At 45.3% G+C, this 57,671-nt stretch carries 49 protein-coding genes and 2 rRNA genes (2 of these 51 running past the window's edge); 47 read left to right on the top strand and 4 right to left on the bottom strand.

Features of this window, described 5'->3' with window-relative positions; genetic code table 11:
• From neuC to BR63_RS12125, 38 genes are all read left to right on the top strand, one after another.
• Positions 1–441 carry the end of a UDP-N-acetylglucosamine 2-epimerase gene (neuC, locus tag BR63_RS12310; RefSeq protein ID WP_207724722.1) on the top strand. 720 nt of this gene lie to the left of the window's left edge, so 441 of the gene's 1,161 nt are visible here — the last part of the coding sequence; the start codon falls outside the window, past its left edge; it ends in the stop codon at positions 439–441.
• A complete protein-coding gene (neuB, locus tag BR63_RS12305; RefSeq protein ID WP_034420616.1) occupies positions 438–1,517 on the top strand; it encodes an N-acetylneuraminate synthase in 1,080 nt (359 codons plus the stop codon). The genes neuC and neuB overlap by 4 nt, the downstream gene beginning before the upstream one ends.
• 27 nt (positions 1,518–1,544) lie before the next feature.
• The gene (locus tag BR63_RS12300) at positions 1,545–2,609 is read left to right on the top strand and encodes a nucleotidyltransferase family protein (RefSeq protein WP_207724721.1); all 1,065 of its coding nucleotides are present in this window, start codon (positions 1,545–1,547) and stop codon (positions 2,607–2,609) included.
• Between the two features lie 22 nt (positions 2,610–2,631).
• A complete protein-coding gene (locus BR63_RS12295) occupies positions 2,632–3,645 on the top strand; it encodes a Gfo/Idh/MocA family protein (protein ID WP_034420680.1) in 1,014 nt (337 codons plus the stop codon).
• Positions 3,645–4,412 carry a cytidylyltransferase domain-containing protein gene (locus BR63_RS12290; RefSeq protein WP_034420617.1) on the top strand — a complete coding sequence of 256 codons (768 nt, stop codon included), beginning with the start codon at positions 3,645–3,647 and terminating at the stop codon, positions 4,410–4,412. The genes BR63_RS12295 and BR63_RS12290 overlap by 1 nt, the downstream gene beginning before the upstream one ends.
• Positions 4,402–5,703, top strand: a complete 1,302-nt coding sequence (locus BR63_RS12285; RefSeq protein ID WP_034420618.1) for a glutamate-1-semialdehyde 2,1-aminomutase — start codon at positions 4,402–4,404, stop codon at positions 5,701–5,703. Before BR63_RS12290 ends, BR63_RS12285 begins: the two co-directional genes overlap by 11 nt.
• A gap of 1 nt (position 5,704) precedes the next feature.
• Positions 5,705–6,499, top strand: coding sequence for a carbon-nitrogen family hydrolase (locus BR63_RS12280; RefSeq protein WP_034420619.1), 795 nt, complete (start codon positions 5,705–5,707; stop codon positions 6,497–6,499).
• Positions 6,499–7,305 carry an SDR family oxidoreductase gene (locus BR63_RS12275; RefSeq protein WP_034420620.1) on the top strand — a complete coding sequence of 269 codons (807 nt, stop codon included), beginning with the start codon at positions 6,499–6,501 and terminating at the stop codon, positions 7,303–7,305. Before BR63_RS12280 ends, BR63_RS12275 begins: the two co-directional genes overlap by 1 nt.
• A 33-nt stretch (positions 7,306–7,338) precedes the next feature.
• Positions 7,339–8,316 (top strand): Gfo/Idh/MocA family oxidoreductase, encoded by a 978-nt coding sequence (locus tag BR63_RS12270; RefSeq protein WP_034420621.1) that lies wholly within the window; start codon positions 7,339–7,341, stop codon positions 8,314–8,316.
• A 30-nt stretch (positions 8,317–8,346) separates the two neighbouring features.
• Positions 8,347–9,327, top strand: a complete 981-nt coding sequence (locus tag BR63_RS12265; RefSeq protein ID WP_207724720.1) for a Gfo/Idh/MocA family oxidoreductase — start codon at positions 8,347–8,349, stop codon at positions 9,325–9,327.
• A 4-nt stretch (positions 9,328–9,331) separates the two neighbouring features.
• On the top strand, positions 9,332–10,195 hold the full coding sequence (locus BR63_RS12260; protein ID WP_034420623.1) for an ABC transporter permease: 864 nt from the start codon (positions 9,332–9,334) through the stop codon (positions 10,193–10,195).
• 22 nt (positions 10,196–10,217) lie between these two features.
• Complete coding sequence (locus BR63_RS12255) at positions 10,218–11,489, top strand: ABC transporter ATP-binding protein (protein ID WP_034420624.1); 1,272 nt, start codon at positions 10,218–10,220, stop codon at positions 11,487–11,489.
• Positions 11,490–11,520: 31 nt separating this feature from the next.
• The gene (locus BR63_RS12250) at positions 11,521–13,005 is read left to right on the top strand and encodes a glycosyltransferase family protein (RefSeq protein ID WP_034420625.1); all 1,485 of its coding nucleotides are present in this window, start codon (positions 11,521–11,523) and stop codon (positions 13,003–13,005) included.
• A gap of 62 nt (positions 13,006–13,067) precedes the next feature.
• Positions 13,068–14,237, top strand: coding sequence for a hypothetical protein (locus tag BR63_RS12245; RefSeq protein ID WP_153802025.1), 1,170 nt, complete (start codon positions 13,068–13,070; stop codon positions 14,235–14,237).
• Between the two features lie 16 nt (positions 14,238–14,253).
• Positions 14,254–15,696, top strand: a complete 1,443-nt coding sequence (locus BR63_RS12240; protein ID WP_034420627.1) for a glycosyltransferase family protein — start codon at positions 14,254–14,256, stop codon at positions 15,694–15,696.
• A gap of 29 nt (positions 15,697–15,725) precedes the next feature.
• Positions 15,726–16,961, top strand: a complete 1,236-nt coding sequence (locus tag BR63_RS12235) for a glycosyltransferase family 4 protein (protein WP_034420628.1) — start codon at positions 15,726–15,728, stop codon at positions 16,959–16,961.
• 62 nt (positions 16,962–17,023) lie between these two features.
• Positions 17,024–17,617 carry a sugar transferase gene (locus tag BR63_RS12230; protein ID WP_034420629.1) on the top strand — a complete coding sequence of 198 codons (594 nt, stop codon included), beginning with the start codon at positions 17,024–17,026 and terminating at the stop codon, positions 17,615–17,617.
• Positions 17,614–18,243 carry an acetyltransferase gene (locus BR63_RS12225; protein WP_034420630.1) on the top strand — a complete coding sequence of 210 codons (630 nt, stop codon included), beginning with the start codon at positions 17,614–17,616 and terminating at the stop codon, positions 18,241–18,243. The genes BR63_RS12230 and BR63_RS12225 overlap by 4 nt, the downstream gene beginning before the upstream one ends.
• Entirely contained in the window at positions 18,236–19,384 is a 1,149-nt protein-coding gene (locus BR63_RS12220) for a DegT/DnrJ/EryC1/StrS family aminotransferase (protein ID WP_034420631.1), read from the top strand. Before BR63_RS12225 ends, BR63_RS12220 begins: the two co-directional genes overlap by 8 nt.
• Positions 19,385–19,426: 42 nt before the next feature.
• Positions 19,427–21,253, top strand: a complete 1,827-nt coding sequence (locus BR63_RS12215) for a polysaccharide biosynthesis protein (protein ID WP_051965476.1) — start codon at positions 19,427–19,429, stop codon at positions 21,251–21,253.
• Positions 21,254–21,443: 190 nt separating this feature from the next.
• A complete protein-coding gene (locus BR63_RS12210) occupies positions 21,444–22,199 on the top strand; it encodes a DUF6904 family protein (protein ID WP_034420632.1) in 756 nt (251 codons plus the stop codon).
• A 375-nt stretch (positions 22,200–22,574) separates the two neighbouring features.
• Positions 22,575–22,772, top strand: coding sequence for a hypothetical protein (locus BR63_RS12205; protein ID WP_034420633.1), 198 nt, complete (start codon positions 22,575–22,577; stop codon positions 22,770–22,772).
• Positions 22,765–23,097: a type II toxin-antitoxin system PemK/MazF family toxin gene (locus BR63_RS12200; protein ID WP_034420634.1), complete on the top strand. Its 333-nt coding sequence runs from the start codon at positions 22,765–22,767 to the stop codon at positions 23,095–23,097. Before BR63_RS12205 ends, BR63_RS12200 begins: the two co-directional genes overlap by 8 nt.
• Positions 23,098–23,246: 149 nt before the next feature.
• A complete protein-coding gene (locus tag BR63_RS12195) occupies positions 23,247–23,498 on the top strand; it encodes a hypothetical protein (protein ID WP_153802026.1) in 252 nt (83 codons plus the stop codon).
• Between the two features lie 653 nt (positions 23,499–24,151).
• Positions 24,152–24,391: a hypothetical protein gene (locus BR63_RS12190; RefSeq protein WP_034420636.1), complete on the top strand. Its 240-nt coding sequence runs from the start codon at positions 24,152–24,154 to the stop codon at positions 24,389–24,391.
• A complete protein-coding gene (locus tag BR63_RS12185) occupies positions 24,392–24,826 on the top strand; it encodes a protein-export chaperone SecB (protein WP_051965478.1) in 435 nt (144 codons plus the stop codon). It begins immediately after the preceding gene.
• A gap of 247 nt (positions 24,827–25,073) precedes the next feature.
• A complete protein-coding gene (locus tag BR63_RS12180) occupies positions 25,074–26,903 on the top strand; it encodes an FAD-dependent oxidoreductase (RefSeq protein ID WP_051965479.1) in 1,830 nt (609 codons plus the stop codon).
• A gap of 236 nt (positions 26,904–27,139) precedes the next feature.
• Complete coding sequence (locus tag BR63_RS12175; RefSeq protein ID WP_051965480.1) at positions 27,140–28,963, top strand: FAD-dependent oxidoreductase; 1,824 nt, start codon at positions 27,140–27,142, stop codon at positions 28,961–28,963.
• Between the two features lie 25 nt (positions 28,964–28,988).
• Complete coding sequence (locus BR63_RS12170) at positions 28,989–29,897, top strand: polysaccharide deacetylase family protein (RefSeq protein WP_051965481.1); 909 nt, start codon at positions 28,989–28,991, stop codon at positions 29,895–29,897.
• Positions 29,898–30,161: 264 nt separating this feature from the next.
• Positions 30,162–32,084 carry a DUF5693 family protein gene (locus BR63_RS12165; RefSeq protein ID WP_034420637.1) on the top strand — a complete coding sequence of 641 codons (1,923 nt, stop codon included), beginning with the start codon at positions 30,162–30,164 and terminating at the stop codon, positions 32,082–32,084.
• Entirely contained in the window at positions 32,077–33,171 is a 1,095-nt protein-coding gene (csaB, locus tag BR63_RS12160; protein ID WP_034420638.1) for a polysaccharide pyruvyl transferase CsaB, read from the top strand. The genes BR63_RS12165 and csaB overlap by 8 nt, the downstream gene beginning before the upstream one ends.
• Positions 33,172–33,231: 60 nt before the next feature.
• Positions 33,232–33,651 (top strand): four helix bundle protein, encoded by a 420-nt coding sequence (locus BR63_RS12155; protein ID WP_081908049.1) that lies wholly within the window; start codon positions 33,232–33,234, stop codon positions 33,649–33,651.
• The gene (gene murJ / locus BR63_RS12150) at positions 33,644–35,224 is read left to right on the top strand and encodes a murein biosynthesis integral membrane protein MurJ (RefSeq protein WP_034420639.1); all 1,581 of its coding nucleotides are present in this window, start codon (positions 33,644–33,646) and stop codon (positions 35,222–35,224) included. Before BR63_RS12155 ends, murJ begins: the two co-directional genes overlap by 8 nt.
• Before the next feature lie 144 nt (positions 35,225–35,368).
• A complete protein-coding gene (fabZ, locus tag BR63_RS12145; RefSeq protein ID WP_034420640.1) occupies positions 35,369–35,794 on the top strand; it encodes a 3-hydroxyacyl-ACP dehydratase FabZ in 426 nt (141 codons plus the stop codon).
• Positions 35,795–35,987: 193 nt separating this feature from the next.
• Positions 35,988–37,046, top strand: coding sequence for a glycosyltransferase family 4 protein (locus BR63_RS12140; RefSeq protein WP_034420641.1), 1,059 nt, complete (start codon positions 35,988–35,990; stop codon positions 37,044–37,046).
• 187 nt (positions 37,047–37,233) lie between these two features.
• The gene (locus BR63_RS12135) at positions 37,234–37,773 is read left to right on the top strand and encodes an SH3 domain-containing protein (protein WP_034420642.1); all 540 of its coding nucleotides are present in this window, start codon (positions 37,234–37,236) and stop codon (positions 37,771–37,773) included.
• Between the two features lie 146 nt (positions 37,774–37,919).
• Complete coding sequence (locus tag BR63_RS12130) at positions 37,920–39,080, top strand: DUF5667 domain-containing protein (RefSeq protein WP_034420643.1); 1,161 nt, start codon at positions 37,920–37,922, stop codon at positions 39,078–39,080.
• 112 nt (positions 39,081–39,192) lie between these two features.
• Entirely contained in the window at positions 39,193–39,381 is a 189-nt protein-coding gene (locus tag BR63_RS12125; RefSeq protein ID WP_034420644.1) for a hypothetical protein, read from the top strand.
• Positions 39,382–39,472: 91 nt separating this feature from the next.
• Here the strand turns inward: BR63_RS12125 and BR63_RS12120 are convergent, their stop codons facing one another.
• From BR63_RS12120 to cls, 3 genes are all read right to left on the bottom strand, one after another.
• The gene (locus BR63_RS12120; protein ID WP_034420645.1) at positions 39,473–40,345 is read right to left on the bottom strand and encodes a stalk domain-containing protein; all 873 of its coding nucleotides are present in this window, start codon (positions 40,343–40,345) and stop codon (positions 39,473–39,475) included.
• 281 nt (positions 40,346–40,626) lie between these two features.
• On the bottom strand, positions 40,627–40,887 hold the full coding sequence (locus tag BR63_RS12115; RefSeq protein ID WP_034420646.1) for a hypothetical protein: 261 nt from the start codon (positions 40,885–40,887) through the stop codon (positions 40,627–40,629).
• Between the two features lie 108 nt (positions 40,888–40,995).
• Positions 40,996–42,570, bottom strand: coding sequence for a cardiolipin synthase (cls, locus tag BR63_RS12110; RefSeq protein ID WP_161781856.1), 1,575 nt, complete (start codon positions 42,568–42,570; stop codon positions 40,996–40,998).
• Between the two features lie 216 nt (positions 42,571–42,786).
• On the opposite strand from cls, the gene BR63_RS12105 reads away from it, so the two are divergent.
• The 7 genes from BR63_RS12105 (at position 42,787) to BR63_RS12075 (ending at position 51,291) form a co-directional block, all read left to right on the top strand.
• A complete protein-coding gene (locus BR63_RS12105; protein ID WP_051965482.1) occupies positions 42,787–43,845 on the top strand; it encodes an efflux RND transporter periplasmic adaptor subunit in 1,059 nt (352 codons plus the stop codon).
• The gene (locus tag BR63_RS12100) at positions 43,842–46,997 is read left to right on the top strand and encodes an efflux RND transporter permease subunit (protein ID WP_034420647.1); all 3,156 of its coding nucleotides are present in this window, start codon (positions 43,842–43,844) and stop codon (positions 46,995–46,997) included. Before BR63_RS12105 ends, BR63_RS12100 begins: the two co-directional genes overlap by 4 nt.
• 2 nt (positions 46,998–46,999) lie before the next feature.
• Complete coding sequence (locus BR63_RS12095) at positions 47,000–47,587, top strand: TetR/AcrR family transcriptional regulator (protein WP_034420648.1); 588 nt, start codon at positions 47,000–47,002, stop codon at positions 47,585–47,587.
• A 96-nt stretch (positions 47,588–47,683) separates the two neighbouring features.
• A complete protein-coding gene (locus BR63_RS12090) occupies positions 47,684–48,241 on the top strand; it encodes a GDSL-type esterase/lipase family protein (protein ID WP_034420649.1) in 558 nt (185 codons plus the stop codon).
• 94 nt (positions 48,242–48,335) lie between these two features.
• Entirely contained in the window at positions 48,336–48,710 is a 375-nt protein-coding gene (locus BR63_RS12085) for a Na-translocating system protein MpsC family protein (protein ID WP_051965483.1), read from the top strand.
• Positions 48,711–49,102: 392 nt separating this feature from the next.
• Complete coding sequence (locus BR63_RS12080) at positions 49,103–50,113, top strand: Nif3-like dinuclear metal center hexameric protein (RefSeq protein ID WP_034420650.1); 1,011 nt, start codon at positions 49,103–49,105, stop codon at positions 50,111–50,113.
• A 92-nt stretch (positions 50,114–50,205) separates the two neighbouring features.
• Complete coding sequence (locus tag BR63_RS12075; RefSeq protein ID WP_034420651.1) at positions 50,206–51,291, top strand: hypothetical protein; 1,086 nt, start codon at positions 50,206–50,208, stop codon at positions 51,289–51,291.
• 202 nt (positions 51,292–51,493) lie between these two features.
• On the opposite strand, the gene BR63_RS12070 is transcribed toward BR63_RS12075, so the two are convergent.
• Entirely contained in the window at positions 51,494–51,937 is a 444-nt protein-coding gene (locus BR63_RS12070) for a hypothetical protein (RefSeq protein WP_051965484.1), read from the bottom strand.
• Positions 51,938–52,639: 702 nt separating this feature from the next.
• Between BR63_RS12070 and BR63_RS12065 the strand changes: the two genes are divergently transcribed.
• Together BR63_RS12065 and BR63_RS12060 are read left to right on the top strand one after the other, a co-directional pair.
• A 16S ribosomal RNA gene (locus tag BR63_RS12065) occupies positions 52,640–54,257 on the top strand.
• 429 nt (positions 54,258–54,686) lie between these two features.
• Positions 54,687–57,671 (top strand): 23S ribosomal RNA (locus BR63_RS12060); it runs 482 nt beyond the window's last position.
• Together the 16S and 23S rRNA genes form the textbook arrangement of a ribosomal RNA operon.

Below are 57,671 nucleotides of genomic sequence, written 5' to 3'. Positions count from 1 at the left end.
GGGGTGGTGTTTACCAAGACCAATTCAGATACCTATGGAAGGGTTATTAATTACATGATAGATGCTTATACAGAACGCCATCCTAATACTAAGGCCTATACTTCTTTAGGTCAGCTCAAGTATCTAAGCCTCATGGCTCAGGTGGATGCTGTGGTAGGAAACTCATCCAGCGGTTTGTATGAGGCGCCTTCTTTTAGGAAACCTACGGTCAATATTGGAGACCGACAAAAGGGGAGGCTCCAGGCATCCTCCGTGATAAACTGTGAGCCAATTCAATCCGCCATTATTGCATCAATAAAAGAGGCCTTCAGCAGAGATTGCGAAGGTACAATCAATCCGTATGGTGACGGTCATAGTTCTGAGAGAATTCTTAAGATACTAAAAAACATACCGAGTTTTCGTGGGCTCCTTAAGAAACATTTCTTTGAGGTGAAGGAATGACTAATTCAAATCGTGTATTTATAATTGCAGAGGCGGGAGTTAATCATAACGGATCCTTAGAGATGGCACTACAGTTGGTTGATCAGGCAGTATCAGCAGGGGCCGATGCCATAAAATTTCAAACCTTTAAAGCACATAAAATTGTTTGCAGGCAGGCACCTCTGGCTGAATATCAAAAGAAAAATACCAACACCCAACAGTCTCAGTACACTATGCTAAAGAAACTGGAGCTTAACGAAGATGATCATTTCCAGCTTCTTGATTATTGCGTAAAGAAGGGTATTCAATTTATATCATCGCCTTTTGATCTCGAAAGCGTTGATTTATTAGCTTCTTTTAACATACCCCAGTTTAAAATTGGCTCAGGTGAAATATCAAATGGCCCTCTTTTGCTCAAGGTTGCTCGTACGGGAAAAGAGGTAATCTTGTCTACAGGGATGAGTACACTGGGTGATGTGGAATTGGCCCTGTCTGTATTAGCCTTTGGGTACACAGCTGAGGGGAAAATACCTTGTCTTGGGAGCTTTCAAGAAGCTTACTTTTCTGAGGCAGGGCAAAAAGCCATTGCGGAAAAAGTAACGCTGCTCCATTGTACGACTGAATACCCGGCTCCCTATGAGGAGGTCAATCTCAGAGCTATACATACTCTTCAGCAAGCCTTTGGCTTACCGGTGGGGATTTCGGATCATACTGAAGGGATAGCAATCCCCATAGCAGCTGTGGCCCTTGGAGCAACGGTAGTCGAAAAACATTTCACCTTAGACCGCAGCCTACCTGGTCCTGATCACAAGGCTTCCTTAGAACCACCGGAGCTGGCAGCAATGGTACAGGCAATTCGCCAGGTAGAATCTGCCCTGGGTTCATTCCGCAAGATCCCTACACCTTCAGAATTAAAAAACAGAAATATAGCACGGAAGAGCCTGGTAGCAGCTAAAGAAATTAAGCTTGGCGAGATATTCACAGTGGAGAATCTTGATTGTAAACGGCCAGGTAACGGTCTTTCCCCCATGCATATTTGGGATAAGCTCGGTAAAACTTCTCCTAGAAATTATGCCGAAGAAGAACAAATTGATTAAAATATCCCCTATAGGTGGTGATTGATCGTGGACTTAAAAAGCATCTGCATATCCCCCACTACATCTATTTTGAGAGCCATTGAGAATATTGATGTCAATGGGGTACAAATTGTGCTTGTTGTAGACGATAAGAACAGATTACTGGGTACTGTCACAGATGGGGATGTCAGGCGTGCCATCTTAAAGGGGATTCCCCTTGACGAACCAGTCACCCGCATTATGAACACCGAGCCCACCGTGGGGAGTGTCCATGACAATAAAGCTATGCTTTTGCGAAAAATGGAAAGAAAGAGGCTGCACCAAATCCCGGTTGTAGCTGAGGATGGTTATTTGGTAGGGTTGGAGGTTCTCGATGAGATAATAAAGTTTCAGCATCGTGAAAACTGGGTTGTGCTTATGGCGGGTGGATTGGGAAGCAGGTTAAGGCCATTGACTAACAATTGTCCTAAACCCCTCCTTAAAGTGGGCAGTAAACCAATATTGGAGACTATTATTGAAAATTTTATAGAATTTGATTTTAGGAAGTTTTTTATTTCCGTTAATTATAAAGCTGAAATGATAGAAGAGTATTTTGGAAACGGATCACAGTGGGGCGTAGAAATAGAGTACATTCGCGAAGAGAACAAAATGGGGACAGCCGGAGCATTGACCCTACTCCGGGAAAAACCGAATAAGCCGTTAATTGTCATGAACGGTGATTTGTTAACTAAAATCAACTTTAGTCAACTTTTGAATTATCATATTGAAAACCAGGCTCAGGGTACTATGTGCGTCCGTGAATTGAGCTTCCAGGTACCCTATGGCGTCGTAAAAATAGATAAACATCGCTTGTTAGGTATAGATGAAAAGCCTATCCAGCGCTTCTTAATAAATGCAGGCATTTATGTCCTGGAGCCCCATCTTCTAGACCTCATTCCACCAAATACCCACTATAATATGACCAGCCTGTTTGAAGAGGCCATTAACAGAGGTTTAGAAACAGCTACATTCCCTATCAGAGAATACTGGCTGGATATCGGACAGATGTCAGACTATGAGAAGGCTAATGGTGAGTACAATAACTTCTTTAATGATGGTATCGGTGCAAAATAATTTTGTGAAAGGAAAGACCTATATGAATTTTTTAGTTGTCGGTCTGGGTTCCATGGGCAAAAGAAGAATCAGATGTCTGCATGCCCTTGGATTTAAGAATGTTTTTGGTTATGACCCGAGGGAAGACCGCCGTAACGAAGCGCAGGAAAAATATGGCACTAAGACTTTTGCCAGCTATGATGACGCCCTCTCTTCAGTGCAACCGACGGCACTTATTATTTCAGTACCACCGGATGTACACCATGAGTATATGCTGAGCGCTATTAAGAATAAGCTGCACTTTTTTGTCGAAGCAAGTGTAGTAGACACTAACCTCAGTTCGGTAATAGAAGAGGTCTCTAAAATCGATATTGTTGCTGCCCCATCTGCCACCCTTCTTTTCCATCCGGCTATTCGCCTTATTTCGGATATTATAGCCGCTGGTCAGATAGGGAAAGTGTCCAACATTATACTGCATTCTGGCCAGTATCTACCTGATTGGCATATTTACGAAGATGTCAGTGAATTTTACGTGTCTAATCCTACCACTGGTGGGGCTAGAGAAATTGTTCCGTTTGAATTAACCTGGTTAACACGGATCTTCGGTTTTCCCCATAGGGTAATGGGCACCTTCAGGAAAACCATTGAGATTAAGGGTGCGGAAAGAATCGATGACACATATAATTTTCTCTTAGACTACGGTAACTATCTGGCCGCTGTTACGGTAGACGTAGTTAGCAGATATGCCACGCGTCGGCTCCTCATTAATGGTGATTTAAAACAGCTCATCTGGGATTGGAATGAAAATTGTGTTAAGCTCTATGATCCACAAAGCAATACATGGGATTCTGTTCCTTACAGCGCGGGTTTAGCAGAAGCGGGTTACAATCAAAACATTGGTGAAAACATGTACATCGATGAAATCAGAAATTTCCTTGAGGCTATTAATAAAAACGAACCCTTTATAAACACATTGGAGAATGACCATAAGATACTAAAGCTGCTTTATGCTATAGAGGAATCGGACACTACATCAAGGGCTGTGAGGGTGGGCTAATGAGTACCGGAATACTAATTAACGCACGCCTGGGTTCTACCAGATTAAAAAAGAAGCATCTACTACCAATAAATGACAAACCAATTCTCTCCTATTTACTTGACAGAATTGCTGTGGAATTCAAGAATGAATTGGTGACCAAGCAGGTTAAGATAGTCATTGCCACCTCTGATGAACCAATGAATGCATTATTTGAAGAAATTCAAAAGGATGGAATATCCGTCTTTTATGGCTCCCTTTATAATATACCGTTAAGGCACTTACAAGCCGCAGAAAAGTTTTGTTTTGACAGAATCATCTCGGTAGATGGTGACGATATTCTGTGTTCTACCCATGGGATGAGGTTGATATATCATCAACTGAGCTCCGGAAGTGCTTATGCCAAAACGTCCAGCCTGCCCTTTGGTATGAATTCTTTTGGTTATACTACAAACTTTCTTAGAAAATCTCTTGCAAATCATAGCCATAAATTACTGGAAACGGGCTGGGGTAGGATCTTCAACAGTGCTACCCCAACTGAAATCGCTGTTCCTTTTGCCGTCCAAAATGATCTTTTAAGGTTTACCCTTGACTATCAGGAGGATTACAAGTTCTTTAAAGAGCTAATAACTGCACTGGGTGACAAGGTGTATACCGCGACAGATGAAGAGATTGTGGATTTGGTGCTGGAAGGAAAACTCTATGAAATCAATGAGTCCATTACAAGGGAATACTGGGATAACTTTTATCGAAATATGGAAAGTGAGGTGGGATCCAATGAGTCTTAATAAGGTATACCAGGAAAAAGCTCACAAGTATATTCCCGCCGGGGCCCATACATACAGCAGGGCAGATGACGGCTATCCCCTTAATGCACCGCCCATCCTGGAGTGCGGCAAGGGGGCCTATGTATGGGACGTGGAGGGCAACCGTTTTTTGGATTACGGCATGGCTTTGCGTGCCGTTACGGTAGGCTATGATTTTGAGCGGATTTCCCAGGCAGCTATCGAGCAGATTCATTTAGGCAATAATTTAACCCGAGCCTCCAAGATTGAGGTAGAAGCTGCTGAAGCCCTATGCAATCTGATTCCTTGGGTGGAAATGGTTAAGTTTGCCAAGAATGGTTCTACTGTAACCACAGCCGCTTTAAAGTTAGCTCGTGCCTACACCGGTAAAAAGTATGTGGCCAAATGCGCCCAGCACCCGTTCTTCTCGTACGACGACTGGTTTATTGGCGATACGTTTATGGATGCCGGTGTGCCAGAAGAGTATAAGTCCCTTACTTTAAATTTTAATTTTAACGACATTGCTTCTGTAGAGGCTCTCTTTGCAAAGTATCCTCACGATATTGCCGCCCTGATTATGGAACCTGCCACCACCGAGGAACCGCAGGATGGTTTTCTCCATAAGGTCCAGGCCTTATGTGAGAAGCATCATACTGTTTTTATTCTGGATGAAATGATCACTGGTTTCAGATGGCACTTGCAGGGTGCCTGTGCCTATTATGGGGTAAAGCCTGACCTGGTTACCTACGGTAAAGGGATGGCGAATGGGTTCTCTGTTGCAGCCTTAGGTGGAAAACGGGAAATTATGGAGTTGGGCGGCATCCAGCATAACGGTGATCGTGTCTTTCTCATCTCCACAACCCATGGGGCAGAAATGTGCGGCCTCGGAGCCTTCGTCGAGACTTTGAAAGTCTACCAAGAGTTAAATGTCATCGATCAGATATGGTCTTCAGGTAAGGAACTCTGTGATGGCATGAATTCCATTTCCGCCGAACTGGGGATCCAGCAATATTTTGCGTTCATTGGTGTGCCCTGTTCGCCTAACTTTATAACTAAAGACCGTAATGGACGAGTTTCTCTGGAGTTCAGAACTCTTTTTATCCAGGAAATGATTAAAAATGGTGTTCTGATGCCTTGGGTAGCCTTAAGCTACGCCCATCAGGATAGTGAAATCGCTAAAACATTGGAAGCTGCAAGAAAGAGCCTATTAGTCTATCGTGAGGCTCTGGATAAAGGTATAGAGCAGTTCCTCCAGGGGAGACCTATCAAACCAGTATTTAGAAAGAAGAATTAGTATGAGGATAGCGCTGTGTCAGTTGGATATTATTTGGGAAGACAAAACAGAGAATTTGTATCGGGCCGAAAAGTTTATTACCCAGGCCGCAGAACAGCAGGCTGATCTAATCTTGTTTCCGGAGATGTCCCTTACGGGTTTTTCGATGAATACTGCTCTTACCGCGGAAGATCATCGGAATACTGTCGAACAATTTCGAGCCCTTGCTCAGGCTCAAAACATTAATGTCGGCTTTGGCTGGGTTTCGGCTGCCGAAGACAAAGCCCAGAACCACTACTCTGTCGTATCCAGGGAGGGTCAACTGGTTTCTGACTATGTAAAGATACATCCCTTCTCCTTTGGTGAGGAAAGCAAACATTTTATAGGGGGAGACAGGCTGGCCGTGTTTATCCTTGAAGGAGTTTCTTGTTCCACGTTTATTTGTTATGATTTAAGGTTTCCTGAGATATTTCAGGCCGTATCTAACGAAGTCAGTCTAATTATAGTCGCGGCTAACTGGCCGGCCACCCGGAAAGAGCACTGGCGGCTTCTCCTGCAGGCCAGGGCTATAGAAAATCAGGTATTCATTGTCGGTGTCAACTGTGTGGGGCCCAAAGGAGGTTTATACTACTCCGGAAACTCAATGGTGGTTGACCCGGAAGGTAATATCTTAGCTGAATTGACTGAGGAGGAAGGCCTTCTTCTTATCGAGATTGACCCGAGTAAGGTCGCAATCTATCGGAGGAGCTTTCCCCTAAAAGCAGATAGAAGAACAGAACTATATCAAATCTTCTACAAAAGAAAGAGAGAAGTATAATGAACGGACTTTTTAATCTAGATGGTAAAGTTTGCGTTGTTACTGGTGGTACAGGTATTTTGGGAACTTTATACTGTAGACGTCTTGCCGAAGCGGGGGCTCATGTGGTAGTATCGGACCTCATGCCTGAACGTTGTGAAGCACTGGCCCAGGAGATTTCCAGTGCTGTAGGCTGTCGGGCCCTTGGACTCAGCGTGGACCTCTCTGTTGAGGCCTCCGTTAAAGCTTGGGCTAAGAGAATAGTTGAGGAATTTGGTTCTGTGGATGTCTTAATTAACAATGCCGCGGCCAAGTCCAAGGACTTTTTCGCACCTTTAGAAAAGTTTTCCTTACAGGACTGGAATGATGTGATGGCGGTCAATGTAACCGGAATGTTTCTAACCGTAAGAGAGCTGGGCCCCGTTATGGTGGAAAAAGGGAAAGGTAGCATCATCAATATCAGCTCTATATATGGTGTGGTTGGACCAGACCAGCGCATCTATGAGGGTTCCTGGTATGAAGAGATGGGAGGGGCTATTAATACACCCCTGATATATTCCACTACCAAAGGCGCAGTAATTGCTATGACCAAGTATTTGGCAACTTACTGGGGTCCAAAGGGTGTAAGAACCAATACCTTAACCCCGGGGGGTGTATCTTCGGGACAGAATAGTATTTTTTCGGAAAAATACAGCAGCCGTGTGCCATTAGGGCGGATGGCTCAGGCGGAAGAAATGGTTGGAGCCCTTATCTTCCTCGCTTCGGATGCTTCTTCCTATGTAAATGGGCAGAACATTATCGTTGATGGGGGACTTACTGCATGGTAAATGCTAGAGAACATTATTTAAAGGAGTAGCCTAATGACGACATTGGCAGTGATTGGTGCAGGGCAGCTTGGTAGCAGACATTTGCAGGCCCTTGGCTTAATAACTTGTCCAGTTAATATTGAAGTGGTTGATCCATCCACGGCTTCGCTTACAAGAGCGCATGAACTTTTTTATCAGGTACCACGGAACGAAAACATCCTCAGTATTCGCTTTCTTAATAGACTGGAGGATTTATCCCAGGAGATCGCTGTGGCGGTAGTAGCAACAAATTCGGATATACGGCGGAAGGTGGTGGAAAATCTGCTTCATACCAAACAGGTGCGAGCCCTGTTGCTAGAGAAGATTCTCTTTCAGAAGTACGAGGATTATACTGCCGTTTACGAACTGCTGCAGGCTAAAAAAGTAAAGGCCTGGGTGAATTGTCCCCGGCGGATGTGGCCCTTTCACGCGGAACTAAAACATTTAATGGATGGTTCGCGCTGGGTAGAGTATACGGTATCTGGCTCCAATTGGGGGTTAGGTTGTAACGCCATACACTTTATAGATCATCTAGCATCAATCACAGGCAGCCTAAATTTTACTTTTAACACTAATTTACTGGACCGAGAAATTAAGAAGAGCTCCCGTCAGGGTTATATTGAATTTACAGGTACCCTCTACGGTTGGACAGAAAGACATGATAAGATCTACCTAACCTCTTATCCCGAGGGTAATGCTCCCGTTCTGGTCGAAATCAACAGTGATATCCTTCGCTGTGTCCTTCGTGAAAACGAAGGAATAGCGATGATTTCCCAAAAGGAAACAGGTTGGCAGTGGAAAGAGCTGAATTTCACCGTCCCCTATCAGAGTCAGTTAACACACCTGGTGGTTATGGAGATTCTCCAAAAAGGTACCTGCCAGTTAACCAACTATGATGATTCCTGGCAAATGCATATTCCGTTGCTGAATTCCCTGACTGAGCACTATCAAAAATATGCTGGTGGGGATAGGGGATTTTGTCCCATAACCTAGGGTACTAACTATCACAATTAGAGGGTGTAAATGATGACCAATAATGCTTATGTTGGCATCTCCAGGGACCTGTGGTTGGTTGGTTCTGGCCCCATGGCTGTGGATTATGCCAAAGTATTAAAAACACTAGAGGTACCTTTTTCTGTTATCGGTCGTAGCGTTGAATCAGCCCAGGTCTTTGAGCGGGAAACCAGAATAAGTGTTTTCACTGGGGGACTAGATGCCTGCTTGGAAAACTGCAGCTGTACTCCACGTGCCGCCATTGTCGCGGTCAGTGTTGAAGAACTGGCCAAAGCAACCTTTGCTTTACTGGTTAGGGGCGTAAGGAAGATTCTTGTTGAGAAGCCCGGCGGCCTCTATGCTCAGGAAATGAAAGCAGTGGCTAATGCTGCCAAAGACTATGGTGCTAAGGTTTATGTCGCGTACAACCGGCGTTTTTATGCCTCAGTAATAAAAGCTAAAGAGATTATCTTAGATGATGGGGGCGTTACTTCCTACTATTTTGATTTTACTGAGTGGAGTCATGTCATAGAGGGGCTGAAGAAGCCCCAGGTAGTCAAAGAGAACTGGTTTTTAGCGAATTCAAGCCATGTGGTAGATATGGCTTTCTATCTGGGTGGTATACCTAAAGAAATCAATTACCAAACCAGCGCGAGTCTGGCCTGGCATCCTTCGGCAGCAGTTTTTACGGGCTCAGGTGTCGCTGCAAATGGAGCGCTATTTTCTTACCACGCCAATTGGCAGGCGCCCGGTCGGTGGGGTGTAGAAATTTTGACACCCAGACATCGTCTGATTTTTAGGCCCCTTGAGCAATTACATCTTCAAAAAATAGGCTCTGTAGAGATCGTGAAGCAGGAAATAGATGATTACCTGGATGTCGCATATAAGCCCGGATTGTATCGTCAGGTGTCCGCTTTTTTGCAGCAGAACTGCCATGAAATGCTTTCGATTGAGGACCAAGTGAGTTTGGTAGAGAAGTATTATTTAAAAATGGCTAATTATAGGGGATAGATTAATGGGAGAAAAAAAGTCCCAGAATCATGAAAACTGGACAAACATTATTCAACCAAGAAAAGGCTGGTTCGATATCAACCTAAAAGAGATATGGCAGTACAGGGACCTTATTATGCTGTTTGTTCGTAGGGATTTTGTTTCTATTTACAAACAGACAATTCTTGGTCCCATCTGGTTTATTTTACAGCCTTTATTTACCACTATTACCTTTACCATAGTCTTTGGTAAGATAGCACAAATACCTACTGAAGGTATTCCAGAAGTGCTCTTTTATATGTCCGGGATTGTATGCTGGAACTATTTTGCTTCCTGTCTAAACAAAACATCAGATACCTTTTTCGCTAATGCGGGTATTTTCGGTAAGGTTTACTTCCCGCGTCTGGTTGTCCCCATATCTACAGTCATCACGAACATGTTTACCTTCACTATTCAGTTCGTTCTCTTCCTGCTATTTCTCCTTTACTTTAAGATTTCCGGTTCTTCCGTTAATTTAACCGGGTGGGTTTTCTTCACTCCACTACTCCTGCTCTATATGGCGACGCTGGGGCTGGGTGTTGGCATTTTTATCTCATCTTTAACCACCAAATATCGTGACCTCACCTTTCTTGTAGGCTTTGGGGTTCAATTGTGGATGTATGCTACGCCCATTGTCTATCCCCTATCCCAGGTTCCCGAAAGATGGCGGTGGCTTTATTCTTTTAACCCAATGACGGTAGTTATTGAGACTTTCAGATATGCCTTTTTGGGCATGGGTACCATACAGCTGTGGCAGATTGGATTTAGCGTTATGATTACGACCTTCATTTTTCTCGCCGGGCTAGTATTATTCGGCAGAGTGGAAAAGACTTTTATGGACACCATATAACCTCTCACTAAGGATGATTATCATGTCTAATGTTGTAATTGAAGTAGATAGTGTGTCAAAAGAATACCGCTTAGGGACAATCAGTTCAGGCACTTTATACCGTGATATGCAGAGCTGGTGGGCAAGATTGAGAGGCTTAGAAGACCCAAATCAGAAGATAGGGGTTAGCAGCAACCGTGGGCCTAATGTGAGATTTAATGCTCTGGAAGATGTATCCTTCAGCATTTGTCAGGGTGACATCCTAGGGATAGTGGGTCGAAATGGTGCAGGTAAGTCTACCCTTCTGAAAATAATATCCAGAATAACTGCGCCCACCAAAGGAACTGTTAAAATAAAGGGTAGAATCAACAGTTTGCTGGAAGTTGGCACAGGTTTTCATCCGGAACTTACTGGTAGGGAGAACATCTACCTCAACGGCGCTATCCACGGCATGAAGAAAAGAGAGATAGATAAAAAATTTGATCAGATCGTCGAATTTTCAGAGATAGGGACGTTTATAGATACTCCTGTGAAACGTTACTCCTCGGGGATGTATGTGAGGCTTGCCTTTTCCGTAGCAGCCCATTTGGATTCAGAAATACTTATAATTGACGAGGTTTTGGCTGTAGGTGATGCCCGTTTCCAGAAGAAATGTTTGGGGAAGATGGAGGAAGTGGGAAAGGGTGGTAGAACTGTGCTGTTTGTAAGCCATAACCTACCCACGGTTTCCCGTTTGTGCAGTAGGGGTATTTTGCTGGACAAAGGCAGGATTGTATCTACAGGGTCTATGGATCTAGTGATTAAAGATTATATAGAGAAAGGTCTGTCGCAAAAAGGTGTCTTCCAGAAACCTGTGGACCTTGATAAGGATATCAGCTTTACGGAGATTAGAACATGCAGGGAGAATGGAGCTACAAACCATGAATTTCAGTACAATGAGCCTGTAAGAATAGTGTTTGATTATCAGGTCAATAACCCAGTTAAGAATGCAGCTCTCTGGGTAAGGCTTGAAACCATTGATTCAGTCAGGGTATTCGAGAGTTTCGATTACGATGGAAATTCCGGTATTTTAGAGGAACGGGCCAGGGGACAGTATACTACCTCTCTGGTAATCCCCTCTCATTTACTCAATGTAGGTACCTATAAGCTATTTGCTGGGCTGTATAATTTTCACCTGGGACAGGAATACGAGAGCCTGGAGGCTTTGGCTTTTGACATTACGGAGATCGGGCACCTGGATAGCGAACTGCGTGGCAGAAACACACGGACGGGTATTATACAACCTCGTCTGGATTGGGAGACGAAACGGCTGTAGGTTATTTGGCAGGGGAGGTTTAGTAGTAACTATGGCAAAAGATAAAATTTTATTGTTTTGTGCAGTACCTCCCCAGTTTCCGGAGCTGTTTTTGGTAGCGAAGCATTTAAAGAAAGAAGGAAGATATGAGCCTTTCTTCGTCTTTGATAATTTTCAAGACCGTAATCATGAGGCTATAGAGGCATGTATCAAAGAAGGGATAGCCTGTATCAGCTATAAAGCCCCCAAAATGCTGTTAAATGACCACTATATCTATGTCAAAAACGCGGTTAGTAAAGGCCGGCTTACTAAGGACGAGACGAACAAAACAATCGGAAAATTCCTTAAAAAAAACTTTCCTCTTATTATCAACTCAGTACTGCGCTTCCTCCGGTTTCTGTATTACGTCTATACTAGTTTTCGCATGGTGGCACAAAACTTTTCCCTCGGGAAGAAAGTTTTGGAACTCTATAAGCCAGTCCTAACAGTCTTTCCTATTGACACTGTGGGATACTTTTTTGATCCTCTTATCCCCCTAACTGCCCAAAGTGGGATTCCTTCTTGTGTAATCCCATTTTGTTTCGTAAAAACTGCCAGTACGGCTGACTGGTTTTATAGTCTGCCGCCAGAGTCCAAATACATTTATAGTACAAAGACCAGCTACAACTACCTGATCAGCAAACTCTTCCCCGCGTGGGTAATCAACTATAAAGGGGAAAACTTGCTCAGGGCCAATTTGGGTTGGATACTTGCCACATGGTGGTACGGGATTAGCAAAAAAAACCCTTGGTTAGATAACAGTGGCTCAATCAATAAGCTCCTTGTGGAAAACAAGCGTTTAGCGCGAATGTATAAGGAAGATGGTATAAAGGATGAAAGTATCAGCGTTGTTGGCTGTATGCAGTATGATACTATGCATGTCTATTTGCAAAATAAAGAGCAGTTACTGAGGGAAATCATTAAGGAGACGGGTATCAGCTATAACGAGGGAGACTTTGTGGTTGTCCTTTCCCTTCCCGAGGAATTTGACTTTTCTAACAGAAACTGTGAGTTTACTTCGCATGAAGACATAGTAAAAGCTCTAAGTCAGCCTTTCCACCTCTATGATAATGTGACCGTCATTTATTCCCTTCATCCCAGGCTTAGTTTTGACAAAGTTCAGTATGTGGAAAGGGATAAGGCCAGAATCACACGGCGGCCCCTAGCTGAGGTGCTTCCCTGTGCGGACGCTTTTATAACCATTACTTCGGCAGCTATCCGCTTGGCAATCTCCTGTGGGATACCCGTGGTCGACTACGATATATTCCGTTATAGTGACGAATACTACGAAAGCGCAAAAGGAGTTGTCACTGTAGATACCCAGGAGGATTATCGAACTGTTATTGAGAGAATCGTTTTAGACAGCAATTTCTATCAATGCTTAAAAGAGAAGCAGGAGGAAGCCTCCTATGAGTGGGGCAAACCTGATGGATTAGCTGCCCAACGTTTCACAGCCATCTTTGATGAGCTTATTAAAGGTAGCCGCGGACGGGGGTAGACATGGATATTTTATTCGTATCTAATTATCTATATCTAAGCGCCCCGCTCTACAGAGGCATAATGGAGAGGCTAGACCCAGATGTTAGCTTTGCACTTCTTCAATTGCCTGGAAATATGGATCATGGCGAGGATGAGAGCGAATTTGCTGAGTGCATGAGGGATTGGAAAATCCCTTTTATCACCCTCCCGTTGGTGCGGGTAAGTAATCATAAAAAGAATGTACTTAGCAAAGCATCGGCTCTTTACGGTGCCATTAGAAATCTTTTTATACTTAATCATTTTATTAGGCGTAATAATCCTAAAGTCATTGTTGTCATTTCAGATGTGGGGAACCTAAATACCCGACTCCTTCTGGGCTTGTCTCTAGGGTATGGCAAGAAGGTTCTGATTCTTTACAATACAGATGTGAATGTAACTGGGGAAAAAGTCCTGCAGAATTATTGGCGAAGAAACACCCTGATACGGGTATTTTCCCGTTTTAAGATCGCCGTTTTCCTGCGTGCCCTGCTATTTAGGGGTGAAGTACCTGGCACCTTTGTTTTAGGTGAACCCATCTGCGTAATCTCAGAGGAAGTAAAAACTAAGCTCGTTCAAACAGGAATCCCTCCCGAGCTTATTCAGGTCATGGGCTTACCCCAATCGGTAAGGACAGAGCGCAGGATCACTGACCTAAAACGGGATTTAGGTATCGCCGCAGGAACAAAGACAGTGGCCTTTTTTACAGAGTGTATCGATTATATCTATGGTAGAGAATACAGCAGGGAGTTGCTTAAGATCCTTGTCCAAACCTTTAGCACACTGCCTCCCGACGTAGTCATTATGATAAAGTTTCATCCCAGGGAAGACATTGATTTTATTGAGGAAGCTAAAGCGTTGTTTCAGGAATCCCGGTACAGAATCATAGATTCATTTAACGTAGAAGAAGTTCTGGCTGTGGCTGATTTATCTCTGGCCCACTTCTCTCGGGTCCTCATCACGGCTGCTTTAGGTGGACGTCGATTTCTCAGTATTAATTGGTTGGGAGAAAGACAGCGGACATTTGTTTTGCCTCACGAAAGTAGCATTATCGAGGTCACTCAGCCCGCTGAGCTTCATGGAAAACTATGTCTGGCCCTAACAAACGGCCAATACCAAGCAAGCTTGGACAGGGTCGTAAAAGGAATTGCTCAGCGCTACAGCACAACAGGGGAATCACCCCAGGCCATTTTGGCTAGATTGTTAAATAAATAATGTTGGTGGTTTAAAAATGAAATCAATTCAAGACATCAGCAGAATAATAATTGAAATTGAAGATAAACATAAGCTGTTTGATATATATATCAACGGGATTCCTTTTTGGTGGTTTGTTAGGGTTAAGCTCATTAACATGCTATACCGGCAAAGCAATCACATAGCCGTATCTGCAGGAACTGCCGAGGCCCTGAGTACTCGGGAGTTGCTCCTCAAGCTCAAGGATTCCTTTCATCTCAATATCACACGCCAGCACCGCGTGCTAGCGGTTTCTACTTCATCAGCAAGGCGGGAAATAGTCGAAGGTAAAGACTTTGATATCTTTTTTGACTTTCTCTCCTGGACCAATTGTGCTGATAGCTATGCAGTCTTAGAGACTCCAGACCGCATTAGTCACTCGAAACAGCCCTATTCACCCTTTCGTTATTATGGAGACCAAATCATCTTGTGGGGGAACCTGTACAGAAAAGCCCCTCTCCTGGTGGTTAATAAAAAGGTGGATCAGCAGCTGTCTCACATTAGTAGAAGGGTTTCCAGTGCCTTGGGCCACTCAGGTATACTCCTGCCGTGGGAAGAGATTCTTACACTTATGCGGAAAGAATTTGCCTTTGCGTCAGTGGCAATTAGGATTTCCAGCGGTATTCTTAATGAGATACAACCCCAGTTTTTATTAGTGGAAGATGGGTACTCCCCCTCTCATATGGCCATTCAGTTGGCGGCCAAAAAGCGGGGCGTACCTGTTATAGAGCTGCAGCATGGGTTAATTGTCCCTGACAACTACAGCTATAAATTTGGTATTCAAGATGTGGGGCAGTTGCGGAACTCACCTTTCCCTGATAAGCTTTGGGTATATGGGGAGCATTTTAAAGAGGTGCTGCAGCAAAACCGGTTTCTTAGGTCTGAAGACATTGTTGTTATTGGCAATCCCTACCTGTGGTACAAACTAAACCGCATGAAGGATAGGAAACAGCAGGGGAACAAAATCCTTATTGCCGCTCAGCCCGAATACTCAGCGTTCTTTACGAAGCTTACTCTGGAATTAAGCCGTCTTGTGGAAAATGATATCATCCTAAAACCCCATCCTAGTGAAATCCCCAGAGCTCGGGAGATATACAAGGACCTGATCGGAAATAAGAAAGTAACGTTGGTGACATCAAATATACCTATCTATGAGTTGTTTTGTCAATCAGCTTTTCATATTGCAGTCGGCTCTATGACCCACTTGGAAGCCCTTTGTTTTGGCATTAAAGACATCATTATCCGTAAAGGCGGTTTTGACAGGTATTTTACCTTCCTGATGGAGAAGGGGATACCAGCTGTTGAGGATATTGCAGAAATCGTCGATGTTATCCGCAGTTATCCTGATATTTCCCAGGTGAGCTCCTACGTTAGGAACCAGGTTTTTAACATTAATGAAAATCCTCTAGCGAGTGTAGAGACAGCGCTTAGGTCTATTTAGGTCATCTTAGTATAGTAAAGGGGTTTAAAATGCAGAAAAAAATCTGGATTCTCAACCAGTATGCGGTTACACCAAGATCCGGGAGCGGTACACGGCATTACGACCTGGCCGAGGAACTGGTGAAAAGGGGCTATGAAGTTACCATCTTCGCTTCGAGCTTTGACCACAAGTTAAGAAGCGAGACATTGCCCTCGTGGGAGTGCCTAAGAAAAGAAAGTATTAACAGCGTTCATTTCTGTTGGTTGAAGACTTTCCCTTATAAAAAAAATGACCTCAAAAGGATCCTCAATATCCTAAGCTATACCATACATGTTTTTTGGACCTGTCTAAGAGAAAAAAAACCAGATATCATCATTGCTTCTTCCTTTCATCCCCTAACCTGTCTGGCGGGGTATTACATATCTTTACTCAAAAAGTGTAGGTTCTTTGCTGAGATTCGAGACCTTTGGCCTCAGACAGCCATTGATATGGGGACTATTAAGGAAAAAAGCTTTACTGCCCGTGCTTTGCGCGTTTTAGAAAAATTTATTTACAAAAAGGCAGAACGGATTATTGTGCTTTTGCCCGGAGCAGTTCATTACATGCAAAAGCAGGGGTACCCTCAGGACAAAGTAGTCTATATCCCCAACGGCGTTGATATAGCTCGTTATGATAGAAAATTAATAAAGGATAAATATAAAAGTCCGGCAGTCGACAAGATCCTCGGAGAGCAGGAGAAAAAGTTCAAAGCCCTGTACCTTGGAGCCCATGGGCAGGCTAATGCCCTGGTCACCATCGTGGAAGCGGCGGAATTATTACAGGAGCAAGGTTATACAGATATTCACCTTTTTTTTGTGGGGGACGGGCCTGAGAAGGAGAACCTTATGCGGTTAGCCCAGCAGAAGCAGCTGCATAACATATCTTTCCATGAACCTGTTTCCAAAGAAGAAGTCCCGCTGCTTTTAGAACGCGTAGATATCGCGTTGATCTCTATGTTGGACCTCCCTTTATACCAGTACGGGATTAGTTTGAACAAAATATTTGATTATTTGTGTGCAAAGAGACCGATTGTCTTTGCAGGTAATGTCTTAAATGATATAGTTGGTCAGGCCAAGGCGGGTATGACCATCCCACCCGAAAAGCCTCGTGAATTTGCTCGGGCTATTGCTGAGCTCTATCAAATGACTGAGGAAGAACGAAAAACCTTAGGTGAAAATGGTAGGAGATACGTTGAAGCCCAACATGATATCCGCCGTCTCGTAGATACTTTGGAAAGTATTTTCTGAATTACAATGTGGAAACTATGCTAAAATTGAGGTGTAATGACAATTTACCAGGGGGGGTGACCATGAAGCGATTGTTTGATTTGATAGTTGCACTTATTCTCTTAGTGATTTTGTCACCCTTAATAATACTTATTTCCCTGTTTGTTTATCTAAAAATGGGGCAACCAGTTATTCTCTCCCAACAGCGACCGGGACTCCATGGCCAGCCATTCAACTTTTATAAATTTCGTACCATGACTGATGAAAGGGATGAGCAGGGCAGTTTACTGCCCGATGAGCAAAGGATCACACCCTTTGGCAAAAAATTGCGGGAGTTAAGCCTTGATGAACTCCCCCAATTAGTCAACGTAATTAAAGGAGACATGAGCCTGGTAGGACCAAGACCCCTCCTGATGGAGTACCTACCCCTCTACAGCCCGGAGCAGGCACGACGTCATCTCGTTAAGCCCGGTATTACGGGCTGGGCCCAGATCAATGGCCGCAATGCTATCAGTTGGAAGCAAAAATTTGAATTAGATGTTTGGTATGTTGACAATCACTCTTTCTGGTTAGATTTGAAAATACTCTGGTGTACCCTGCTTAAAGTAGTCAAAAGGGAAGGTATCAGCCAGCAAGGCAGTGCCACTGTAGAAAAATTTAGAGGTGTTCAATTATGAGCGGCTTAATCATTGTAGGTGCCGGTGGTCACAGCAAAGTGGTATACGACGCTGCCCGGGAGATGGGCCTCTGGGACAGGTATTTGTTTGTAGATGGCGGCCTTGCCCAGGATAGTTTTCTAGGCTGGCCCCTTGTCAAAAGCCTAAACGATTCGAATGTGGTCCGTGAAGATTACAAGGACCTGGTTGTGGCTATAGGCAGCAATCAGGTTAGGCATAAACTCCTAATGCAGTACGCTGAACAGGGCTTTAATCTTCCTGTTATTAAGCACCCTACTGCATACATCAGTAGAGGGGCTGTAGTCCAGCCTGGAACGGTTGTGTTAGCTCAGGCAGCAGTTAACTATAGTGCCCAGATAGGGTTAGGATGTATCGTCAATACCAGCGCTTCCATAGACCATGATTGTCAATTGGGCTGTGGAGTCCATCTCTCCCCAGGTGTCCGTTTAGCTGGGGGAGTAAAGATAGGTAATTTTAGTTGGGTAGGTATTGGTAGTTCTGTAATTCAGCACGTGGCTATCGGAGAGAATGTTATTATTGGGGCCCAAACAGCCGTTATTCGAGATATTGAAGACAATGTAACGGTTGTTGGTGTACCAGGAAGGATAATAAAAAGACATGGGTAACGAGAGAATTTATTTATCCCCACCCCACATCAATGACTTGGAAAAAGAATACGTAGCCGAAGCTTTTGCTACAAATTGGGTGGCTCCTTTAGGACCCCATGTGGATGCATTTGAGAAGGAATTGGCAGCTTATGTGGGCTCCCGTGGTGCAGTGGCCCTAAGTTCAGGTACGGCAGCTATCCATCTTGCTTTGCGTCTTTTGGGTGTTGACAGTGGAGACACAGTTTTTTGTTCCTCTCTTACCTTTGCGGCCAGTTGTAACCCCATACTCTACCAGGGAGCCCAACCTGTATTCATAGATTCCGAACCGGAGTCCTGGAACATGTCTCCTGAGGCATTAAAGCGGGCATTCCAGGCTTGTGAGCAGTCAGGCCAACTACCAAAAGCCGTAATCATTGTCAACCTCTACGGGCAAAGTGCTGATATGGAGCCTTTGTTAGAGATATGCAATGCCTATGGTGTCCCTGTGATTGAAGATGCCGCTGAGTCACTGGGGGCTACATACCGGGGCAGGTCCAGTGGCACTTTTGGCGCTTTCGGCGTGTATTCCTTTAATGGTAATAAGATAATTACCACCTCTGGTGGCGGTGCCCTGGTATCAGATAATTTGGAAGCCCTGGAGAAAGCCCGTTTTTGGGCAACACAGGCTCGAGATCCGGCCAGGCATTACCAGCACAGCGAACTGGGCTATAATTACCGGTTGAGCAATGTTTTGGCTGGTATCGGCCGGGGTCAGTTGAAAGTTTTAGATGAACGAATTAAAGCTCGCCGTGTTGTATTTCAACGTTACTACGATGCTTTGTCCCATATAGAGGGGTTGGATTTTATGCCGGAAGCTCCCTTTGGCCGTTCAACGCGCTGGCTGACAGCTGTTACCGTTAATCCTGAAAAATGCGGTGTCACGGCTCTGCAGATAATGGAGGCATTGGACCGGGAGAATATTGAATCCAGGCCGGTTTGGAAGCCCATGCACCTCCAGCCTCTTTACATGAACTGTGCCTATTATTCCCATTGGCCTGAGGAGAGCGTTTCTGATAAACTTTTTGCTAACGGATTGTGCCTTCCTTCCGGCTCCAGCCTGACTGAAGAAGAACAGGCCATAGTGATAGAGTGTATAAAAAAGGCAATAGCAGAGGCATAAAGAGTGTTTCTCTCTTTTGGGGGGAGTTGAGAGGTTTTGCTAATGAACAGGTATTCGCTGGCTGTCCTTGATTTTATAATCGGTGTTTTTGCTTTTTACTCAGCCTTTTATATTCGTTTCGACGGACAAATCCCGGAAGTTTTTCTAAGTGTTTTTAATAAATTCTGGCTCTTATATGCCTTAATAAAAATTACAACATTTTATTTTCTTGGTGTATACAAAAGAATATGGCGCTATGCCGGCATCAGAGACCTGCTGGTTGTCGTCAACTCTGTTTCTGTTTCTATTCTGGTTTTAATTACCCTGGGCTATTACTTGAGGGAAACTGTGCCCAGGAGTGTCTATATTCTGACATGGATGCTGGATATGATTATGGCCGGGGGTATAAGAGTTGTTCCGAAAATATACTATGAAAGAAGCTTGAAGCTAGTTCCCAGGGATGCCAAGCATCTGCTGGTAATTGGGGCCGGCGACGCCGGGGTTCTTGTGGTAAAGGAATTGCAGAGACAGGCTTTAGCCTCCTTAATCCCGATAGGATTTATTGACGACGATACAGCCAAGCAAAACATTAAGATCATGGGAATACCTGTTTTAGGGACAAGGGCAGAACTTGAACAGGTGATCAAAGAAAATGACATTCAGCAGGTTTTGATTGCCATGCCTTCAGCGCCGGGAAAAGTTATCAGAGAAATTGTGGAAAAGTGCAGGGCGCTCAGGGTACCCGTCAGGACACTGCCCAGAATGTATGACATTATTAACGGGCAAATCTCCGTGGATTTAATAAGGGAAGTGAAGCTGGAGGACCTTTTGGGCAGGGAACCTGTTAAACTGGATATGGAACGTATCGCAGAGACAATCAGGCATAAGAGGGTATTGGTTACCGGGGCGGGAGGATCTATAGGTTCAGAACTGTGCAGGCAAATATGCAGGTATGATCCCAAAGAAATAGCGTTGCTTGGTCACGATGAAAATCCAATATTTGAAATTGAGTTAGAATTGAGGAGCAAGTATCCAAATTTAAAGATTTATTCAATTATTGCCGACGTAAAGGATAAAAATAGGATTATACAAATTTTTAGTGAGAAAAGACCGGAAATAGTGTTTCATGCAGCTGCACATAAACATGTTCCGCTAATGGAATATAGTCCTGGAGAGGCTTTTAAGAATAACATTATTGGTACAAAAAATGTAGCCGAAGCTTCCGACAGATTATCGGTAGAGACTTTTGTGTTAATATCCACAGATAAAGCTGTTAATCCAACAAGTGTAATGGGAGCGACCAAGCGCATTGCCGAGATTATTATTCAATATATGGCAGAAATGAGCAAAACAAAATTTGTTGCTGTTCGGTTTGGCAATGTTCTTGGCAGCAGAGGAAGTGTTATTCCCATTTTTCAAGAACAAATAAGGCAAGGCGGACCTATCACGGTTACTCACCCTGAAATGCGGCGCTATTTTATGACTATACCGGAGGCTGTGCAGCTTGTACTGCAGGCCGCGAGCATGGCTCAGGGTGGAGAAATATTTGTTCTTGATATGGGTGAACCGGTAAAAATAGTTGATATGGCCAAAGAATTAATCCGCCTCTCTGGTCTTGAACCGGAAAAAGATATTGCCATACAGTTTACAGGCATTCGACCAGGGGAGAAGCTATATGAGGAACTATTAACAAGTGAAGAAGATACCACTGCGACAAAACACAAACGCATCTTTATCGCTAAAAAACAGAATGTTAATAAATACGAACTGGACAGACTATTCACTGATTTATCCCGGCAGCAATATCCTAACGACAGGGAAATTATTTTTCAGTGGCTTGCCCGCTTAGAAAAGGAAAATGATAAAGAATATAAAGTGAGTGTTTCTTAGAGAGCATTCCTTTGTCAGGAATGCTTTTTCTATGTCTTGCGACAGCGGGGACGGTTCTCCCCTGTCGCATTATTCATGCTTAGCATCATGTAGTACTCCCCTCTTCCATTTGTCATGCCCGGAATTATATAGTATAATTTTGGTCAAGTAACATGAGGCATTCATTGGAGGGAGGCAAGGGAGACAGGAAATGATATTTATAAAAAATACGCCCAATAATACAGGCGTGGCTATTTACGGCGACTATCAGGACTTTGAAAATCTTTATGAGGCATTGCATACCGTTGTGGGAAACGAGGATGAGTTTATTTCCTATGATGCGGCCCGCATAAGGATATTAGGCCTTTGCTACGATATTCGCCATGCTTTGATGGGAGACCGGGAGATTGAGTTTGTCGACAACGGCATGGATGATGAAAAGAAGCGTCGCATGTCAGTACTGGCTCCGGACAAGAATGTATATTTGAAAATATATGCGTTATGGCCGGAGATGCTTTTTATCACTATGGCCCTTAACGAGTTTTTGAAGCTTTACGCAAGAAAACAGACAAAAGCCAGCTACAGCAGTGATTTGCTTGCCCATAACAAGGTCATCTGGGACAGTGCCGTAGCACAGGTGCGTTTGCTGCAGTCAGCTGTGGCGGCATGCCTCAGAGAGACAGTGTCGGAGAGCGTATTTGCCAGGATGATGAATGTCATGAACGGAAGATACGTTTCCTTTGATGGATATATTGACCAATATCTTGACCTGCTTAATGACAGGTTTATAAAGATGGGCAGGGAAAAGCGTCTGAAAAATCTGTCAGCCATGGCCAGAAGGATTGCGGAACGGGACCAGGAGTACTGGGATTTAGTTTCTTATCTAAAGGAAGAGGCAAAGGAACAAAATTGTACAGTGGATGATTTGAGATTGGACCTGGATTTCCCGGATCATATTGAGTGGTAGGAGTGCGACAGTGGGGGACGGTTCCCGCTGTCGCATTCATTTGTCATGCCTGGCATTATGTGGTATAATTTTGGTCAAGTAACATAAGGCATCCATTGGAGGGAGGCAAGAAAGACCGCAGGGGACAGTCCCCGTGGTCTTAGTTAATAGGGGGCATGAGTCCCCCTATTTGCTATTTATCAAAGGTATATAGTATAATTTTGCCAGGATGAATTTGGCTAAAGAGGTTTTTTTATAAAAATAGATGAAAGAATGCCCCGGACGATCACCGCTTATCTTTTCGAAAAATTGTCTCCTTGATTTGATAGCTCGGGAGATAGACTTCAGGGGTTGGGTGAAAAAATTCCATGATATAATAGTATTGAGGTGAGGTTAATGAATACAGGTAAAAATATTTTAAGTAGATTAATTGATGAAATTCCAGAAAGTCAAATACCAGAAGTTATTGATTTTATCCTGTTTTTGAAAAACAAGAAGGATAATCAAGTATTCAAAGATTTAATATGTGCAAGTGAGAGTAGCATAGATTTTTGGAATAATGATATTGATGATAAGATGTGGAATAATGTATAAGCAAGGCGATATATTATTAATTTCAATACCTTTTAGTGATTTGACTTCCAATAAAAAACGCCCTGTTCTTGTTTTATCCAATGATAATTATAATAGCAAAACAGGGGATGTAGTGGTTGCGGCTATTACTTCGAACCTGACAACAAAGGATTATATTGTAATGTTGTCCAGCAGTGACCTTGACGAAGGGGCCTTAAAGGTGGATTCTTGCATAAGAGTGGATAAGATTTATACCTTATCCCAAAATATTGTAATTAGCAAGTTTGGCACAGTGAAAAAATATGTTATAGATGCTGTAAAGAAAAGGCTCTACGAGTTAATATAAAATGGCCTTGAATGATTTAGCAGGATCGCAGCATTATCCTCCGGTTTTATTGGGGAAACAGGGAGGTCTGCCAATGATAAACACGTCTTTTAGGGGAGGCAGGGGCCTCCCTGTTTGTGTTCGTCCGGTATGCTTACTGAGCCGATGGGTTGAAAGAAACCCTGTGTGACAGCGGGGAAGGTACGCTCATGGGGGTTACACTGGTCTTTGAATTAAAAGGTGTGAACTGGCCCTATGTGTTTATCTATAACAACTGGAACAGGCTGATCAGCAAGATGAATTCCAGGTGGGGAGACCCCCATGCCGGAGCCACGTTAAGAGCGGCCTGGGGCTATGGCGAGCAGGCTCTGGAGTATAAGCCTAAAATAGGCAGCACACCGCTGCCTATTTTGCTGCATTGATAATAAATATCTTGTCTGGATAGCAGGTTTTCCGTAATATTTATAGAATAATAAAATTGAATTAAGTATATTAACAGATGAGGAAAAGGATATAATAATGATAGTATCATTTACCGGATATCATGGGACAAGTAAGACTAAATGTGAAAATATCTTAAAGTGCAATTATTTTACTAGGTCTGATGGGGAGGACGAGTGGTTAGGGTACGGTATATATTTTTTTGACCGTAGTGAATGGTATGCGATATGGTGGGCTAGAGAATACAAGCACTACAATCCATACTCTGTAATACAGGCAGATATAAACGTAGATAAGGACAATATATTAGACTTGACTGTTCCCAGCAACTTAACTGAATTAGATGATATTGCATCAATTCTAATACATAATAAAAAGATTCGTACAAAACGATTTGCTGATAAAAGTATTAATGATAATATAGTTATTAACTACATATATAACAATATAAGAAAATTTGATTTAGTCATAGGTATCTTTGACTTCTATAAGTATACAAGAAAAAGGTTCGATAACAGTTTTTATGTATCCAGACTAAAAGCGCACCAAATCCAATTATGTGTACGTAATAACAGCTGTATTAGTAATGTAAAAGAGGTTTGCTGTTAGGTAAGATTAATGAAAGGTGATAAATATGAATTTAAAAGAAATTAAGGAACAGGTAATTCAACATCTTGCATCGATTTCCGATGAAGAGTTTGAAAATGAACTTATTAATGCAGGTATTGAAAACAGTCCAGCATTAAAACAATATGAAGAAGGTGACATTTTTATAAATTACCAAGTTGGTGACCCGAAAACTACCTGGGGTTATGTGTATTATAAAGAAACCAAAGAAAATATAACCCAGTTAATGTACAAGGGGGTTGCCTGATTGGACAAGGTATCTTTTACAAAAGAACATGCAAGCAAACTGGTATTTTCAGACTATTCGGTAGAAGATATAACATTTAAATTAAACCCAAATTTTAGATTTGACAAACCGATTAAAATAGATTTTTCTATAGGTACAGAAATAATTGCGAATGAGGAATCAAAGGATGCAAAAGTTACACTACATTGTAGTGTATTTGAGAATGCAGAAGAGAAAAATTATCCTTTCACACTTAATGTTATAATCTCGGGTAGATTTATTTTCAAAGGATATTTGGAAAACGAAGACTTCAAGAGATTCTGCGAAATGAATGCAACGGCTATACTTTTTCCATATCTGCGAGCTGCCATAACTAATATTACTTCGGTAGCAAATGTTCAACCATTAGTTTTACCTTTAGTCAATATTTATAATTTACAGAAGTCCACAAATTAATAAATTTAAGAGGTCGGAAGTCTAAGTATAGCTGTTAACAAATTCAATTTGATATTCAAAATCAGCATGATTTTTTAGGAACCGTGTAGCAGTATCTATGCGGTTTTTCTTTTGTGCTTTAGGCGACAGTGGGGGACGGTTCCCGCTGTCGCATTCATTTGTCATGCCTGGCATTATGTGGTATCCTTTAGAGAGAGGCCGTGAGGCGCCGCTCTAAAAAAATGGAAGAACGAAGGCGGAGGGCAATGTGAGAAAAATTCTGCTGCTTATTTTTTTCGCTGTTTTAATCCCGGCTCTGCTGTTGGCGGGAGAGAGCGGAGGGGAAGACCCTCCCTTCTTGGCATATGATTTGATTGTCATGGGCGGCGAGCCGGAGGGCATCGCAGCTGCCGTCTCCGCTGCCCGCAATGGTTTAAAGACGCTGCTTTTGGAGGATGATGAAGCCCTGGGGGGCCTGATGACTTTAGGCAAACTAAACTTTCTCGATATGAACTACGGCCCTAAAAAAGAGCTTTTGACCCAGGGCATCTTTCAGGAGTTTTATAAAAAACTGGGCAATGCCTTTGATGTGGAGGAAGCTAAAAAGTATTTTTTGAATTTGGTTCAGAATGAACAGAATATTACCTTAAAGCTTAACACATCTTTCTTAGAACCTATATTGGAAGACAATAAAATTGTTGGTGTAAAAGTTAAGGAAAAGGGCGAAATAAAAGGATACCGCGCCCCAAGAATCATAGATGCCACCGTCGATGCCGATGTGGCTGCTCTGGCTGGGGTTCCTTATACAGTGGGTGCTGAGGACTATGGGCAAAAAGGCAAGCTCATGGGGGTAACCCTGGTCTTTGAATTAAAAGGTGTGAACTGGCCCTATGTGTTTATCTATAACAACTGGAACAGGCTGATCAGCAAGATAAATTCCAGGTGGGGAGACCCCCATGCCGGGGCCACGTTAAGAGCGGCCTGGGGGTATGGCGAGCAGGCTCTGGAGTATAAGCCTCAGGATCCCATGATGCGCCTGCGGGGACCGAACCTGGCCCGCCAAAGAAATGGGCATGTCCTGGTTAATGCCCTTTTAATCTTCGGTGTAGACGGCTTAGACCCCCAGTCAAAGGCTCTTGGTATAGAACGGGGGAAAAGGGAATTACCACATATCATAAAGTTTATGCAGGAAAATTTCCCCGGCTTTGCTAAGGCGGAGCTGGTGGGGGTGGCAGAGCAGCTTTATGTAAGAGAAACCCGGCATATCGTAGGTGAGTACCGTTTAACCATCACCGATGTCCTGGAAAACCGTGACCACTGGGACAGGATAGCCCACGGCAGCTATCCTGTGGATGTGCAGCCGACCGGCCCCAAGGATTTGGGAGATATCGTGGGTAAGCCGGCCATCTACAGTATTCCTTTTCGCTGTCTTGTGCCCCAGAAGATAGACAATCTTCTTGTGGTTGGCCGCAGTGCCTCTTTTGATTCTTTAGCCCACGGCAGCGCCCGGGTGATTCCCGTAGGGATGGCCGCCGGGGAAGCAGCAGGAGTAGCTGCTGCCTATTCAATCCAGAACAACCTTACCTTTCGGGATATGACCAAATCCAAGGATGCGATTTCCTGGGTCCAGGAAAGATTAAAGAAACAGGGAGCCTACCTGGTAGAGTATACTCCTCCCAGGCCCAAGGTGATGGACCACTGGGCTTATCCCGGAGTGCGGGTGATGCGGGAACTGGGCCTGGCTTCCGGTGGCTACGGCAATAACTATGGGCTGGAGAAGGAAGTACAGTACTGGGATGTGGACCGTCTTTTGAACAGCGTCATCAGAAGGGCGAGCCAACTGAATCCTAAGGTGCCCTTTATGAAAATTCCCGTGCCTGAACAAGTAACGAAAGGTGAAGTATTGCTTTTAGTTGGGGAAGCAATTCATGGTAACAAATTAACTATGCCTGAAACAACAGAGATGCTGGTAGAAAAAGGAATACTTAATGGAGAGCTTAAAGAAAGATTCAAGGATGCTAACGGCAAACCGAACTTTGGTGAAATATATATGATTATGGCTCAGTTGTATGAGTATTTGGTGACCGGAGTCCGGTGACCGGTGATACTATTTTTAATTTATCTTTTTTTCAAGGGATTCAATTAGTCTATTTAACATGGCCGATATACTGTCAGCATGTTTCTCTAATTTTAGGATTCTAATTGTTGTTGACTCTTCAGACAGTGATATATAAACTTTTATTTAGTGATAATGATTGTATCTGGTCACTGGTTACCGGTCACTGGTCACCGGTATTAGCCGGTCACTGATAACTGTACGAAAGGAGTAATTCTGTGAAATTGCGATTCCGCGAGCTTGCCTTGAGTATCATCCTGCTCATTTGTTTTGTTGCAGGAGTTTTTTATTTATGGGAGCAAAAGGATATAGCGCCGGGGCCTGTCATTAATAACAGGCCAGGTTATGATGTTATCGTGGTGGGGGGAGAGCCGGAAGGTATCGCTGCCGCTGTTTCTGCTGCCAGGAATGGTTTGAAGACACTGCTCATCGAAGATGATTATGCCCTGGGAGGTCTTTTTACCCTGGGCCAGTTGAATTTTTTGGATATGAATCACGGACCTAAGCATGAACTTCTTACCAGGGGGATCTTTGAGGAATTCTACAAGGCTATGGGGAATGCCTTTGATGTAGAGGAAGCTAAAGAATATTTTTTCAACCTGGTACATAAAGAAAAAAACATTACCCTAAAGCTCAATACCGCCTTTGTGGAACCCATCATGGAAGGCAACAAAATCATGGGGGTTAGGGTTAAGGAAAAGGGTGAAGTCAAGGAGTATCTGGGCCTGCGGGTGATCGACGCCACCGTGGACGCCGATGTGGCGGCAGCGGCGGGCGTGCCTTACACCATTGGTGCTGAGGACTATGGCGAAAAGGGTACCCTCATGGGGGTTACCCTGGTTTTCCGTGTTGCTGGCGTCAACTGGGACCGGGTAGTGAAGTATCTGAAGTATGAAGACAACGATCCCCATTCCGGCGCCGACCAGGTGGCCGCCTGGGGTTATGGGAAAGAGGCCCGGGAGTATAAGCCCCGGGATAAGATGAGATTTCGCGGCCCCAATATCGCCCGGCAGAAAGACGGGACTGTGCTTATCAATGCCCTCTTGATCTTCGGAGTGGACGGCCTTGATTCTAAATCCAAGGCAGAAGGTATCGAGCGGGGTAAGAGAGAGATACCTTACATTATTGAATTCATGCGCCAGAAGTTTCCCGGTTTCGAAAATGCCCGGTTTGTCGGGACTGCTGAACAGCTTTATGTCAGGGAAACCCGCCATATTATCGGGGAATACAGGCTGACCATCACCGATGTCCTGGAAAACCGGGACCACTGGGATAGGATAGGCCACGGCAGCTATCCCGTAGATGTACAGCCTACCAGCCCAAGCAACTTTGGTAATGTGATCGGGGTACCTGACATTTACAGTATTCCTTTCCGTTCTCTGGTGCCTTTAAAAGTGGATGATCTCCTGGTGGTAGGCCGCAGCGCCTCTTATGATTCTTTACCCCACGGCAGCGCCCGGGTGATACCTGTGGGTATGGTGGCAGGGGAGGCGGCAGGCGTGGCCAGTGCCTATTCCATCCAGAATAACGTTATCTTCCGGGATATGACGAAATCCAAGGAGGCTATTACCTGGGTCCAGGAAAGGTTAAAGAAACAGGGCGCTTACCTGGTAGAATATACTCCTCCCAGGCCCAAGGTAATGGACCACTGGGCTTACCCGGGGGTAAGAGTGATGCGGGAGTTGGGGCTGATCGAGGGCGGCTATACCAATGATTATGGTCTGGAGCGCAAAGCGACCAAATGGAGCATGGAAAACAAGCTGAACAAAGTCCTCCGCCTGGCCCATGAGCGCAATTCCAGGGTTCCTTTGCGAAAAGTGGAGATACCCCCGGTAGTTACGGGAGAAAATATGGTCATGTTTGTAGCTGAAGGACTGTCAGGAGAAAAATTATCATTTTCAGAGTCTTTGGCTTTATTAAAGGGTAAGGGCATTCTCACCAGGGAGATTGAGTCCCGTGTGACAGACTGGAAAGAGATTCCGGATTTTGCCCAGATGCTCAGTTTACTGGCTAATCTTTATGAACATTTATTAAAACAGTAGTTTCCGGTTGCGAGAGGTTGAGAGAGTGTTACCAGAAAGAAGGTTTGCCATCGGTTTAACCCTTGTAGTTTTCCTTGTTTTGGCCTATCTTAACAACAGCAAGGTTATCCTGGCCAAGGCCAATGTCCCTGCCAGGAGCTTTGCTGTTCCTGTCCTCATGTACCATCATTTCGCACCTCCTGGCCTCAATATAGCTTATAACAATGTGATCCTGGCTCCTGCCCGTTTTGAACGGCAGATGAAATACCTGAAAGAGAACCGTTACAATGTCATTTTCCTGCGGGAACTTTGTGAAGCTATGGAAAAAGGCAAGCCTCTTCCGCCCAAAACCGTTGTTATTACCATGGATGATGGTTATGAGAGCAATTATGTTTACGCCTTTCCCATACTCAAGAAATATAACATCAAGGCTACGATCAATTTAATCGTTAGTTTTGTCAAAGAAGAAAATCCGACCGGGTTTAACCCGGAGAAAACCACCTTTTTAAGCTGGAAGCAGGTAAAAGAGATGCAGGCCAGTGGTCTGGTGGATTTCCAGTCTCATACCTTTAACCATCATCACTACCTTTATGTGGACGCAAATAAAAAATATACTGCCCCCATGCTGGTCTCGAAGGTTTTCAGTGAGGAAGATCACAGGCTGGAAACGGATAAAGAGTATGAGGAACGGGTTTTCTGTGATTTAAAGAAAGCTAAAGCGATTCTTGAAGAAAAGCTGGGAAAAGAGGTCTTCGCTTTGGCCTATCCTTATGGAGCCTATAATCATAAGGTGCAGGAATTGGCCAAGAAGGCAGGGTATAAGATGCACCTCACCATTAAAAACGGCCTTAACAGGTACGGTGATTCACTACTGGAGATTAGACGCGTGAATGTAGCGCCCGGTGATGATATGGAAGCTTTTAGTTATAAACTGCAGCACGGCAGAGAAAAATAGGCAGCATCCCGCTGCCTATTTTGCTGCGCGAATAAAGGTGAGATTAGCAGCAAAATTTTAATTGTTAAGTAATTGGTAATAATACAGGATGGGAAAAGATTGTGACTTGTACCAACAATATGTGGTTGATAAAATGAAGTGTAGGCCTAAGTCGGTGACCCGTGACCGGTGACCAGTTTAATATACCGGACACTGGAGATTGGGCTCTGGTCACTTATATAGGTCCGGACACTGGACTCTGGTCACTAAATTGGGGGAGATAGAATGAGCATAAATAAGAAATTATTAAATAGATTAGCAGTTGCATTAATCATAATCAGTTTACTTGCTTCCTTATACGTAGATTTTTATCGTGTAGAGGCGGAGGAAAGGAACAAAACGGTAGAAATTCTCGTCAATTATGATGAACTCCTGGCATTGTCGATGGCCCATCAAGTACCTCTGGAAACCCTGGCTGCGCAGTTTAAAGAGGCGGGAGCTACAGGGGTGCTCATGAAAGAGCGAACAGTTAAAGACCTGGACCGCATGGGCCGGGCTGTACTTTTTACCGGAGGACAGCTGGCCTTCCAGCAGGAGATTAATAAAGACCTGTTTCCTGGCTTTAAGCCTGTAAAGGAACACTCATATCTCTTTATCAAAGACAAAGCTGCTTATGAAAGTGTTTATAAGCAGCTGGGTGTGAAAATCACAATGGTTACCACGGCAAAGGATGATGAGGGCTATCTCCTGAGCCTGCCTTTATCGCCAAAAGAACTGGAAAACCTGGGCGTAGGGTTTATTAAAGAAGATATTTTGGCTTTGGAAAAAGGGGGATTAAAGGTCGCACCTCAGATCCGGGACTGGGTAAAGCCCACAAATCAGTCCATAGATGTGGTTGTCGACTCCTTGAAGGAAATACCGGGCCTTGCTTTAGTGGCCTTTAATGACAGGACCATACCCGGGAGAGGGGATAAGGAATTTGCGCGCTATTTGGCCCGAAAGCTTGGTGAACTCAATGTACCTGTAGGGATATTTGAGTTTTTCCCCCAGCAAGGGTTAGAGCAGCTGGCTGCTTTGATGAATAAGAAGGCAGTCAGAATCCATGCCATTAGTGAAAATGAGATGGGTAAATATACGGAAGACCAGGCAGTAGACAGGTTTAACCTGGCTGTGACGGAGAGAAATATTCGTGTGCTCTTTGTCCGTTTCTTCGGTCTTGAGCAGCCCGGTACAGCTTTAAATAATGCCGTTAATTATGTGGAAAGAGTTAAGAATAACCTGGTGAATGAAGGTTTTCAAGTGGGGCAGGCTTCCCAGCTGGCCGGTGTACCCTATTCCGGAGTCATCATTCTTGCAGCAGGCCTCGGCGTAATAGGGGGATTGATTCTTGGAGCTAATTATCTCTTCGGTACAACCTGGGGGTCCTTACTGGGCATTCTCGCTCTTTTCGGCTGGGCAGGAATATTATTCTTGGCACCTAATCTGGCCCGGAAAGCCATGGCCCTGGCGGCAGTTGTTCTTTTCCCTGTCCTGGGGACTATTTCAGTTATTCGTGAAGAAAGAAGGAGTTTATCCCAGGCTGTACCGGCCCTCTTGAAAATGTCTGCCATTAGTTTAATCGGCGCGGTAATCATGACGGGTCTCTTGTCGGATAAGTCCTTTATGTTAAAACTTGACCAGTTCGTGGGGGTAAAGTTAGCCCACATTGCACCACTTTTAATCATTCCGGTCTATTTCCTTTTCCGGGACACCGATCCAGTCAAGAAAGCCAAGGAACTGCTGGATTTTCCCATCTTGTTAAAGCATGCTTTGGCCGGTGTTTTATTACTGGCAGGCCTGGTTGTCTATATCATCAGGACAGGCAATGACGGTACGGCTCTGGTGAGTTCCTGGGAAGCTATGCTCCGCGATATGCTTGACCGGGTTCTTTGGGTAAGACCCCGGACCAAGGAGTTCCTGCTGGGACATCCTGCCATGCTGGCTCTGCTTTATTATGGGTACGACTTGAGAAAGATTATGCTTTTAATCTTGGGCATTATCGGGCAGGTCTCCCTGGTCAATACCTATGCCCATATCCATACACCCCTGATGATCTCACTAATCCGCAGTTTCCATGGTCTGTGGCTTGGTATTGTCATCGGAATAATCATTATTGTCCTGGTAAATTACTCCCTGAAATGGTATGGGAGGAGGATGACCTGTGAGTAGAGTAGTGCTGTCCGGCTATTACGGGTTCAATAACGCCGGGGACGAAGCCATTCTCTATGCTATCATTCGTACCTTAAGAAAAATTGAACCGGAGATTGAGATTACCGTACTGTCCAATGACCCTGTGAAAACTGCCAAACAGTACAATGTGAATGCTTGCAAACGCTGGAAAATCGGGGAAGTAACCAAAACTTTGTTAACTTGCGATTTGCTTATCAGCGGAGGGGGTTCCCTCCTGCAGGATGTGACCAGCAAGTTTAGTCCCCTTTACTACTTGGGAGTCATATTTATCGCGAAACTGCTGGAAAAACCGGTCATGGTATATGCCCAGGGGATAGGGCCCTTGAAGACGAGAATGAATAGATTTTTGACTTCTTTTATTCTGAACAGGGTCAATGCCATTACAGTCCGGGACCAAAGGTCCAAAGATGATCTGGTGGCCATGGGCGTGGAACGAGACATCACTGTTACAGCTGACCCTGTTTTAGGCCTGTCACCGGAGACAGTTTCCGTTGAATTGGGCAGAGAAATACTTGAACGTAACGGTCTACGCAAAGAGGAAGGACAAAAACTGCTGGGTGTTTATATCCGTTCCTGGAAGGATAATGCTTATCTCGTGGAACTGGTCAAAGCCTGTGATCAGCTGGCGGGAGAAGGCTGGAAGATTGTTTTCGTTCCCATGCAGTTCCCCGGCGATATTACCATCTCCCGGCAGGCGGCCAAACAGATGAAGCACCAGGCCGTGGTTCTTAAGGAGATGTACAATCCCGAAGAGATTCTTAGTATAACAAAAAATATGGATTTAGTTTTAGGCATGCGCCTCCATGCTTTGATCAAAGGAGCAGTAGTAGGGGTGCCGGTAGTGGGGTTATCCTATGACCCCAAAGTAGACCGCTTCCTGGAGAGTATCGGGCAGCAGGCACTAATCTCAGTAAATAATTTACTTTCTGAAACTCTCATAGAAATGGTGAACTGGGCTTATTCCCGGCGTGAGGAAATAAACAAAGACCTGCAGGCCAAACTTGCTCCTATGTATCAAAAGGCCTGGCAGAATGCCAGGATTGCGCTGGGGTTGCTTCAGAAGTGATCGACTTTCCGATATCCGACATCCGATTTCCGATTTTTGAGTTGAGAGGGGTTTACCCAGATGTCAAAGAGATTTAAAAAGTTTAGGGTCTGGAAAGAAGCCCATGAATTGGTTAAGGAAATATATGAGATTACAAACGGCTTCCCCGCAGAAGAAAAATTTGGGTTAGTATCTCAATTAAGAAGGGCAGCAGTCTCTATACCAGCTAATTTAGCTGAAGGTTGTGAAAGGCAGTATTCAAAAGAATTTATTCAGTTCATTTATATAGCAAGGGGTTCATTAAGCGAAGTAAGATACTTTATCTTTCTCAGTCATGAACTAGGTTATCTTAATGAAGCTGATTATACAAAATTAGATGATAAGTGTGATGTAGTAATGGCCATGCTGAAAGGACTTTCCGATCGTCTTGAAAAAGAAGTCGGTAGTCGGAAGTCGGAAAGCGGAAGGCGAGACATCGCAGGAGATGACATCAATGAGTAAAGGTATCGCCAAAGCGGCAGTAATAATCATGATTATGAACCTGATGAGCCGGGTGCTGGGGTTTGTCCGGGAGACGGTTATCGCCAAAGAGTTCGGGGCCACAGTTTTAACGGATGCCTATCTGGTGGCCTATACTTTGCCCTATTTTCTCCAGGCGGTCTTAGGTATGGCCCTGGTCACGTCTATTGTACCGGTGGTCACCAAGTACCTGGTGAAAGGGGAAGAAAAAGAGGCCTGGAAGATTGCCAGCATCACCTTGAACTGGACAGCCCTGATCATGGCGGTTTTCACTTTACTGGGTATTGTGGGAGCCCGCGGCCTGGTTTATCTTACCGCGCCTGGTTTTGATTCTTCCACCACGGATCTGGCCGTTACCCTTACGATCATCATGTTTCCTTCGATTATTTTTATGGGAATAGGCATGCTGATGACAGGCGTGCTCAATGCCCGGAAATCCTTTGCCGTAGCTGCCTTTGCTCCCGGATTTTCCAGCCTGATCATTATCCTTTCCGTCATCTTCTTGGGTAAATACGGTATTGAACTCCTGGCCTGGGGTACTCTTCTGAGTATGGCAGGGGCCATGCTCATCCAGTTGCCCGTCCTGCGTAAAGTGGGCTTTCGCTACAGCTGGTCCTGGAATCTGCGGCATCCTGAAGTAAAGGGGATTTTTATTAACCTGGTGCCTATTTTCCTCGGTGTGGCCGTTAACCAGCTTTATCTGGCTATTAACAGGTTTTTTGCCTCAAGCCTTGCTGAAGGAAGCATTTCTGCTTTGAACTATGCCAGCAAATTAATGAATCTTCCTTTGGGCATCTTTGTTTTTGCCATCTCTTCAGCGATCTTTCCCACCCTGTCCGAGCAGGCCATTAAAGAAGACAGGCATGCACTGGCTCTGACCCTGGTGAGGGGCTTAAAAATGGTACTGCTGATTACTCTGCCGGCAGCTGCGGGATTAATGGCCTTAAAGACTCCTGTTGTGAAGCTCCTTTTTGAGCGGGGAGCCTTTGATGCCACGGCCACAAAAATGACGTCCGATGCGTTATTCTATTTTTGTCTGGGCATGTTTGCCATGGCGGCCAATATGGTCATCACCAGGGCCTATTATGCCTTGCGGGATGTAAATACACCCCTTTACATGGGACTTTTCTCCATTGCGGTGAATATTATAGCCAGTGTGATTTTGGTGAACAGCATGGGACACAGCGGTTTGGCTCTGGCCAATACTTTAGCCGCCGTCTTTAACACTGTCGCCATGTACTTTTTCTTAAGAAAACATCTGCCTGATCTGTTTGTGAAAGACCTGTTGTCCACTGTGGCCAAATCCCTGATTTCTTCTCTTCTGACCGCTTTGGCGGCCTGGAAACTTTATGTTTATTTACAGGCTGCTGTTGGTACCGGCGGTGGGACCAAAGTATTGTTAGGGGAAGTTTTTTTGAGCATTCTTTTAGGAATGACTGTGTACGGAGTAACCATCTTGCTCTTGAGAGAAAAGGAAGTGCTGTATATCTTAACCAGTCTCTTAAACAAATTGGGTATCCGGCTAAGGCTGTTAGAAAATGCAAAAAGGATTTGATTTTTTTTTGTCGAAAAAAATCTGTAATGACGTTTCGATTTTGGTGACCAGTGACCAGTGTCCAGTAATCGGTACCAGTACCAGGCACCCGGTCAATGCTGCGAACTGCCAACTGCGAACTGCTAACTTCCAGGAGGTCGTGATATGTTAGATTCCATACAGATTCAAAATATACTGCCCCATCGTTATCCTTTTCTACTGGTAGATAAAATAGTGGAAATAGTTCCTGAAAAGAGAATCGTGGGACTTAAAAATGTGACTGTTAACGAACAATTTTTTCAGGGACATTTTCCGGGGAAACCTGTGATGCCCGGTGTGCTCATTGTGGAAGCCCTGGCCCAGGCAGGGGCTGTTCTTGTCTTAAGTAAACCCGAAAATCAGGGCAAGATAGCTTTTTTTGCGGGTATTGACAACTGCCGGTTTAAGCGACAGGTGGTGCCGGGGGACCAGTTGCGCCTGGAAATAGACGTGATTAAGTTGAAAGGCATCGTAGGCAAGTGCCAGGCTAAGGCCTACGTTGGAGAGGAACTGGCCTGCGAGGCGGAATTGATGTTTGTGCTTGAGAAGTGACCGCCTCCGGTGGCGATATCCGTTATCCGACTTCCGACTCCCGGTTTATTTAGTTCGGACTGTCTGAATTCGGTTATCGGATGTCGGACCTGACAACTTGTTAAAGCAGAATAGACATTTTCTGGTACTGGTGTTATAATTCATATTTGAGACGGTTGAAGTTTCAAGACGTAAATTTAAGGAGGCACTTTGGGTGTTAAACTATTTTTATCCGCTCATCATAGCCTTTTTCGTGGCTCTTTTGGTAACGCCCCTGGTAAAAAGGCTTGCTTATAAAGTGAAGGCAGTGGATAAGCCGGCAGCGCGTAAAGTTCACCACAAGCTGATGCCCCGTTTAGGCGGCCTGGCTATCTGTGTGGGCTTTTGGACTGCTGTACTCCTTACCCAGGAACTCACCATGGAGATTTACGCTCTTCTCGGCGGGGGCTTGTTAATCATCCTTGTAGGCCTCAGGGATGATATTAAAGGTGTTTCCCCTAAGACTAAGTTGTTAGTACAGGTTTTGGCAGCCTGTATCGTATTGGCTGCCGGTGTCCGTGTGAATTTTATGACACATCCTATTAACGGTGTCATAGATCTGGGTTATTTAGGTTATCCCCTGACTGTTTTGTGGATCATCGGTGTTACCAATGCCGTTAATTTAATTGACGGTTTAGACGGTTTAGCCGCCGGAGTATCGGCTATCGCCGCTGTTACCTTAGGTATCGTCTCTTTGATCGAGGGCGTTACTGCCATGGCTTTTATTCCTTTTATCCTAGCGGCCAGTATTCTTGGTTTTCTTAAGTATAATTTCCACCCTGCCCAGATCTTCATGGGCGATACGGGCTCCCTGTTCTTAGGCTTCAACCTGGCCACCATTGCCATTATTGGGTTAACTAAGAGCGCTACGGTAATCTCCCTCTTCTTACCCATTGTCATTTTAGGGATACCCATCATGGATACTCTCTTTGCCATTATACGCCGTTACCATAATGGTAAACCTATCTTTTGCGCTGACAAGGACCATCTCCATCACCGCCTGCTGGCTTTAGGATTAAGCCACCGGCATACAGTGCTGGCCATTTACGGGGTAAGTTTACTCCTGGGTGTGTCGGCCGTCTTGATGGCCTTAGTGACTACTGCTCAGGGAATGTTGATCATGGTAGTAACCACCCTGGGGGTATTTATCGGTGCAGAAAGAGTCGGTATCTTAAGAGGCCGGGATTTGAAAGACGCCAAGCATAAAAAGGCTTATAATACTGTAGCGAAATAAAGAACGACATCCGCTTTCCGATATCTGATCTTATACGACTTCCGATATCCGCTTTCCGATATCCGATTAATGTGTATTATCTTTGGAATATTTGCTATTACTATCGGAGTCGGTAGTCGGAATTCGGATGTCAGAAGTCGGACGTCGGCAATCGGATAGTCGTTAGAAAGAGGAAGGAGAGAGGAGTATGAGGCTGCGTAATATTGTTATTGGAGGAGCCCTTTTATCCATTGTGGTGGGCTTTACTTTGGGTAAGACTGTGGTTGCTGACTCTCCCGCTCCGGGCTCAAGCAGCGACCCCGTGGTCTCCAAGAGTTATGTAGACAAGGCCCTGCAGGACCGTATTAAGGAACTGGAAACTGCCGTTGCCGACTTAACCGTGAAGTCCCAGGCCTTGCAGACTGCCTTAAATGAACTGCAGGCTAAGGTAAATAAAACACCTGTAAGGACTACTCCCGCTACGCCGGGGACAAGCACTCCCTCCACACCAACGACACCTGCCGCTCCCCCTCAGAATAATACTTCCGTAATAGGGAAAACGGCGTCTGTAACGGGGAGCACATCGGTAAACATCCGGAGCGGCCCTGCCACGAGTTATTCCGTGGTAACCAAGGTAAACAGCGGGGATATTATGGTGATCCAGCAGGTAAAAGACAGCTGGTATCAGGTAAAACTCAGCGACGGGAAAACGGGCTGGGTGGCCAGCTGGGTGGTAGAAGTAAAATAGAGGTCGGGCATTGCCCGACCTCTATTTATTACTGCCACTCGTAAATATTCGCACCTCAGTTAGCATAGTCACCCCCATAAAGGTTGGACAGGCTGACGTAGTATATGGTGCAAATGATAAAGAGCTGCAAGGAGGAATACATATTAATGAAAAGACCTAGTAAAATCAAAGTTGCCCTGATGACAGCAGCCTTTGTGGCTAATATAGGTATTATACCTGCATTGGCTGATACTACCGGGACCTCACAAAACAATACGCAGGTAACAGCCCCCACGGCTGCTACGGTAGATGCAGGCATGACTCCCGATAACCCCTTGTATGTCTTCGAAAAGATGTTTGAAGAGGTGCAGCTTTATGCAGCCCTGAAGGCTGAGTATAAAGCCCAGCTTCTGGCACAGTTTGCCGCCGAGCGTTTGGCGGAAGCCCAGGCCCTGGATGAGGCCGGGAAAAAGGCCCTGGTAGTAAAAACAGTGGAGGACTATGTCAAGACGCTGCAGAAAGCAGAAAACCAGGCCACCGCTACTGTAGAAGAGGGTAAAGAGTTACAGGCAGTCCTTACAGAACTGGAGAAACTCTGCGATGCCAATATTGCCTTATTAGAAAAGATTAAGGCTGAAATCCCCACCCTCCAGGAGAACTTAAACCAGGTCAAAAACAAGCTGGAAGTTGTTAAAGCAGTCTCCAACCTTATCAAAACTGTAAATGAGGTGGAAACAGAGGACAGTACCTCTAATCAAAACCCAGGAACAACAAATACTACGCAGACAACTACTAATCAGCAAGATAATGTTTCTGAGCAAACAACGGAGGCTGCCGTAATTATCGTAACTCAGCAGAAAGAGCTTACTAAGGAACTGGTGCAGCAGCTGCGAGCCAAAGGCTGGGGCTGGGGCGAAATCGCCATGGTCTCTGTGATGGCGAAAAAAGCTGAGAAGAATGTGAGCGACATCGTGGCCCTGAGAGATAAAGGTTTAGGCTGGGGGGAAATTGCCAGGGAACTGGGCGTTAAAATGAAGGACGTAGCCAAAGGTCTGGGCAAATGGGTTCATGAGGCAAAAGTCAAGGCAGCCAAAATAAAAGCCGACATGATCAAAGCAAAAGTCAACCAACTGAAAAAGCGTCCCGAAATTTTGCTTGAACTTCAGGAGGCTATGCAAGAGTTCCAGGGCGAAGCCGAGAAACTGCTGGCAGAGATTCAGGCTGATGAGGATAATGAGGAAGCGGTAAAAGAAATCAAGAAAGTTGTAAAGGAACTGAATAAAGAATTGAATAACGCTTTCAAGAAACACGGTAAGAAAAAAGATTAACACATAAAAATGCCCTGATTTTCAGGGCATTTTTATGTGTTAGCAAAATAAACAGTTGTCCGGGTTCGGAAGGCGATTTATACTAAAAGAAATAAGCTTATAGGGTGATTACATGAAGAAGTTCAACTGGGAATATGAATGCCGGCGCTGCGGTACCCGTTTTAACAGTAAAATAGAGGGAGATAAAAAGATAGTGAAATGCCCCTTCTGTTTCCTGGAGGGGGAGGATCACTTCCTGACACCGCTGGATTATTATTATGACGATAATGGCATTATGCGACTAAAGACCTGTTATGGATGAGGCGGTTGAATAAACAGGCCGGCGGCTTTAAGGAATTGGTTATTTACAAATGAGATCAGAGCAAAAGATTAAGGGGCCCCCATAAGGCCCCTTAACTATTGATCCAGACGGCATTATATTGTGGATCCCATTTAACGTCAGCCATATAGTTCACAACTGTAATAGGAACCACAATCCTCTCGTTTACTGTTAGGCGTGGATAGTGTTCTAACTTGATTTTATAACCATTTATGATGATATAGTCCCACCAGACTGAAAGCTGTATTTCTCTTAAGCCTTTGGTGAGTCTTAAGACCCCCTCGCCTGTAGGTAGAAAACTAAAATCCATTTTGTAACCAAGCCATTTACTGAGCTGCCGGACAGGAATCATGATTTCATTGTGCCCGGAGATATAGGGCTGGTCTTCAGGGAAGAGGATCCGGGTATAGTCCACGTATACTTTGGGTGTTTTTGTTTTATTCAGCTTGGCCAAGTCTTTATATAAAACTGGTTTGGGTATTAGTCCTTGCTGCTTTACCTGGGAAGGCACCAATCCTCTGGGAGAATCCTCCCAGTATTCGTATCTTTCAGTGTAGCCCTCTATCATCCACTGGTTGATTATATTCCAGTTTACTATTGTCCAGGGCCTTAACCTCAGATTAGACGGGGCATTTTTTTCTACCCACTTTTTGGCCTCCCTTAGACTGTCACATGATTCCGGAAGGGGTATGATTTCTTTTACATTTCTTTTGACCATCCCATAGTGCAGGCTGCCTTTAATATCAAGGCTCGCCGAGGTACCGCTGTAAATGTCATACACTCTTATGATGGCGTTTTTCTCAGAGTTTAATTGTTCGCCTACCAGCACCGAGTATTCTTTACCCGGAATTATAGGGTAGTGGGCTGACCAGGCATACAGGGGTTGCACGAAAACGGTAATTAGAAAAAAAGCGGTGAAAACCATGGTTATGTAGACTTTTTTCATTCCATCCCCCCTAACCGCAGTTCTCTTAATTATATTATCCAATGACACAGACGTAAGTGGCAAGGGATTTGTTCCCGAAAAAATAGGATTTTTATGGTACTTTTAATTAACGTTAGATGTAACCCGGCAAAGCATAACTGAGTTATTGAAAAAGCTGGCGAAGGAAAAGAAAAAAAGAGAAAAGCTAGATCTTCCGCCAAAGTAAAGGGCAGATAATAATAAAAAGATAAGCCGGTTCCTCTTTTTAAGAGGACCGGCTTATCTTTTTATATCTGCATTAATTATTTACTCATCATCTTCTTAATCAAACGAATATCTGTATCGTGATCCAGGAGGTGATTAGTAATTCTGGTGATGTGGCCTTTGATTTGGGTAACATCTTCCTCCATCCGGCAAAGGCGGGCGTCGGAGACTTCCACCCGGTGTTCAATAGCTTTTAATAATTGCGTGTGCTCCTTTTGTCCTTCTTTTAGACCGGATATTTCCTTTTCCATACTGGTCATTTTTTCTAAGATTTGTTTAAGTAATTCCTTCTCCTCCATAAAACTCTCCTTTTTTTCGGGAAGAAGTTTTTTGTATAATTAAACAGCTTGTACATCACAATTATATCATACCACTGTAAATACCTACTAACAACCTGCAACTACCAACTATAACAGGGGCGACAATAACCTTGCCCCTGACTCCAGGAACCGATTGGTTAAGGGACGTTCCTTGAAGGTTTCCAGGTCAATCTGCTGGCAGTGTTTTAGGTCTTCAAAGAAATCTTTTTCTAAACGCTGCGTGGTTTCTTCATCATAGATAAAGGCGTTCACTTCGAAATTCAGCTCGAAGCTGCGCTGGTCCATGTTGGCGGAACCTACGGTGGAGACGATACCGTCAATCATCATGGTTTTCGCGTGGATGAAGCCTTTGTGGTATAAGTAGACTTCTACTCCCGTTTCCAGGAGTTCTTCCATGTAAGACATGGAGGCCCAAAAGACAATCTTATGATCGGGCTTGGCGGGGAGGATTAACTTTACATCTACCCCGCTCAGGGCGGCAGTTTTGAGGGCGGTGAGAATGCTTTCATTGGGTACGAAATAAGGTGAGGTGACATAGAGGGATTTTTCCGCTGTGGCCATGGCATAGTAAAAGACCTGCATAATGGCTTCCCATTCGGTATCAGGTCCGCTGGCCGTGATTTGTACCACCTTGTTGCCACAGGGTTCTTTGACGGGGAAAAGGCCGGAAAATTCCTCTTCCAGGGCCTGCCGGGTCACAAAATACCAGTCTTGGAGGAAGATACGCTGGAGAAAGTAGACGGCATTACCCCTCAGTTCCAGGTGGGTGTCACGCCAGTAACCTATCTTGGGGTCCCGGCCCAGGTATTCATCACCGATGTTAATCCCGCCTACAAAGGCGGTGGTGCCGTCAACAACGAGAATCTTGCGGTGGTTGCGGTAGTTTATTTTGCTGTGTAAGAAGGGCAGTTTCACCGGAAAGAAGGGTTCAGTTTCGATGCCTGCCTGGTTCAGTTCCTGCAGGTATTTCTTGCCGAGTTTCCTGGAACCAAGTCCGTCATAGATGATACGCACCTTTACACCTTCTTTGGCTTTGGCGATAAGAAGGTCTTTTATTTCGTTGCCGATTTGGTCATCACGCAGGATATAAGTTTCCAGATGAATATGTTTTTTAGCTTCTTTGATGGCCTCCATAAAAGCGGGGAAAATTTCCTGGCCATCGGTTAACACCCGAAGGCTGTTGTTCAGGGTGATGGGAAAATTGGCGTTGCTCAGGATAAGACGGATCAGTCTTTCCTTGGAGCGGGTAAGGTGAGGAAGTCCGCTTTCGTGTTCACTGAAGCTTTCATCCAAAGGATAGATATAATTGTTCAGCGCCGCTTTTTTCCTGACCATGCGCCGTTTGCGGAACTGGCGTCCGATGGTCAAATATAAGATGAAGCCCATGACAGGTAAGAAGATAAGGATCAAGAGCCAGGCCACGGTTTTGGCCGGGTCCCGTCTCTCCAGGAAAATAACGACGGCGGTGAATACCACCAGGGAAGCAAAGATTACTGAGAAGATATTCAGGGTTACTTCCCACATCCCGGGAAAGGGAATATACCTGGCCAAAGAAGGGACAGAAGCAGGGTCAATTCTGTTAATCAGATATACCTCTGTGACAAAGAGGAGAAGAATAAACAGGAAGATGATGATAAACTTCAGGGGCTTGAACCTTTGCATCGTTGCTCCTCCTCTCATCGTTCTGCTATTTATATTCTACCAATATATAGTCTATAGAACAAAGGATGTTATGCGCCTATCTTCGCCCGTATTACAAAAAATTTACCAAAGACAGCTTGGCTATGCATTGACAACCAATTTCTCACACCATACAATAGAGTGTGACTGACCGACTGTTCGGTCGGGCACGTTTTTGTGAGGAGGTTTACAGACGGCATGAAGAGAAAGTACATAGGATTACTTTTAGCAATTTTAGTCTTTAGTATGCTGATGGCAGGATGTGGTTCTAAGAAGGCTGATAAGGTGTCGACCGCGGAAACAAAAAAAATCCCTGTAACTGTAGAAATTGTGAAAAAGGGTAATATGGAAAAAAGCATTCCCCTTGGCGGTCTTCTCCAGCCCCAAGATGAGGTGGCCCTGTCCAGTAAAAACCCCGCCTTTAAAATATTGAAAGTGCCGGTTCGTGTAGGGGATGGGGTAAAAGCCGGCACTCCTCTGGTCGTTTTCGATGGGAGGGATCTAGAACTCCAGCTCAGGTCGGCACAGGATTCTTATAACGATGCTAAGTTGAATTACGAACGCAACAAAGAGCTTTACGAGGCGGGGGCCATAGCCAAGTCTCTTCTGGAGCAGGCCGAGCTGCGCCTGTCAGGTGCCGAAATCGCCCTGAACAACCTGCGGATTCAGCAGGAAAACACTGTGCTTATTTCTCCCATCAATGGGGTGGTTTCCGCCGTCTCCGCAGTAGAAGGCCAGCTGGCGGGCAGTATGCCCCTGGTTTCCGTGGTGAATATCGATAAATTGAAGCTCCAGGTACAGGTAGGCGAAGCCTATATCAATAAACTGCGGAAAGGCGGCGAAATGCAGGTAAGCATTCCTGCCGCCTCAAAAGAGAGCTTTACCGGGATTATTACCAATATTGCACCGCAAATAGACGCCAGGACCAAAGCCTACCCTGTTACTTTGGAAGTAGAGAATGCCGGCGGCGAGATCAAGGGCGGCATGTACGGGGAAGTACAGCTAGTGGTAGACAGAAAAGAAAATGTTATTGTGGTGCCCCAGTACGCTATCCTGGACCAGGATCAAAAGAAAGTGGTTTATATAGTGGAAAATGACACGGCCAAAAGAAGAGAAGTTGAAGTAGGTTTAACTCTGGGCGACAAGGCAGAGATTGTCAAGGGACTCAATCCCGGCGAAGCTTTAATGGTAGAGGGACAGTATGGGGTGAAAGATGGCAGTCCCGTTACCCAGGTAGTAAGGGGTGAGGCTAAATGAGGCTTTCCGATTTAGCTGTTAAACGTCCTGTCGCTATAGCGATGGTCTTTCTGGTGATTATCCTTTTGGGTACAGTTTCCATGGGAAGATTGAACCTGGACCTGTTTCCGGAATTAAACCTGCCTATGGTCTTGACCATGACGGACTATGAAGGTGTGGGTCCCGAGGAAATCGAGAATTTGCTGACGCGGCCTATAGAGGGCGCTATCGGCACAGTCAACGGCGTGAAAAATATTCACGCCACATCCCAGCACGGCAGGTCCGTGGTTTTCGTGGAATTTGCCTGGGGCACGGATATGAGTTTTGCCGTAAACCAGATACGGGAAAAAATAGATTTTATTGCACCCATGCTGCCCAAAGATGCCAAAAAGACGCTGATCTTTAAAATAGACCCCAACCAGATGCCCATTATGTACCTGGGCCTGAGCGGCAGTGTGGACCTGGCTACCCTGGACAAAATAACCAGGGACATTATCAAACCCCGCTTAGAGAGAGTCAATGGCGTGGCTTCCGTAGGGAGTGACGGGGGTGTTACCAGAGAGATTCGTATTTCTGCTGTTCCCCAGCGTTTACAGGCCTATGGTTTGACCCTGGATCGTATAGTTTCTTATCTGATGATGGAGAACCGCAATACTTCGGCAGGCACTGTGGAAGAGGGCCTCAAGGAACATACCGTGCGTGTTACCGGGGAATTTAACAGTGTCCAGGAGATAGAGGGATTACAGATACCCTTGCCCTCGGGCGGCTATGTGAGGCTGGGAGACCTGGCCCGGGTGGAAGATACTTTTAAGGAAAAGAAAACTTTTGTCTTCATGGATGGGCAGCCGGCGGTACAGATCACCGTGCAGCGCCAAACCGATGCCAATACTGTCAAAGTATCGGATGCTGTACATAAAGAACTGGCGGAAATCAGAAAAGTCCTGCCCAGTGGGGTAGAGATTAAAGTTAGTGTCGATTCAGCCAAGTTTATCCGTCAATCTATCAATAGAGTAACGAGCAATGCTATGATAGGTGCGGTCTTAGCTGTTTTCATTTTACTCCTGTTCTTAAGGAATATCAGAAGTACCCTGATCATCGGCACAGCCATACCTATCTCCATCATCGCCACCTTTATACTCATGTATTTCGGCGGCTTGACCTTAAACCTAATTTCTTTAGGGGGGCTTGCCCTGGGTATTGGTATGATGGTGGATAACGCCATCGTTATTCTGGAGAATATTTACCGCTACCGCCAGAACGGGTATTCCCGGATAGAAGCAGCCATGAAAGGGGCCAATGAAGTAGCTGTTGCTGTAACTGCATCTACTTTAACATCCATTGTGGTGTTTTTACCCATTGTTTATGTAGAAGGGATGGCTTCACAAATTTTCCGGCCCATGGCGCTGACTGTATCTTTCTCCTTAATCGCTTCCTTAATGGTAGCCTTAACCCTGGTGCCCATGTTGTCTTCTAAGATTCTTAAAGTTGACAGGATTAACAACGGCAATGGCAATGGAAAGGCGCGTTTTAAGCTGATTTCCAGGCTATCCGATAAATGGGGCTATTTACTTGAACGCCTGGACGAAAAATACCGCACCGTACTTCATTGGGCCATTAATCATAAGAAAAAAGTAGTCTTTGGCACTTTAATTCTCTTTATTATCAGCTGTGCCTTAATTCCTTTTGTGGGCATGGAGTTTATTCCCAAACAGGATACAGGAGAATATGTTGTGAACATTGATTTGCCCAAGGGAACGGCATTGCGGGAAACCCAGCGGGTAACAGAGATGGTGGAAACATATATTGCTGAGCTTCCCGAACATGACTGGACCTTTTACTCCGTCGGTATTCAGAGCGGCATGTTTGGTTCCAGCTCATCTCCTGAGCAGGCCATGATCCGTGGTAAACTTAAAGATAAAAAAGACCGGCAGCGCAATATTGACCAGGTCTTAGATGAACTCCGCGAAAAATGTGCTAATATTCCCGGCGCCAGGATAGAAATTAAGGCTCAAGAAGGAAGCATGGGCCCCAGTACTTCACCCATCGATATTGGTATCATGGGTGATAATCTGGAAGTATTACAGATGCTTTCCCAAACTATTGCCCAGCGGGTAAAAGAAGTGGAAGGGACCAGGGAAGTGAAGACTTCCCTGGAAGATGGACGCCCGGAAATCAGCATCAAACTCAACAGGCAAAAAGCAGACCTGTATGGGATTAATGCCTCCCAGCTTTCCAGCCTTGTTTCCACGGCGGTAAACGGCTCGGTGGCTACCCGTCACCGTGTAAAGGGTGAGGAAATCGATGTGCGTGTTATTCTTGACGGAAATTACCGGAAAAACCTCAATGACCTGGAGAACCTGACCCTGATGTCCCAGACCGGTGCCCTTGTTCCCCTGGGGGAAGTGGCTGATTTACAAATTACCAGGGGACCGACCAAAATTGACAGGCGCAACCAGACAAGGCGTGTAGCCATTACCGGTGATATTTCCGGACGGGATTTGAAGAGTGTCACCCAGGATATCCAGCTGGCCATTAAGGATATTACGTTACCACCGGGAGTTCAGCTGGAGTTCGGCGGAGCCAATAAAGAGATGATGGAGTCTTTCCAGAGTCTAGGTTTAGCGTTGATACTGGCGATTATCCTGGTCTATATGATCCTGGCGGCCCAATTTGAAGCATTAATTTATCCCTTTGTGATTATGTTTGCTGTGCCTCCTACGCTCACTGGGGTAGTATTCTCCCTGCTCGCAACGAGAAGAACTTTAAGTGTACCTACTTTTATTGGTATAATCATGTTGGCGGGTATTGTGGTTAACAACGCCATTGTGCTGGTAGACTATATCAATACCTTAAGGAACAGGGACGGCCTGTCCCGGAAAGAGGCCATCCTGAAAGCGGGGCCCACCCGTTTAAGACCTATTTTAATGACTACTTTAACTACAGTACTGGCCCTCATACCCTCTACCCTGGGGATCGGAGAAGGTGCCGAGTTATCGGCTCCCATGGCTACGGCTGTAGCGGGAGGTCTCACTTTCTCAACCCTAATTACGTTAGTCTTAATTCCCTGTATGTACATTATCCTGGATGACATCGCCTTAAAGGTGAAATCCTGGTTTAGAAGAGACAGGAAAAGTCCCGGTATTCCTGAAGTCCCTGCAGCGGGAGGAGAATAGAATTGACAGAAAACAAAGTGACCGGTAAACGGGAGTTGATTCTTCAGGCGGCCCTGATGGTTTTTTCCGAGAGGGGTTATCACAAAGCTAAAATAGAGGAGATTGCCCAGGAGGCCGGAGTCGGTAAGGGTACTGTTTATGAGTATTTTACCAGTAAGAAGCAGTTGTTCCAGGAAATGCTCAAAGACAGAATTGAAACCTTTAATCAACACACGAGAGAAGCCGTGGAAAAAGAGCAAACCATACGGAATAAGCTTTTATGTATCATCAAGGAGAGCATTATCGTCGGCAGGCATTTCCGTCATCTCAACAAGATGGCTCTTTTGGAAACGACGTTAATTGACGAATCTTTTCGTCATTGGCTACTGGATATGCATGCTTACCGGTTATCGGCTATTGGTGAGATTATCCAGGAGGGTATTGACAAAGGGGAACTAAAACCAGTCAATGTCTCTCTGTTTGCCCGCTTGTTTTACGGCGGTCTGGGTACGTTGGTCAGTCCTATTGCAGGCATGGATATGACGCAAATCGACGTGGATAAGACAGCCGAAGAGATTGTAGAGCTGTACTTGCATGGAGTTGCCCTCTGAATTTGGATTGTAAAGCCTGAAAAGTAACGGGTTATGAGTCACAAACTCATGCTCGTTACTTCTTTTCGTATCAGATAAATTATTGGGAGGTAGATTATGCCCACCATTGTCGCTTTGGGAGATTCTATTACCTATGGCTATCCTTTCACACCAGATGTATCCTGGGTAGAACGTTTACGCCGGGAAACAGGCTGGAAGGTCATTAATTCCGGAGTTTCGGGAGACACCTTTGACGACATGGCCTTACGCCTGGAAACCGATGTTTTTACCCATAAACCGGATATCGTGATCCTGATGGGTGGAACTAACGATGTCTATGTAGGTTTGAGCCAGCCCCGGATTCAAAAGAGTTTTAAGGCTATCATCGATGCATTAGAAGCTGAAAATATCAAGATTATTGTCGGGATACCTCTGCCTGTTGATGATGCTACGGAAAGACCGTTACAGCTCTGGCGCAGCTGGTTAAGGCAGTTCTGTGAGGATAAAGGTATTGCAATTATCGACTTCCACCAGGATTTTATGGATGAAAGGGGTAAAATGAAAGAAGATTTATTCCTGGATGGCTGCCATCCCAGAGTAAAAGGTTATGAAATTATGGGAGAAAGAGTAATAAAAAGCTTGGCTGAGCTTGATCTGCTAATAAGAAAAAGCTAAAAAAAACATAAAAACGTAAAATAAGCAGGAATTACCCCGCTTTTGTCGAAAAGGTTTTTCTACAGAGGGTACCTTAGTACTGGAGGTGTTTTTTTTGTTGATAGGTGAATTTAAGCAGGAGATAATGCGTATCAACAATAAAGTGAATTTGGGCCTCTACGGACAAGGGCTGGCCTGGCAGAAAGTCGAGATCCTCCAGGATAAAGTATTAATAATTGCCAATAATAAAAGGCTCCACGCCCTATCGGCCATTGATCAAAAAGATAACTTGACCACCACGCTCATTGATTATGGCCTGCTTATTGAGTATAAAAGAAGGTTAAAACAGGATTTGGAAAGCAATATTAAATTAAAGGTCCTTGCTGTGATGAAGGATTATGACCCGGCAACGGAGATTGCTTTTACTTTTATCATTTTTGAAAAAACGGTGGAGAAATTTCTCGAAGAAAATCATAATTTTTCTTGTTGAAAAAGAAGGAATTTTAAATAAAACAGCGAATAGTAATATACACCTAATTCAGGCAGAGGGTTTGTGAAAGAAAGTCTTATAACAACTTAAAGTTTAGCTGGCTGAGGGAGCTCCTGCCAGGAGAGCCCAAGATGACCGCTAGTCCTTGTAATCGCTGGGATTTGGTACCCCTTATCCCATGCATTGCCGGGCTGGCGGTTTATTGCTTTTTATATCCCAAAAAGGAGGTGAAGATGTAACCTCGATAGTTTGTCGTTCGCTCCCCCTGATTACTCAAATACTGTTATGTTTCAGGTCAGAAGATATTATATATTCGCCATATTCTCATAACTACTAGCGGAGGGGAGTGGAGAGTAGCCTTAGTTTAAGTCAACAGAAAGTAGGGAGAAAAAATGGAGAAAAAAGTTTTCGTCAGAGATGTCCTCCATACTCTAGACAAAATTACCGGGGGGAGGGTTGTAAAATCAGCAGAAGATTATGCCTGTGGCAAAAACCCCTTTGTTGTAACAAAAACATCTAATATTCCCGGTAAAGCAGTAACGGAGCTTCCTGGTCTCATTTGGGGGAACCCTGATCAAGAAGTCAAAAAGATTGCCGTTTTAATGACCTTAACGGAAAGCGGGATTGAACTGGCCGGGGCAACGGGAGTAGATGCCATTGTCGCTCATCATACTATTGCCGATGCGGCCAATTCCGGCGGTGTGTTATTAAAGACGTATCTTAGCCTGTACAACATTGCCTTATTTGAACTCCATGAAGCATTCCATGGTTTGCATCCTGGTATTTCCTATCTCCATGGGCATAAAGCTTATCATGTTGATATTAAATATGGTGGTATTCCTGGCAATATTATGTATGTTGGGGAAGCCCTGCCTGAAGTTAAAACGGTAGGAGATATGTTAACGCGTTTGGATAAACTGATGAACACCGAATTTGAAGAGCAATTCCTGGCTAAAGAAAGGGAAATTCGAGGCTGTGACGCTATTGAGGAGACAAGCGTTAAAGCGAGAGGCAAGATCTTAGTAGGCAAAGGGGATAACCCAGTTCATAAAATTATCCACATCTTCCCCCATACCGGGTTCACCCCTGAACACTTAGAACAGGCTGTAAAAGAGCATCCGGGGGCTGACACGTTGTTAGCCACTATTAGCCGCGTTAAACCGGGCAATGCGTTAATTGCCAAGGCTGAAGAATTAGGTCTGAACTTTGTTTGTGGCAATTCCCATGCCATGGAAATTATGGAAAATGGTTTGCCCTTAGCTCGTGCAATTAAGATGTATTTGCCTGAAGTAGAAGTGGTCATTTTCCGTGAGAGAGTGACCAGCATCCCCCTTGAGGCTGTGGGTTCAGCCAGTATCCAGGACTATGCCGCCATGATTGCCCAGGATTTTTTAGTTAAATAGTTACTAGTTATTAGTTACTAGTTACTAGACGATTTTATTAGTATTTACTGACAAAAAATTACAAAATAAAAAGCTAAGAAAGGAGAATTATTATGAGTGATGTAAAAGTCACAACTGCCCAGGAGACCAGAGGTCTTCGTAAAATCGAGATTGTGGGTTTAACCCTGGTTGTCCTGTCCCTGGTTGGTCTTCTCTTCAATCCCAGTTTCATTTCCGGTCTCTTCGATGCCATGTTAAAGAGGGCTCATCCTATCATTGTTAACGCTTTTATTACAGGGACTGTGGGTGTAGCGATTATTATCAGTGTTATGGTTGGTCGTATTCTGGAACGCTGTGGTTTTACTGATGCCCTTATGCGTATTTTTATCCCTATCGCTAAGGCTATCGGCGTTAATCCGGCTGTAGTCATTCCTGCCGTTTACAACATCCTAGGCGACATTAACGCTGCCGGTCGCATTGCCGGTCCTATTCTGGTAAAAGCCGGAGCAACCAAAGATGAGCAGAAGATTGCCGTTGTTACCATGATGCAGTCCCAGCAGTCCTTCTCCACTTTTATGTTTGGTATCCTTGCTTTGACTGCGGTAGGTGTTAATCCCTTTGTCATTATCGCGGTATCTCTTTTTATTCCACTGGTAATGGTCCCCTGGTTATTGCGGATGACTATTTACAGAGACACGAAAGCCGTTTCCCTGGACGAACTGCCCAGTTTTACGCCCAATACTCCCGCTCTGCCCACTATTTTCAATGCAGCCCGGGAAGGCGCTGAACTGTTATTCTTATTGATCATTCCTGCTATCGGCGTAATTTTTTCGATAATCGGCGCCCTGGATTATCTGGGCGTATGGAAACCTTTTGAAGCCGGCCTTACTGCTGTTCTCAACATTTTGTCAATTGACCCCAAATCTGGTATGGTTAGCATTCTAGCTTCTCCGACCCTGGCCATGGCCCAATTAAAAGATGTGGCTGCCAATATGAATCCTAAGCTGGTAGTTGGTTCCGTTGTTCTGGCTTGGTCAGGCTATCCCTTCTCGGTTATCTTCGGACAGCTTCCTGCCATCTGGTCCGGTTGCACCGATCTTAACCATAAGGAAGCTATGTACGCTGCCATTCTTGGTGCCGTTTTAAAACTTCTTACCGCAGGTTTAATCGCTATTTTTCTGACACCTCTCCTGGTTTAGGTGGCGAGCCGGCCGGGACGTGTCAGATCTGGGGAGGCTTCACGGCCTCCTCTTTTAATTTAGTTACTAGTTACTAGTTGCTAGTTACAGACGTTCCCCGTTTCCCGATCCCCGATACCTGAATCAGAAGTATATTTTCGGGTAGCTGGTAGCGATTAACTAAGTAAGAAATCGGAAGTCGGATGTCGGAAAACGGAAGTCGTTAATTAATTAGATGGCCCAGGGGAATAATAAATTCACCGCGGGAGGTCCAATAGACTTTTACATCGGGGCGGGCCAGGGGAATGTCCCAGGCTTTGTTGTCCGAGACAATACGGAGTGCAAAGTATTGTTTGAATTCGGCCTGGTCTAAAACTTTATTGTTTAATACTTTTAGGGTTAACTCAGGCAATTCTTCGGCATTAACGGGTACCAATTTTGCCGGTTTTGCTTCTAGCGGACCTAATCCTGTTCCTATATCATAGGAAGCTCTTCTTCCTGTTGCCGCTACAACTTTATGGGGGAGGATATTGCAGGTAAGGTTGTAAACGTCGTTTCCTACGGAGATCGGAAGTAAGACATTGCCGCTGTAAAGCTCCAACCGGAATTGGTGGTCTGAAATTAGGGTTAGAGTGGTTTCGGTTATAAGTTCTATACCCAGGTTCATATTGATTCACCTCCTTTCTTAGTTATTAGTTACTAGTTCCTGGTTATTAGTGGATTTAATTTAATTGAAACCAGTTTTGGTCGTAATATTATGCTGGAAATGGCACTGTGTGCCTGGCCTAAAGAGAAAAGATTATGTAAGTATTTACCTGTTGCATTGGTCTGAAAAACGTGATAAATTAATAAAGGTTGCCGCACGGCAGTGCCGTTGGCGGTAAAAAGCAGTTACACTTTCAGCAAAAAACATTGCAGGACATATTGACAACAGACAAAAAAGAATGATATAATAATTAAGCCGCCTGGGAAGACCGGGTGGAGCAGGAAGGAGTGAATGAGAAAGTTCCTAGTCTCCTTAGTTCTTATAGGACAGGTTCACTAGAAACGAGTATCTTCATTCGCACGCAAAAAAGCGTGCTTTGTTGTTTAGTTGCTAGTTCACAGTTACTAGTCACTAGTGAAAAGAGATGACCAGAGAGGTCAGCTAAACACTAGGAACTAATAACTAATAACTAATAACTAATAACTAGTAACTAATAACCAAAACAACTCGCGGACGTTGTCCGCGGAGGTCCTTGAAAACTGAACAGTTGAGAGCGAGCGTCTTGTTCAATTCAAATGAAGTAATTAGTGATTCAAGAGCTAATCAAACGCCAAAGAGTAAGTGCCTGGTTACTAATGACTAGTAACCGGTAACTAATAACTTTTATTGGAGAGTTTGATCCTGGCTCAGGACGAACGCTGGCGGCGTGCCTAACACATGCAAGTCGAACGGTCCGGCACTCAACTTTTAGTTGAGAGCCGGATAGTGGCGGACGGGTGAGTAACACGTGGATAATCTGCCTGTGACCCTGGGATAACACCGTGAAAATGGTGCTAATACCGGACAGCTTCGTTGGAGCGCATGCTTAGATGAAGAAAGGAGAAATCCGGTCACAGATGAGTCCGCGGCTGATTAGCTAGTTGGTGAGGTAAAGGCTCACCAAGGCGACGATCAGTAGCCGGCCTGAGAGGGTGGACGGCCACACTGGGACTGAGACACGGCCCAGACTCCTACGGGAGGCAGCAGTGGGGAATCTTCCGCAATGGGCGAAAGCCTGACGGAGCAACGCCGCGTGGGTGAAGAAGGCCTTCGGGTTGTAAAGCCCTGTCTTATGGGAAGAAGAAAGTGACGGTACCATAGGAGGAAGCCACGGCTAACTACGTGCCAGCAGCCGCGGTAATACGTAGGTGGCAAGCGTTGTCCGGAATCACTGGGCGTAAAGGGCGCGTAGGCGGTTAATTAAGTCAGATGTGAAATATCCGGGCTTAACCTGGAGGGTGCATCTGATACTGGATAACTTGAGTGCAGGAGAGGGCAGTGGAATTCCTAGTGTAGCGGTGAAATGCGTAGATATTAGGAGGAACACCAGTGGCGAAGGCGGCTGCCTGGACTGTAACTGACGCTGAGGCGCGAAAGCGTGGGGAGCAAACAGGATTAGATACCCTGGTAGTCCACGCCGTAAACGATGGGTACTAGGTGTAGGAGGTATCGACCCCTTCTGTGCCGGAGTTAACACAATAAGTACCCCGCCTGGGGAGTACGGCCGCAAGGTTGAAACTCAAAGGAATTGACGGGGGCCCGCACAAGCGGTGGAGCATGTGGTTTAATTCGACGCAACGCGAAGAACCTTACCAGGTCTTGACATCCCCTGATAGTCTAAGAGATTAGATGTTCTGTCTTCGGACAGACAGGGAGACAGGTGGTGCATGGTTGTCGTCAGCTCGTGTCGTGAGATGTTGGGTTAAGTCCCGCAACGAGCGCAACCCTTATCTTTAGTTGCCAGCACTTAAAGGTGGGCACTCTAGAGAGACTGCCGGTGACAAACCGGAGGAAGGTGGGGATGACGTCAAATCATCATGCCCTTTATGACCTGGGCTACACACGTGCTACAATGGCCTGTACAAAGGGTAGCGAAGCCGTGAGGCGGAGCCAATCCCAAAAAGCAGGTCTCAGTTCGGATTGCAGGCTGCAACTCGCCTGCATGAAGTCGGAATCGCTAGTAATCGCGGATCAGCACGCCGCGGTGAATACGTTCCCGGGCCTTGTACACACCGCCCGTCACACCACGAAAGTCTGCAACACCCGAAGCCGATGGAGCAACCCGGCACTCAATTGGATAAAAAGCGTAGAAGGAGAAGCCATAAAAGGGCAAAGCAACAACCTTCGAAAGAGATTTATCCAGTTGAGTGCCGGGAGCAAGTCGTCGAAGGTGGGGCCGATGATTGGGGTGAAGTCGTAACAAGGTAGCCGTATCGGAAGGTGCGGCTGGATCACCTCCTTTCTAAGGAGCATCTCAAAACGACATCCGAAAGCCGACATCCGACATCCGGAAGGAGAGGGAACGGCACGTGGATGACGAGAGCATCCTAGGTCGATGACGCAAGACTCAACTGTTTAGTTTTCAGGGACCAAGCGCCCTAAGGGCGCAGTTCCCGTTAGTTACCAGTTCCTAGTTACTAGTGCAAAGGGACCCGAAAGGGAAACTTGGAACTAATAACTAGTAACTAATAACTCACCAGCAAAGCTGGTGTGTGCCGTTCTTTGAAAACTACACAGAGGAGAAAGCAGTAAAGACACCGAGAACAAAAATCTCAGGTAGGAAACTGAGGATTCGACTACCGACATCCGACAGCCGACTAAACATTGGAAGGCGGAAATCGGAAAGCGGAAGTCGTGACCGAAGAGGAATACTAGAGAGCAAAAAGAAGTAGGTCAAGCTACTAAGGGCATACGGTGGATGCCTGGGCGCTAAGAGACGAAGAAGGGCGTGGTAAGCTGCGAAAAGCTACGGTGAGCCGCAAGCAGGCGTAGACCCGTAGATACCCGAATGGGGCAACCCGGCCGGAGTAATATCCGGCTATCGTACACCGAATAAATAAGTGTACGAGGACAACCCAGGGAACTGAAACATCTAAGTACCTGGAGGAGAAGAAAGAAACATCGATTCCCCGAGTAGCGGCGAGCGAAAAGGGAAGAGCCTAAACCCGGCACTCAACTGAGTGCAAACAAAAACTGGTGAGACTGGACAAAGAAACAGCATAAAAAACATTTCCAGTCTGGAACCGAAGTTGGCATTGAGTTGAGTGCCGGGGGTCGTGGGACTTCCGCAAAGCATGGGGAGTCTAGCCGAAGCGGTCTGGAAAGGCCCATCAGAGAAGGTAACAATCCTGTAGGCGAAAGACAGAACATGTGGGAAGGATCCCGAGTACCGCGAAGCACGTGAAATTTCGCGGGAATCAGCGAGGACCATCTCGTAAGGCTAAATACTCCTTAGCGACCGATAGCGCATAGTACCGTGAGGGAAAGGTGAAAAGAACCCCGGGAGGGGAGTGAAAAAGAACCTGAAACCGTATGCTTACAAGCAATCAGAGCCCGGCACTCAACTCTGCTTATCAGGAGTGAGAGAATGTACTACGTGTACTAATCAAAAATGAGCGAGATGAAACCTACATTGGATTCAGCTCAAACCTAAGAAAAAGATTAGAATACCACAATAAGGGTATGAACCAATCAACACGTGGACATAAATGGGAACTCATCTATTACGAGGCATACAAATCAGAACAAGATGCACGTGATAGAGAAACGACTCTAAAAGAATCGAGTCAAGCAAAGCGATGGTTAAAAGAAAGACTAAAGCGAAGTATGACTCTTGGTAAATAGAGTTGAGTGCCGGGTGATGGTGTGCCTTTTGTAGAATGAACTGGCGAGTTGCGGCAGCAAGCGAGGTTAAAGTGAGAAGCTGGAGCCGAAGCGAAAGCGAGTCTGAAAAGGGCGAGATAGTTTGTTGTCGCAGACCCGAAACCGGGTGATCTACCCATGTCCAGGGTGAAGCGTAAGTAAAATTACGTGGAGGCCCGAACCAACCGTCGTTGAAAAGGCGGTGGATGAGGTGTGGGTAGGGGTGAAATGCCAATCGAACTCGGAGATAGCTGGTTCTCCCCGAAATAGCTTTAGGGCTAGCCTCAAGGGAGAGATTTATGGAGGTAGAGCACTGAATAGGCTAGGGGCCTTCACCGGTTACCGAACCTTCTCAAACTCCGAATGCCATAAATCGTTACTTGGGAGTCAGACTGTGGGTGCTAAGATTCATAGTCGAGAGGGAAACAGCCCAGACCAACAGCTAAGGTCCCTGAGTGTGAACTAAGTGGAAAAGGATGTGGAATCGCAGAGACAACCAGGATGTTGGCTTAGAAGCAGCCACCATTTAAAGAGTGCGTAATAGCTCACTGGTCCAGGGGTTCTGCGCCGAAAATGTACCGGGGCTCAAGTTCACCACCGAAGCTTTGGATGTCTTAGGACATGGTAGGGGAGCATTGTATTCTCGTAGAAGCAGTACTGGGAGGTATTGTGGAGGGAATACAAGAGAGAATGCCAGTATGAGTAAACGAAAAGACAAGTGAGAATCTTGTCCGCCGAAAACCTAAGGATTCCTGGGGAAGGCTCGTCCGCCCAGGGTAAGTCGGGACCTAAGTCGAGGCCGAAAGGCGTAGATGATGGGAAATCGGTTGAAATTCCGATACCACCGTAGGTTCGTTTGAGTGAAGCAGTGACACAGGAGGATAAGTCGAGCGCACGGCTGGAAGAGTGCGTCCAAGCTGTAAGGGTGTAAGATAGGCAAATCCGTCTTACGGGAAGCCTGAGCAGTGACGGGGAGGGAAATTTAGTACCGAAGCGACTGATTTCACACTGTCGAGAAAAGCTGCTGGCGAGAATCTAAGGTGCCCGTACCGCAAACCGACACAGGTAGGTGGGGTGAGAAACCTAAGGCGCGCGAGAGAACCCTCGTTAAGGAACTCGGCAAAATGACTCCGTAACTTCGGGAGAAGGAGTGCCCGGCACTCAACCTAGTGTTTGAAAATGGGAAGAAGAGGTTAAAATCCAAAGAGAAACAACCTGGATAGACCAAAGTCAAGCATTGGGTTGAGTGCCGGGTCGCAGAGAAGAGGCCCAGGCGACTGTTTAACAAAAACACAGGTGCTTGCGAAAAAGAAATTTGACGTATAAGTGCTGACGCCTGCCCGGTGCTGGAAGGTTAAGGGGAGAGGTTAGTGCGATAAGTGCGAAGCTTTGAACTGAAGCCCCAGTAAACGGCGGCCGTAACTATAACGGTCCTAAGGTAGCGAAATTCCTTGTCGGGTAAGTTCCGACCCGCACGAAAGGCGTAACGATCTGGGCACTGTCTCAACGAGGGACTCGGTGAAATTGTAATACCCGTGAAGATGCGGGTTACCTGCGATAGGACAGAAAGACCCCATGGAGCTTTACTGTAGCCTGATATTGGATTTTGGTACGTCATGTACAGGATAGGTGGGAGACGGGGAAGCCAGTTCGCCAGGATTGGTGGAGTCGACCTTGGGATACCACTCTTGAAGTACTGAAGTTCTAACCTGGGCCCCTGAGCGGGGTTGGGGACAGTGTCAGGTGGGCAGTTTGACTGGGGCGGTCGCCTCCCAAAGAGTAACGGAGGCGCCCCAAGGTTCCCTCAGCGCGGACGGAAATCGCGCGAAGAGTGTAAAGGCAGAAGGGAGCTTGACTGCGAGACAAACAAGTCGAGCAGGGACGAAAGTCGGGCTTAGTGATCCGGTGGTTCCGCATGGAAGGGCCATCGCTCAACGGATAAAAGCTACCCTGGGGATAACAGGCTTATCTCCCCCAAGAGTCCACATCGACGGGGAGGTTTGGCACCTCGATG

It is taken from the genome of Thermanaerosceptrum fracticalcis (genome assembly GCF_000746025.2).
GTDB lineage: Bacteria > Bacillota > Peptococcia > DRI-13 > DRI-13 > Thermanaerosceptrum > Thermanaerosceptrum fracticalcis.
The sequence above is the reverse complement of the archived record's forward strand: the minus strand, read 5'-3'. Positions and strand labels throughout refer to the sequence as shown.

What these genes read in the sequence shown, in the direction of transcription:
- BR63_RS12135 (WP_034420642.1), top strand. Translation starts at nt 37,234, where the DNA reads ATGAGGCTGCGTAATATTGTTATTGGAGGAGCCCTTTTATCCATTGTG.
- BR63_RS12075 (WP_034420651.1), top strand. Translation starts at nt 50,206, where the DNA reads ATGAGTGATGTAAAAGTCACAACTGCCCAGGAGACCAGAGGTCTTCGT.
- BR63_RS12130 (WP_034420643.1), top strand. Translation starts at nt 37,920, where the DNA reads ATGAAAAGACCTAGTAAAATCAAAGTTGCCCTGATGACAGCAGCCTTT.
- BR63_RS12225 (WP_034420630.1), top strand. Translation starts at nt 17,614, where the DNA reads ATGAGCGGCTTAATCATTGTAGGTGCCGGTGGTCACAGCAAAGTGGTA.
- BR63_RS12245 (WP_153802025.1), top strand. Translation starts at nt 13,068, where the DNA reads ATGGAGAGGCTAGACCCAGATGTTAGCTTTGCACTTCTTCAATTGCCT.
- BR63_RS12190 (WP_034420636.1), top strand. Translation starts at nt 24,152, where the DNA reads ATGAATTTAAAAGAAATTAAGGAACAGGTAATTCAACATCTTGCATCG.
- BR63_RS12230 (WP_034420629.1), top strand. Translation starts at nt 17,024, where the DNA reads ATGAAGCGATTGTTTGATTTGATAGTTGCACTTATTCTCTTAGTGATT.
- BR63_RS12295 (WP_034420680.1), top strand. Translation starts at nt 2,632, where the DNA reads ATGAATTTTTTAGTTGTCGGTCTGGGTTCCATGGGCAAAAGAAGAATC.
- BR63_RS12200 (WP_034420634.1), top strand. Translation starts at nt 22,765, where the DNA reads ATGTATAAGCAAGGCGATATATTATTAATTTCAATACCTTTTAGTGAT.
- BR63_RS12260 (WP_034420623.1), top strand. Translation starts at nt 9,332, where the DNA reads ATGGGAGAAAAAAAGTCCCAGAATCATGAAAACTGGACAAACATTATT.
- BR63_RS12215 (WP_051965476.1), top strand. Translation starts at nt 19,427, where the DNA reads ATGAACAGGTATTCGCTGGCTGTCCTTGATTTTATAATCGGTGTTTTT.
- BR63_RS12090 (WP_034420649.1), top strand. Translation starts at nt 47,684, where the DNA reads ATGCCCACCATTGTCGCTTTGGGAGATTCTATTACCTATGGCTATCCT.
- BR63_RS12285 (WP_034420618.1), top strand. Translation starts at nt 4,402, where the DNA reads ATGAGTCTTAATAAGGTATACCAGGAAAAAGCTCACAAGTATATTCCC.
- BR63_RS12080 (WP_034420650.1), top strand. Translation starts at nt 49,103, where the DNA reads ATGGAGAAAAAAGTTTTCGTCAGAGATGTCCTCCATACTCTAGACAAA.
- neuB (WP_034420616.1), top strand. Translation starts at nt 438, where the DNA reads ATGACTAATTCAAATCGTGTATTTATAATTGCAGAGGCGGGAGTTAAT.
- BR63_RS12250 (WP_034420625.1), top strand. Translation starts at nt 11,521, where the DNA reads ATGGCAAAAGATAAAATTTTATTGTTTTGTGCAGTACCTCCCCAGTTT.
- BR63_RS12275 (WP_034420620.1), top strand. Translation starts at nt 6,499, where the DNA reads ATGAACGGACTTTTTAATCTAGATGGTAAAGTTTGCGTTGTTACTGGT.
- BR63_RS12235 (WP_034420628.1), top strand. Translation starts at nt 15,726, where the DNA reads ATGCAGAAAAAAATCTGGATTCTCAACCAGTATGCGGTTACACCAAGA.
- cls (WP_161781856.1), bottom strand. Translation starts at nt 42,570, where the DNA reads ATGCAAAGGTTCAAGCCCCTGAAGTTTATCATCATCTTCCTGTTTATT.
- BR63_RS12265 (WP_207724720.1), top strand. Translation starts at nt 8,347, where the DNA reads ATGATGACCAATAATGCTTATGTTGGCATCTCCAGGGACCTGTGGTTG.
- BR63_RS12100 (WP_034420647.1), top strand. Translation starts at nt 43,842, where the DNA reads ATGAGGCTTTCCGATTTAGCTGTTAAACGTCCTGTCGCTATAGCGATG.
- BR63_RS12240 (WP_034420627.1), top strand. Translation starts at nt 14,254, where the DNA reads ATGAAATCAATTCAAGACATCAGCAGAATAATAATTGAAATTGAAGAT.
- BR63_RS12280 (WP_034420619.1), top strand. Translation starts at nt 5,705, where the DNA reads ATGAGGATAGCGCTGTGTCAGTTGGATATTATTTGGGAAGACAAAACA.
- BR63_RS12070 (WP_051965484.1), bottom strand. Translation starts at nt 51,937, where the DNA reads ATGAACCTGGGTATAGAACTTATAACCGAAACCACTCTAACCCTAATT.
- BR63_RS12115 (WP_034420646.1), bottom strand. Translation starts at nt 40,887, where the DNA reads ATGGAGGAGAAGGAATTACTTAAACAAATCTTAGAAAAAATGACCAGT.
- BR63_RS12125 (WP_034420644.1), top strand. Translation starts at nt 39,193, where the DNA reads ATGAAGAAGTTCAACTGGGAATATGAATGCCGGCGCTGCGGTACCCGT.
- BR63_RS12255 (WP_034420624.1), top strand. Translation starts at nt 10,218, where the DNA reads ATGTCTAATGTTGTAATTGAAGTAGATAGTGTGTCAAAAGAATACCGC.
- BR63_RS12290 (WP_034420617.1), top strand. Translation starts at nt 3,645, where the DNA reads ATGAGTACCGGAATACTAATTAACGCACGCCTGGGTTCTACCAGATTA.
- BR63_RS12155 (WP_081908049.1), top strand. Translation starts at nt 33,232, where the DNA reads ATGTCAAAGAGATTTAAAAAGTTTAGGGTCTGGAAAGAAGCCCATGAA.
- fabZ (WP_034420640.1), top strand. Translation starts at nt 35,369, where the DNA reads ATGTTAGATTCCATACAGATTCAAAATATACTGCCCCATCGTTATCCT.
- BR63_RS12165 (WP_034420637.1), top strand. Translation starts at nt 30,162, where the DNA reads ATGAGCATAAATAAGAAATTATTAAATAGATTAGCAGTTGCATTAATC.
- BR63_RS12270 (WP_034420621.1), top strand. Translation starts at nt 7,339, where the DNA reads ATGACGACATTGGCAGTGATTGGTGCAGGGCAGCTTGGTAGCAGACAT.
- BR63_RS12210 (WP_034420632.1), top strand. Translation starts at nt 21,444, where the DNA reads ATGATATTTATAAAAAATACGCCCAATAATACAGGCGTGGCTATTTAC.
- BR63_RS12105 (WP_051965482.1), top strand. Translation starts at nt 42,787, where the DNA reads ATGAAGAGAAAGTACATAGGATTACTTTTAGCAATTTTAGTCTTTAGT.
- murJ (WP_034420639.1), top strand. Translation starts at nt 33,644, where the DNA reads ATGAGTAAAGGTATCGCCAAAGCGGCAGTAATAATCATGATTATGAAC.
- BR63_RS12205 (WP_034420633.1), top strand. Translation starts at nt 22,575, where the DNA reads ATGAATACAGGTAAAAATATTTTAAGTAGATTAATTGATGAAATTCCA.
- BR63_RS12220 (WP_034420631.1), top strand. Translation starts at nt 18,236, where the DNA reads ATGGGTAACGAGAGAATTTATTTATCCCCACCCCACATCAATGACTTG.
- BR63_RS12120 (WP_034420645.1), bottom strand. Translation starts at nt 40,345, where the DNA reads ATGAAAAAAGTCTACATAACCATGGTTTTCACCGCTTTTTTTCTAATT.